General features: G+C 42.9%; 59 protein-coding genes (1 of these 59 only partly in view). 36 read left to right on the plus strand and 23 right to left on the minus strand.

Annotation, left to right across the window (positions count from 1 at the left end; translation table 11 throughout):
• Positions 1 to 708: 708 nt before the first annotated feature.
• The 13 genes from Q4546_RS14380 to Q4546_RS14440 form a co-directional block, all read right to left on the minus strand.
• Positions 709 to 1,008, minus strand: coding sequence for a transposase (locus Q4546_RS14380; RefSeq protein ID WP_102440095.1), 300 nt, complete (start codon positions 1,006 to 1,008; stop codon positions 709 to 711).
• A 476-nt stretch (positions 1,009 to 1,484) separates the two neighbouring features.
• Positions 1,485 to 2,846, minus strand: a complete 1,362-nt coding sequence (mgtE, locus tag Q4546_RS14385; RefSeq protein WP_102440096.1) for a magnesium transporter — start codon at positions 2,844 to 2,846, stop codon at positions 1,485 to 1,487.
• Positions 2,847 to 3,044: 198 nt separating this feature from the next.
• Positions 3,045 to 3,317: an HPr family phosphocarrier protein gene (locus tag Q4546_RS14390; RefSeq protein ID WP_102440123.1), complete on the minus strand. Its 273-nt coding sequence runs from the start codon at positions 3,315 to 3,317 to the stop codon at positions 3,045 to 3,047.
• A 25-nt stretch (positions 3,318 to 3,342) separates the two neighbouring features.
• Positions 3,343 to 4,191, minus strand: coding sequence for an RNase adapter RapZ (rapZ, locus tag Q4546_RS14395; RefSeq protein ID WP_303446480.1), 849 nt, complete (start codon positions 4,189 to 4,191; stop codon positions 3,343 to 3,345).
• Complete coding sequence (gene ptsN, locus Q4546_RS14400) at positions 4,188 to 4,631, minus strand: PTS IIA-like nitrogen regulatory protein PtsN (protein WP_102440098.1); 444 nt, start codon at positions 4,629 to 4,631, stop codon at positions 4,188 to 4,190. Before ptsN ends, rapZ begins: the two co-directional genes overlap by 4 nt.
• 2 nt (positions 4,632 to 4,633) lie before the next feature.
• Positions 4,634 to 4,921 carry a ribosome hibernation promoting factor gene (gene hpf, locus Q4546_RS14405; RefSeq protein ID WP_076539186.1) on the minus strand — a complete coding sequence of 96 codons (288 nt, stop codon included), beginning with the start codon at positions 4,919 to 4,921 and terminating at the stop codon, positions 4,634 to 4,636.
• Positions 4,922 to 4,944: 23 nt separating this feature from the next.
• A complete protein-coding gene (locus Q4546_RS14410; RefSeq protein ID WP_102440099.1) occupies positions 4,945 to 6,429 on the minus strand; it encodes an RNA polymerase factor sigma-54 in 1,485 nt (494 codons plus the stop codon).
• A gap of 134 nt (positions 6,430 to 6,563) precedes the next feature.
• Positions 6,564 to 7,295 carry an LPS export ABC transporter ATP-binding protein gene (gene lptB, locus Q4546_RS14415; RefSeq protein WP_076539182.1) on the minus strand — a complete coding sequence of 244 codons (732 nt, stop codon included), beginning with the start codon at positions 7,293 to 7,295 and terminating at the stop codon, positions 6,564 to 6,566.
• The gene (gene lptA, locus Q4546_RS14420; RefSeq protein WP_102440100.1) at positions 7,295 to 8,005 is read right to left on the minus strand and encodes a lipopolysaccharide transport periplasmic protein LptA; all 711 of its coding nucleotides are present in this window, start codon (positions 8,003 to 8,005) and stop codon (positions 7,295 to 7,297) included. Before lptA ends, lptB begins: the two co-directional genes overlap by 1 nt.
• On the minus strand, positions 7,992 to 8,552 hold the full coding sequence (gene lptC, locus Q4546_RS14425; protein WP_303413838.1) for an LPS export ABC transporter periplasmic protein LptC: 561 nt from the start codon (positions 8,550 to 8,552) through the stop codon (positions 7,992 to 7,994). The genes lptA and lptC overlap by 14 nt, the downstream gene beginning before the upstream one ends.
• Positions 8,549 to 9,115, minus strand: a complete 567-nt coding sequence (kdsC, locus tag Q4546_RS14430) for a 3-deoxy-manno-octulosonate-8-phosphatase KdsC (protein WP_076539176.1) — start codon at positions 9,113 to 9,115, stop codon at positions 8,549 to 8,551. The genes lptC and kdsC overlap by 4 nt, the downstream gene beginning before the upstream one ends.
• 1 nt (position 9,116) lies before the next feature.
• A complete protein-coding gene (locus Q4546_RS14435) occupies positions 9,117 to 10,094 on the minus strand; it encodes a KpsF/GutQ family sugar-phosphate isomerase (protein ID WP_076539174.1) in 978 nt (325 codons plus the stop codon).
• A gap of 68 nt (positions 10,095 to 10,162) precedes the next feature.
• The gene (locus Q4546_RS14440) at positions 10,163 to 11,125 is read right to left on the minus strand and encodes a calcium/sodium antiporter (protein ID WP_102440103.1); all 963 of its coding nucleotides are present in this window, start codon (positions 11,123 to 11,125) and stop codon (positions 10,163 to 10,165) included.
• A gap of 183 nt (positions 11,126 to 11,308) precedes the next feature.
• Between Q4546_RS14440 and Q4546_RS14445 the strand changes: the two genes are divergently transcribed.
• The 7 genes from Q4546_RS14445 (at position 11,309) to murA (ending at position 15,987) form a co-directional block, all read left to right on the plus strand.
• A complete protein-coding gene (locus tag Q4546_RS14445; protein ID WP_102440104.1) occupies positions 11,309 to 12,136 on the plus strand; it encodes an ATP-binding cassette domain-containing protein in 828 nt (275 codons plus the stop codon).
• Positions 12,123 to 12,908 carry a lipid asymmetry maintenance ABC transporter permease subunit MlaE gene (gene mlaE / locus Q4546_RS14450; RefSeq protein WP_102440105.1) on the plus strand — a complete coding sequence of 262 codons (786 nt, stop codon included), beginning with the start codon at positions 12,123 to 12,125 and terminating at the stop codon, positions 12,906 to 12,908. The genes Q4546_RS14445 and mlaE overlap by 14 nt, the downstream gene beginning before the upstream one ends.
• A 73-nt stretch (positions 12,909 to 12,981) precedes the next feature.
• On the plus strand, positions 12,982 to 13,455 hold the full coding sequence (gene mlaD / locus Q4546_RS14455; protein ID WP_102440106.1) for an outer membrane lipid asymmetry maintenance protein MlaD: 474 nt from the start codon (positions 12,982 to 12,984) through the stop codon (positions 13,453 to 13,455).
• A 30-nt stretch (positions 13,456 to 13,485) separates the two neighbouring features.
• On the plus strand, positions 13,486 to 14,130 hold the full coding sequence (locus Q4546_RS14460) for a phospholipid-binding protein MlaC (RefSeq protein ID WP_303446489.1): 645 nt from the start codon (positions 13,486 to 13,488) through the stop codon (positions 14,128 to 14,130).
• Positions 14,127 to 14,423, plus strand: coding sequence for a lipid asymmetry maintenance protein MlaB (locus Q4546_RS14465; protein ID WP_303446481.1), 297 nt, complete (start codon positions 14,127 to 14,129; stop codon positions 14,421 to 14,423). The genes Q4546_RS14460 and Q4546_RS14465 overlap by 4 nt, the downstream gene beginning before the upstream one ends.
• A 25-nt stretch (positions 14,424 to 14,448) precedes the next feature.
• Positions 14,449 to 14,700: a BolA family protein gene (locus Q4546_RS14470; RefSeq protein ID WP_076539160.1), complete on the plus strand. Its 252-nt coding sequence runs from the start codon at positions 14,449 to 14,451 to the stop codon at positions 14,698 to 14,700.
• A 27-nt stretch (positions 14,701 to 14,727) separates the two neighbouring features.
• Entirely contained in the window at positions 14,728 to 15,987 is a 1,260-nt protein-coding gene (gene murA, locus Q4546_RS14475; protein WP_102440108.1) for a UDP-N-acetylglucosamine 1-carboxyvinyltransferase, read from the plus strand.
• 110 nt (positions 15,988 to 16,097) lie between these two features.
• On the opposite strand, the gene degS is transcribed toward murA, so the two are convergent.
• Both degS and Q4546_RS14485 read right to left on the minus strand, forming a co-directional pair.
• The gene (gene degS / locus Q4546_RS14480) at positions 16,098 to 17,171 is read right to left on the minus strand and encodes an outer membrane-stress sensor serine endopeptidase DegS (protein WP_102440109.1); all 1,074 of its coding nucleotides are present in this window, start codon (positions 17,169 to 17,171) and stop codon (positions 16,098 to 16,100) included.
• A gap of 116 nt (positions 17,172 to 17,287) precedes the next feature.
• The gene (locus Q4546_RS14485) at positions 17,288 to 18,640 is read right to left on the minus strand and encodes a DegQ family serine endoprotease (RefSeq protein ID WP_102440110.1); all 1,353 of its coding nucleotides are present in this window, start codon (positions 18,638 to 18,640) and stop codon (positions 17,288 to 17,290) included.
• A gap of 233 nt (positions 18,641 to 18,873) precedes the next feature.
• Between Q4546_RS14485 and zapE the strand changes: the two genes are divergently transcribed.
• The 8 genes from zapE (at position 18,874) to rlmB (ending at position 26,893) form a co-directional block, all read left to right on the plus strand.
• On the plus strand, positions 18,874 to 19,986 hold the full coding sequence (gene zapE / locus Q4546_RS14490; protein ID WP_102440111.1) for a cell division protein ZapE: 1,113 nt from the start codon (positions 18,874 to 18,876) through the stop codon (positions 19,984 to 19,986).
• Between the two features lie 242 nt (positions 19,987 to 20,228).
• Positions 20,229 to 20,660: a 50S ribosomal protein L13 gene (rplM, locus tag Q4546_RS14495; RefSeq protein WP_076539151.1), complete on the plus strand. Its 432-nt coding sequence runs from the start codon at positions 20,229 to 20,231 to the stop codon at positions 20,658 to 20,660.
• Between the two features lie 15 nt (positions 20,661 to 20,675).
• A complete protein-coding gene (rpsI, locus tag Q4546_RS14500; protein ID WP_076539149.1) occupies positions 20,676 to 21,068 on the plus strand; it encodes a 30S ribosomal protein S9 in 393 nt (130 codons plus the stop codon).
• Positions 21,069 to 21,235: 167 nt separating this feature from the next.
• On the plus strand, positions 21,236 to 21,424 hold the full coding sequence (locus Q4546_RS14505) for a DUF2065 family protein (RefSeq protein ID WP_102440112.1): 189 nt from the start codon (positions 21,236 to 21,238) through the stop codon (positions 21,422 to 21,424).
• Between the two features lie 67 nt (positions 21,425 to 21,491).
• Positions 21,492 to 22,787, plus strand: coding sequence for an adenylosuccinate synthase (locus Q4546_RS14510; protein ID WP_076539144.1), 1,296 nt, complete (start codon positions 21,492 to 21,494; stop codon positions 22,785 to 22,787).
• Positions 22,788 to 22,981: 194 nt separating this feature from the next.
• Positions 22,982 to 23,635, plus strand: coding sequence for a tetratricopeptide repeat protein (locus tag Q4546_RS14515; protein WP_102440124.1), 654 nt, complete (start codon positions 22,982 to 22,984; stop codon positions 23,633 to 23,635).
• Between the two features lie 35 nt (positions 23,636 to 23,670).
• Positions 23,671 to 26,145 (plus strand): ribonuclease R, encoded by a 2,475-nt coding sequence (gene rnr / locus Q4546_RS14520; protein WP_102475896.1) that lies wholly within the window; start codon positions 23,671 to 23,673, stop codon positions 26,143 to 26,145.
• 4 nt (positions 26,146 to 26,149) lie between these two features.
• Positions 26,150 to 26,893 carry a 23S rRNA (guanosine(2251)-2'-O)-methyltransferase RlmB gene (rlmB, locus tag Q4546_RS14525; RefSeq protein ID WP_102440114.1) on the plus strand — a complete coding sequence of 248 codons (744 nt, stop codon included), beginning with the start codon at positions 26,150 to 26,152 and terminating at the stop codon, positions 26,891 to 26,893.
• Between the two features lie 104 nt (positions 26,894 to 26,997).
• Here the strand turns inward: rlmB and Q4546_RS14530 are convergent, their stop codons facing one another.
• Positions 26,998 to 27,741, minus strand: coding sequence for a YdiY family protein (locus tag Q4546_RS14530; RefSeq protein WP_198590856.1), 744 nt, complete (start codon positions 27,739 to 27,741; stop codon positions 26,998 to 27,000).
• A gap of 365 nt (positions 27,742 to 28,106) precedes the next feature.
• On the opposite strand from Q4546_RS14530, the gene rpsF reads away from it, so the two are divergent.
• From rpsF to rplI, 4 genes are read left to right on the plus strand one after another with little or no spacing between them, the layout of a single operon-like run.
• Complete coding sequence (rpsF, locus tag Q4546_RS14535; protein WP_076539132.1) at positions 28,107 to 28,511, plus strand: 30S ribosomal protein S6; 405 nt, start codon at positions 28,107 to 28,109, stop codon at positions 28,509 to 28,511.
• Between the two features lie 7 nt (positions 28,512 to 28,518).
• Entirely contained in the window at positions 28,519 to 28,821 is a 303-nt protein-coding gene (gene priB, locus Q4546_RS14540) for a primosomal replication protein N (RefSeq protein ID WP_076539129.1), read from the plus strand.
• Between the two features lie 12 nt (positions 28,822 to 28,833).
• Positions 28,834 to 29,061 (plus strand): 30S ribosomal protein S18, encoded by a 228-nt coding sequence (gene rpsR / locus Q4546_RS14545; protein ID WP_055023454.1) that lies wholly within the window; start codon positions 28,834 to 28,836, stop codon positions 29,059 to 29,061.
• 30 nt (positions 29,062 to 29,091) lie between these two features.
• Positions 29,092 to 29,544 (plus strand): 50S ribosomal protein L9, encoded by a 453-nt coding sequence (gene rplI / locus Q4546_RS14550; RefSeq protein WP_076539126.1) that lies wholly within the window; start codon positions 29,092 to 29,094, stop codon positions 29,542 to 29,544.
• A gap of 145 nt (positions 29,545 to 29,689) precedes the next feature.
• On the opposite strand, the gene Q4546_RS14555 is transcribed toward rplI, so the two are convergent.
• On the minus strand, positions 29,690 to 31,888 hold the full coding sequence (locus tag Q4546_RS14555) for a S46 family peptidase (protein ID WP_303446482.1): 2,199 nt from the start codon (positions 31,886 to 31,888) through the stop codon (positions 29,690 to 29,692).
• A gap of 153 nt (positions 31,889 to 32,041) precedes the next feature.
• Between Q4546_RS14555 and dnaB the strand changes: the two genes are divergently transcribed.
• The 6 genes from dnaB (at position 32,042) to Q4546_RS14585 (ending at position 38,259) form a co-directional block, all read left to right on the plus strand.
• Positions 32,042 to 33,451 (plus strand): replicative DNA helicase, encoded by a 1,410-nt coding sequence (gene dnaB, locus Q4546_RS14560; protein ID WP_076539121.1) that lies wholly within the window; start codon positions 32,042 to 32,044, stop codon positions 33,449 to 33,451.
• A 127-nt stretch (positions 33,452 to 33,578) separates the two neighbouring features.
• Positions 33,579 to 34,670: an alanine racemase gene (alr, locus tag Q4546_RS14565; protein WP_303446483.1), complete on the plus strand. Its 1,092-nt coding sequence runs from the start codon at positions 33,579 to 33,581 to the stop codon at positions 34,668 to 34,670.
• A 69-nt stretch (positions 34,671 to 34,739) separates the two neighbouring features.
• Entirely contained in the window at positions 34,740 to 36,125 is a 1,386-nt protein-coding gene (locus Q4546_RS14570; protein WP_102475898.1) for a hypothetical protein, read from the plus strand.
• Between the two features lie 127 nt (positions 36,126 to 36,252).
• A complete protein-coding gene (dusA, locus tag Q4546_RS14575; RefSeq protein ID WP_102520509.1) occupies positions 36,253 to 37,278 on the plus strand; it encodes a tRNA dihydrouridine(20/20a) synthase DusA in 1,026 nt (341 codons plus the stop codon).
• 259 nt (positions 37,279 to 37,537) lie between these two features.
• Complete coding sequence (locus Q4546_RS14580; protein WP_133126612.1) at positions 37,538 to 37,873, plus strand: hypothetical protein; 336 nt, start codon at positions 37,538 to 37,540, stop codon at positions 37,871 to 37,873.
• A gap of 179 nt (positions 37,874 to 38,052) precedes the next feature.
• Entirely contained in the window at positions 38,053 to 38,259 is a 207-nt protein-coding gene (locus tag Q4546_RS14585; protein ID WP_102439957.1) for a PspC domain-containing protein, read from the plus strand.
• 122 nt (positions 38,260 to 38,381) lie between these two features.
• Here the strand turns inward: Q4546_RS14585 and Q4546_RS14590 are convergent, their stop codons facing one another.
• Positions 38,382 to 39,119, minus strand: a complete 738-nt coding sequence (locus Q4546_RS14590) for an enoyl-CoA hydratase (protein WP_102439956.1) — start codon at positions 39,117 to 39,119, stop codon at positions 38,382 to 38,384.
• Between the two features lie 35 nt (positions 39,120 to 39,154).
• Here Q4546_RS14590 and Q4546_RS14595 point away from each other — a divergent pair, with 35 nt between their 5' ends.
• Genes Q4546_RS14595 through Q4546_RS14605 form a run of 3 tightly spaced genes read left to right on the plus strand, consistent with a single transcriptional unit; the run spans position 39,155 to position 41,364 of the window.
• Positions 39,155 to 39,640: a copper chaperone PCu(A)C gene (locus Q4546_RS14595; protein ID WP_102439955.1), complete on the plus strand. Its 486-nt coding sequence runs from the start codon at positions 39,155 to 39,157 to the stop codon at positions 39,638 to 39,640.
• A 12-nt stretch (positions 39,641 to 39,652) separates the two neighbouring features.
• Positions 39,653 to 40,624 (plus strand): DUF2333 family protein, encoded by a 972-nt coding sequence (locus Q4546_RS14600; protein ID WP_102439954.1) that lies wholly within the window; start codon positions 39,653 to 39,655, stop codon positions 40,622 to 40,624.
• Positions 40,625 to 40,626: 2 nt separating this feature from the next.
• The gene (locus tag Q4546_RS14605; RefSeq protein WP_102439953.1) at positions 40,627 to 41,364 is read left to right on the plus strand and encodes a TIGR04219 family outer membrane beta-barrel protein; all 738 of its coding nucleotides are present in this window, start codon (positions 40,627 to 40,629) and stop codon (positions 41,362 to 41,364) included.
• Between the two features lie 103 nt (positions 41,365 to 41,467).
• On the opposite strand, the gene tolC is transcribed toward Q4546_RS14605, so the two are convergent.
• A complete protein-coding gene (gene tolC, locus Q4546_RS14610; protein ID WP_303446484.1) occupies positions 41,468 to 42,775 on the minus strand; it encodes an outer membrane channel protein TolC in 1,308 nt (435 codons plus the stop codon).
• 452 nt (positions 42,776 to 43,227) lie between these two features.
• On the opposite strand from tolC, the gene nudF reads away from it, so the two are divergent.
• The 7 genes from nudF to parC all read left to right on the plus strand — a co-directional run bounded on the left by nudF (position 43,228) and on the right by parC (position 51,369).
• Entirely contained in the window at positions 43,228 to 43,872 is a 645-nt protein-coding gene (gene nudF, locus Q4546_RS14615; RefSeq protein WP_303446485.1) for an ADP-ribose diphosphatase, read from the plus strand.
• A 54-nt stretch (positions 43,873 to 43,926) separates the two neighbouring features.
• Positions 43,927 to 44,361 carry a DUF1249 domain-containing protein gene (locus tag Q4546_RS14620; RefSeq protein ID WP_303446486.1) on the plus strand — a complete coding sequence of 145 codons (435 nt, stop codon included), beginning with the start codon at positions 43,927 to 43,929 and terminating at the stop codon, positions 44,359 to 44,361.
• Positions 44,362 to 44,400: 39 nt separating this feature from the next.
• Positions 44,401 to 45,240, plus strand: a complete 840-nt coding sequence (gene cpdA, locus Q4546_RS14625) for a 3',5'-cyclic-AMP phosphodiesterase (RefSeq protein ID WP_076539079.1) — start codon at positions 44,401 to 44,403, stop codon at positions 45,238 to 45,240.
• A 75-nt stretch (positions 45,241 to 45,315) separates the two neighbouring features.
• The gene (locus Q4546_RS14630; RefSeq protein ID WP_102439948.1) at positions 45,316 to 45,891 is read left to right on the plus strand and encodes a YqiA/YcfP family alpha/beta fold hydrolase; all 576 of its coding nucleotides are present in this window, start codon (positions 45,316 to 45,318) and stop codon (positions 45,889 to 45,891) included.
• A gap of 56 nt (positions 45,892 to 45,947) precedes the next feature.
• Positions 45,948 to 47,834 (plus strand): DNA topoisomerase IV subunit B, encoded by a 1,887-nt coding sequence (gene parE, locus Q4546_RS14635; RefSeq protein ID WP_102439947.1) that lies wholly within the window; start codon positions 45,948 to 45,950, stop codon positions 47,832 to 47,834.
• A 169-nt stretch (positions 47,835 to 48,003) separates the two neighbouring features.
• Entirely contained in the window at positions 48,004 to 49,059 is a 1,056-nt protein-coding gene (locus Q4546_RS14640; protein WP_241901088.1) for a sorbosone dehydrogenase family protein, read from the plus strand.
• A gap of 18 nt (positions 49,060 to 49,077) precedes the next feature.
• On the plus strand, positions 49,078 to 51,369 hold the full coding sequence (parC, locus tag Q4546_RS14645) for a DNA topoisomerase IV subunit A (RefSeq protein WP_102439945.1): 2,292 nt from the start codon (positions 49,078 to 49,080) through the stop codon (positions 51,367 to 51,369).
• Between the two features lie 130 nt (positions 51,370 to 51,499).
• Here the strand turns inward: parC and Q4546_RS14650 are convergent, their stop codons facing one another.
• Together Q4546_RS14650 and Q4546_RS14655 are read right to left on the minus strand one after the other, a co-directional pair.
• Positions 51,500 to 51,694 (minus strand): bacterioferritin-associated ferredoxin, encoded by a 195-nt coding sequence (locus Q4546_RS14650; protein WP_076539068.1) that lies wholly within the window; start codon positions 51,692 to 51,694, stop codon positions 51,500 to 51,502.
• A 380-nt stretch (positions 51,695 to 52,074) separates the two neighbouring features.
• Positions 52,075 to 53,001: a D-2-hydroxyacid dehydrogenase gene (locus Q4546_RS14655; RefSeq protein ID WP_303446487.1), complete on the minus strand. Its 927-nt coding sequence runs from the start codon at positions 52,999 to 53,001 to the stop codon at positions 52,075 to 52,077.
• A gap of 35 nt (positions 53,002 to 53,036) precedes the next feature.
• On the opposite strand from Q4546_RS14655, the gene Q4546_RS14660 reads away from it, so the two are divergent.
• A complete protein-coding gene (locus tag Q4546_RS14660; RefSeq protein ID WP_102439943.1) occupies positions 53,037 to 53,369 on the plus strand; it encodes a DUF3392 domain-containing protein in 333 nt (110 codons plus the stop codon).
• A gap of 32 nt (positions 53,370 to 53,401) precedes the next feature.
• Here Q4546_RS14660 and Q4546_RS14665 read toward each other — a convergent pair whose 3' ends face one another.
• Entirely contained in the window at positions 53,402 to 54,145 is a 744-nt protein-coding gene (locus Q4546_RS14665; protein WP_102439942.1) for a glycerophosphodiester phosphodiesterase, read from the minus strand.
• A 4-nt stretch (positions 54,146 to 54,149) separates the two neighbouring features.
• Positions 54,150 to 57,261 carry the 3' portion of a mechanosensitive ion channel domain-containing protein gene (locus Q4546_RS14670; protein WP_102475906.1) on the minus strand. 92 nt of this gene lie beyond the right edge of the window, so only the last 3,112 of its 3,204 coding nucleotides appear in the window; its start codon lies beyond the right edge, outside the window; its stop codon occupies positions 54,150 to 54,152.

Below are 57,261 nucleotides of genomic sequence, written 5' to 3' on the forward strand. Positions count from 1 at the left end.
GATACTGCAATCATGGGGGGAATGCAGTCACTGAGCTTGAATAAAATTGACAAGCTTGATTGTTTAAAAGCCTTTATCGTCGGAATATTAGCTTCTTAATAAGTGCACTTGGGGTGGTGCGCTTATCGAATCAAACCTGCCGGAACCGTTATAAAATCAATTCGTTTTGTCTTTACTGGCACTAATGACATCCTTTCATTAGCACCGGCCTTACACTGCCTTTTGGCATTCCTGCGACCTATTATTATTGTTAGTCCCTGTTGCAGGTTTCAATTCAGTGATACTGCAATCATGGGGGGAATGCAGTCACTGAGCTTGAATAAAATTGACAAGCTTGATTGTTTAAAAGCCTTTATAGTCGGAATATTAGCTTCTTAATAAGTGCACTTGGGGTGGTGCGCTTATCGAATCAAACCTGCCGGAACAGTCTTAAAATCCATTCGTTTCGTATTCACGGGCACCAATGACATCCTTTCATTAGCACCGGCCTTACACTGCCTTTTGGCATTCCTGCGACCTATTATTATTGTTAGTCCCTGTTGCAGGTTTTTAGCTTACATAGCTGCTTTATATCAGCTTTTTATGTAATAAAATTGACAAACCTGAGGGTGAACAGCTCTATATTTTACAATAGATTTGTCGCTAATTAATTGCCGATGGGGGCAGCGTTTAATTCAATCAAGTTTGTCGGAACTGTGTTAATCCCCACTAATTGCTATTAATCGATAACAGCTGCTGATTCAGCTGAGATAACTTAAGTTGTAAGTGAGCTATCTCTGACACTAAAGCGCTTTTCTGTTTAGCTTGTGTACGCTTGCGAGTGGTCACGCCCTCGGCATTAGTTTTTGATGTCATCGCGGTTTCTTTATTTTTAACCCATTGGTAAACCGTTTTTGCTGAGATGCAGTATTGCTTAGCAACATCAGAAATTAATCGATTATGTTGCTTCACTTCAGCGATCACTTGCTGCTGAAAGCTCTCGGGATAAAACTTTGTTTGTGCTGACATATTAGCTCCAAGCATTTAAAAGCGATTAACTTCGTCGGCTTAACGATAAGACTATTCTACTTCCCATAGGCTACAGCCTACATGCTTATAAAAGTGGCACTGATTACGACAAAGATTCAAACATGTGTGTAATAATTTCATCATCGACTCCTGCTGATATTCAAATTTATAAGGCTTAAATTTCTCCACTAAATTGGTCAAATTAAAAGCTACCTCTTTAGTGATACGTAACTCAATGGAATACTTGTGCCAATTATGAAATAAATATTTTACCCTTTTATTACAGTGACTTATTTTTTTAAAGTGTTAGCTCTAAAAAGTGAGCGTGAAACATCTTGGTGCAAAAGTACTATTTTGGTGCGAATCGGTTTTAATTGGTAAACAAAAGTAACCATTAAAACTCTATGGTTTTAAGGCACAAAAAAGCGGCAATAAATGCCGCTTTTTATGCTGATGAAAGAGGGGGTTTTACGGCGCTACATTAAGAAAATGGTCGCTAAGCCTAAAAAGGCGAATAAGCCAATCACATCGGTGACTGTGGTTAGTACCATACCGCCAGCCAATGCCGGATCGATATTGAGTTTTTTAAGTATGAGCGGAATACTGGCCCCCGCTAGTCCGGCAACGGTCATGTTAATGAGCATCGCGCCGCCAATGAGACCGCCCAGTGCCATATCACCTTTCCATAGCCACACTGCAAAGAAGACCAGTACCGACCACATGAGGCCATTAAGAAAACCAATGGCTAATTCTTTACCGATAAGCCAACGGGAGTTACTTTGGCCAATATGACCCAAGGCGATACCACGAATAACCAGAGCTAAGGTTTGATTGCCTGCCACACCGCCCATACTAGGGACAATAGTCATTAAAATCGCGATGGTGGCAAATTGCTCTAACGTGCCTTCAAACATATTACTTACTGATGCAGCAAGTAAGGCGGCAAACAAGTTAATGGTAAGCCATAGCGAGCGTCTGAAGGTGCTTTTCATTACGGGGCCAAAGGTATCTTCATCGTCATCCATACCCGCCATCCCCATCATTGAGTGTTCGGCGTCTTCACGAATAACATCGACCACATCATCAATGGTAATACGGCCTAATAATTTTTGCGCTTCATCTACCACTGGGGCCGAAATCCAGTCATGGCGTTCAAATAATTGCGCCACTTCATTATCAGGCATGTCCACAGGGATGCTTTCTAATTCAGGATCCATGATGCTGCGAATGGTTGAATTAGGATCACAAGTGAGTAGATCGGCAAGGCGCACCCCACCAAGCACATGATCGTTGCGATCAACCACATATAAGGTATCTGTGGTATCGGGTAAGTTGCCGCGCTGGCGCAAATAGCGTAATACCACATCAATATTAACGTCAGGACGCAAAGTGACCGTATCAGTATTCATGATACTGCCAGCGGTGTCATCAGGGTATGACAGTGCTTGTTCGACGCGATGGCGGTCTTGACTGCTCATGGATTGCAGTACTTTTTTATAAACAGCATCTGGCAAACTTCTTAAGATGTAAGCCAAGTCATCGGTATCCATCCCTGAGGTGGCTTGGGCTACTTTTTCTGGGGTCATAGCGCTGATGAGTGAATCTTTTAACTCTTCACCGAGTTCTTCTAGGATTTCACCCGCTTGCTCATGATCAATCAGTTGCCATAACACTTGACGAGTTTTCGGCGGTGATGATTCAAGAATTAATGCGACATCGGAGGCGGCCATGTCATGAAGCATATTTCTGACATGAACAAACATACCGCTACCTAATGCTTGTGTAAGCTGATTAAGACGTTGTTCGGTCAGTTCGCTGTCGATGACTTCAATACCCATTGGCTACTCCTGAAAAGACGATGATGAAATGTTAACTTAACTCACCGGAAAGAATGAAGAAATTTCTAATATCTGATGGCTTGATGCGCAATTCATAAATACGCTAATACTGCTTGGTGGTGTGTTGAGTATAGCTAATAAAATAATGGTAAAGGTGAGTCGCTGTGTTTCCTTGGAGATGTTACTGGGCGCAGGCGGTTAGCTTTCTTCGTCAAATTTATCGTTGATTAACTTGCATACGGCCTCAAGGGCTTTTTCTGCATCACGGCCTTGAGCTTCAACAGTAATGATTTTACCAATGCCACTTTCTAACATTAATAACCCCAATACACTGGCAGCACTGGCTTGTTTCTCACCTTGGATAAGGGTGATAGTTGCGTCAAACTCGGTAGCTAAAATTGCCAATTTAGTCGCCGCTCGCGCATGCAAGCCTAGCTTGTTACTGATGGTAATTTGCTTTGAATAGGCCACCGTTTTGGCTGGCGTTGTGGTTAGCTTATTCAATGCCAAGCTCTCTATGGCGGGCGCTGACTTTGTGCTTAGAGTTGTTGAAACGTTTAGCGAGCTGATCGGCAATATAAACCGAACGGTGCTGACCGCCAGTACAACCAATGGCAATGGTCAGGTAACTGCGGTTATTACGCTCTAAATGTGGCATCCAAGTGTCAAAAAGGTTTTCAATTTGCCAGATAAACTTATTCACCAAAGGCTGTCGCTCTAAGAACTCTTGCACGGGCGCATCTAGGCCTGTGTAGGGCCTTAACTCAAGCTCCCAGTGCGGATTCGGTAAAAAGCGCACATCAAACATAAAGTCTGCTTCAGCCGGCATGCCATGCTTAAAGCCAAATGACTCAAAATGTACCACTAATTCTTTATCAAAACTGCCTAGCAAGATTTGCCGAACATGATCGCTCAATTCGTAGATATTAGTTTGCGAGGTGTCGATATAGTGATCAACCATTTTGGCTATGGGTTCGAGTAACCGCCCCTCAAGCTTAATGGCTTCTTGTAACGAAATTTGATTCTTAGACAGTGGGTGTAATCGGCGGGTCTCACTAAAACGCTTCAGTAACACTTTATCGTTGGCGTTTAAAAAGAAACTGGTAATGCTGGTATCGTCAGACAGTAAAGCAATTTGCTCTTTGAGTACTTTGCCTTGCTCTTCGATATTACGCACATCGACGCTAATGGCGACAAGCTCGTTACTATCTTTAAGCTGTTCAAGCAGGCTGCCAATCAGTGGCAGTGGCAGGTTATCAACACAGTAATAACCTAAATCTTCAAGCACTCTCAGTGCGACTGATTTTCCTGAACCTGAACGTCCCGATACGATGACAAGTTTCATGCAGTAATAACCTGATAAAGTTCTGTAGCGTCATGACTCTTTCGAAGTCGTTTAAGTATCAATTTATCACTGAGTTTCTCTGCCATGCTAGATAATGTGCTTAGGTGTTGCTGGCACTGATCTGCAGGTACAAGAAGCGCAAATAAAATATCTACAGGTTGCTTGTCTATGGCATCAAAGGCGATTGGCTCTTCGCATTTGATTAAAATAGCAATGGGTTCTTCGATATTATCTAAGCGCCCATGTGGAATTGCTATGCCATTTCCTATACCTGTACTGCCCATTTTTTCACGCGCTATTAGACTTTCAAAAATAGCCTGTGAAGAAAGGGTTGGGTACTGGGCAGCCATTAAATTGCTGATTAATTCCAGTACCTTTTTCTTACTGCCCGGAGTGGCACAGGTAGTGCACGCCGGCTGCAGGATGGTACGAAGTTCCATCGTTAATGCTTAGTGAGTTTCTCTTTATGTTTAATTACCTGACGGTCTAGCTTATCTATCAGGGCGTCTATTGCCACATACATATCAGCGTTACGCGATACAGCAAACACTTCACCGCCTTTTAGGTGCAGTTTGGCTTCGGCAATCTGTTGTAGCTTTTGAACATCGAGCACAACGTGAACATTATTGATCTGTTCGAAGTGTCGTTCAAGCTTTGAAAATTTTGTTTGCACGTATTCCCGTAAAGATTGAGTTATTTCAATATGGTTTCCAGTCAGGTTAATTTGCATAGGTCATCCTCCAATAACAAAAGTTATAAGCTTTTGCGTTGGTTTGAGGGAGGGATGAGCATTGCCTCTCGATATTTGGCTATCGTACGTCGAGCAACGTTAATCCCTTGTTCAGCCAATAGTGTCGCCATTTTACTATCACTAAGAGGCTTTTTCGGGTTTTCTGCAGCTACGAGCTTTTTAATAAATGCGCGAATTGCTGTAGAAGAGCATTCTCCACCATCATCGGTACTTACATGGCTTGAGAAAAAATATTTTAGTTCAAAAAGTCCACGGGGGGTATGCATGTATTTTTGGGTCGTGACCCGTGAAATGGTCGACTCGTGCATTTCAACCGCTTCAGCAATATCATTGAGCACCATCGGCTTCATGGCTTCTTCACCGAACTCAAAGAAACCTTGCTGAAATTGTACGATACAGTTAGCCACTTTTAGTAAGGTTTCATTACGGCTATCGATGCTTTTGATAAACCATTTGGCTTCTTGTAAATGACCACGAATAAATTGGCTGTCAGCTTGGCTTGAACCGCCTTTGGCCATAGCTGCATATTGCTGATTAACGCCAATTTTAGGCATGTTATCGGGATTTAGCTCGACCACCCAGCGACCATTCTTTTTAAGTACAGTAACATCAGGAATGACGTACTCATCTTTAATGGGGGTAATTTGCAAGCCTGGACGTGGATTGAGCGTTTGAATAAATTCAATGGCTTCACGTAAATCATCTTCTTTAAGCTTGGTTTTACGCATCAGTAACCTAAAGTCACGACCGGCGATTAAATCAAGATGATCTTTAATCAGTAACTTAACATTATCTATGCAAGGAATTTCATTAGGGTATTGGCCTAATTGAATTAATAGACACTCACTTAAATCTCGCGCTGCAATGCCGACGGGATCGAAGTGTTGTACCCGTTTAAGTACAGCTTCAACTTCATCGAGTTCGATATCGTCAGTGCCTAAGGATTGCAAAATGTCTTCAACGCTCTGGGTGAGGTAACCGCGCTCATCAATGGCATCAATAATGGCGGTTGCAATCACCAAGTCATTTTCAGAAAAGGGAGTGAGGTTTTTTTGCCATTCAAGATGCTCATACAAGCCTTCACTGGTTTCGCCTTGAAACGGCATATCATTACCGCTCGATACTGCGCCAGAGCCAGAAGTCGGCGAGGCGGTATACACCTCATCCCATGTGGTATCCATAGGGAGTTCTTCAGGCATAGAATCTTTAGTGAGCGATTCAGTGGTATCAACCGTTGAGGTGTCTTTTTCTATGGTGACTTGGCTATTATCACTAAAATCGGTGTCAGTTTGCAGGGCGTTTTCTTTTACGGGCTCTTTGGCTTTAGTGAATTCGTCTTCAAGCTCTAATAGCGGGTTTGAATCAAGTGCTTGTTGAATTTCTTGCTGTAGCTCCAATGAGGAAAGTTGCAATAAGCGAATCGCTTGTTGCAACTGTGGGGTCATGGTTAAGTGTTGACCCATTTTGAGTTGGAGTGAGGCTTTCATGTACCGCTTGTCCCTAATTGAATTACATCATCGCGACGAACAGTGTGGGCGCTAGTTTATGATCCTAGAAAAATAGACTAGATTAAGGTTTGTTGTTGGCCGCGAATGCCATACTAAAAACTGAATAGTGCTAACTATAGCTTGAATTGTTCACCTAAGTATACCGACCTAACTTGCTGATTGACTAAGATCTCAGCAGGTGTTCCTTCAGCAATCAAGTTTCCGTGACTCACAATATATGCTCGCTCACACACATCAAGTGTTTCACGGACATTATGGTCGGTAATTAGCACCCCTAAACCACGGCTTTTAAGTTGTTGAATAATTTTCTTGATGTCGATTACTGAGATAGGATCTACCCCTGCAAAAGGTTCATCTAATAAAATAAACTTAGGATTTGCCGCTAATGCGCGTGCAATTTCAACTCGGCGACGCTCGCCTCCCGATAACGCCATACCTTGGCTATCACGGATATGAGTTATGTTAAATTCTTCTAATAAATGTTCCAGTTCTTCAATGCGCTGCTCATTTGATAAGCTTTTGCGAGTTTGAAGCACTGCCATTATATTATCGTGTACTGTGAGCTTACGAAAAATACTGGCTTCTTGAGGTAAGTAGCCAATGCCTTTTCGGGCGCGCAAATGCATTGGATCTGCGGTTAAATCATCTTCATCGATCAGAATGCGGCCCTTATCACTTTTGACTAGGCCTACGACCATATAAAAGGTGGTGGTTTTACCCGCGCCATTAGGGCCAAGTAAGCCAACAATTTGGCCGGTTTTTACCGTCAGGCTGACATCTTTTACTACCTGGCGACTTTTATAACTCTTAGCGAGATTTTCAGCGGTTAACGTAATTTGGGTCATTAGTCATTTTGCTCAGCTGCTGGGGCTGACAATGTCGCCTGCGCCTCAGCGTTAAGTGATTCAGTTACTTCGGGTGTTTCAGTTGAGTTCACAGCCTCTACAGCAGATAAATTGTTGTTTTCAATTATAGCTGGTGGCGTGTCATCACCGGGTTTAGCGCTGTCTGGTAAATGTGGTTGCTCATCTTTTTTCTTTTCAGAATCAATCAAGTCTGGGTGACTTTCTGGTTGAAAAATAGTGATAACCCGATCTTCACCAGTACCGGTGCTTTCAGCAATTAACTGCTGCTTTTCAATGTTGTAGCTAATTAGGTTACCAGTAACCTGGCTGCCAGCTTGGTCCAATTTAGCATTACCCGTTAAGGTTAAAATGCTAGTGGCAAGCTCATATTTAATTTCATCGGCACTGGCAGTACCAATACGGCCATCATCTAACTCTTGGGAAAATGTCGCAGGGTTACCTGTGGCAACCATGGTTTTTTGGGTGCCGCTTTCGGTGCCAAATGCGCGTAATTCGTCGGCATTAATGTTAATCGACCCTTGAGTCACATTAACTGGGCCATAGAAGATGACCTGATTGTTTTTTATGTCAGCTTTTTGGCTCACAGCTGCGACTTTAAGCTCTTGCTGTAAATCGCCTTCTTTTGCATAGGCGCTGGCAATACTGACTACACTGAGTAGTGAGGCAATCAAAAGTTTACTTTGCTTCATACGTTCCTTCTACTTGACTTAAAAGTTCAAGTTCTTGAGCATTTAAATCAGCATACAGGCCTAAACCTTGTATATTAAAATCTGACCCAGTAACAAAAATTTGTCTATCTGAGGTCAAAATCATGGTGTTCATATCGAGTGCCAACATGGTGGTTGTCAAAGATTGTAATGGCTCGTCGATGTTTATTGCATCAATAATAACATTATTTTCTAAAACTACTTTGCCTGTTTCATTATTCAGCTTGCCTAAATCTGCGCTTAATTGCCATTCGGCTTCACCATTTTCAGGATAAATAAGGTAGACAGGCTCAGTAAACATGGTTTCATTACTTTGCTGAAAGTGCTCCATGTATTTCGCTGAGACTCGGCTTTGCACTAAACCTTGCTCATTAAATTCAGTGGTGCGTAAGTCATTGGCGATAAAATCAGGGCGAGCAGGGGCAGGCAATTTACTTGCCTCCATCTGACTACGTTTAACTTGTACTTGCCAATAAAGGACTAAGGCTGCGCCAAAAAATCCGATAATAGCGAAGGTCACTCGGCTCATATACTCATTCCGTGGGCATTTTCAAACTTATCTTGGCTAAGTAATAGCAAATCGGTGAGTTCACGTAATGCGCCATTTCCGCCGTTAATGGTGGTGGTCATATGGCAATGTTGTTTAACATAAGGATGGCCATCAGCCACACAAACTGCAAGGCCAACCTGTTTCATCACAGGTAAGTCAACCATGTCATCACCAATATAGGCGACTTCATCTGGGCTAACGCCATAGGTATCTAACAGGCTTTGGTAAGGCACTAGTTTATCATCAACACCTTGATAAATATGAGTGACACCTAAAGCGGTCATTCTATTTTCCACAATGGCAGATTTACGCCCGGTTATCACAGCAACATGAATATTACTGGTTAAAATAGAGCGAATGCCATAACCATCACGGGTATGAAATGCTTTTAACTCTTCCCCTGCATTACTTAAATAAATACGGCCATCGGAAAATACCCCATCGACATCGCAAATAAGCAGCTTAATTTTTTTGGCTTTTTGCCAAACATCATCAGAGATTGGGCCGTAAAAACCTTGGTGCAGTGTTTCGTGTAATGACATGTTAAATGACTCCAGCTTTAACCATATCGAGCATGTTAAGTGCGCCGACTGGGCGTTGGTTCTCGTCTACGACAATTAAACCGTTAATACTTTTTTCTTCCATAATCTGTAATGCTTGCGCGGCTAAAATACCTGGGCTGATGGTAATGCAGTTGGTTGTCATTACATCGGCAATAGCGGTAGTACGCAGGTTCACTTCAGCATCGATGACGCGGCGTAAATCACCGTCAGTAAAGATCCCGACTAGCTTGTCTGCATTATCGATCACTGCAGTCATACCTAAACCTTTATTTGAGATCTCATATAGGGTTTCAGTAATGCAGAGCTCACTTTTCACCTGTGGAATATCAGCGCCTTTGTGCATTACATCGCTGACTTTAAGTAATAGTTTACGACCTAAAGATCCACCAGGGTGGGATAGGGCGAAATCATCACGGGTAAAGCCTTTCGCTTGCAATAATGCTACGGCCAAGGCGTCACCCATCACCAAGGTTGCGGTAGTGCTTGATGTTGGTGCTAGCCCTAATGGGCAGGCCTCTTCAGGCACTTCAATACATAAATGCAGTTTAGATAGCTTGGCCATATTGGATTCTGGTTTACCCGTAATCGCGATTACCGGGACCCCCATGCGCTGTATAACGGGCATTAAGGTGAGAATTTCACTGGCTTCACCAGAATTTGATATGGCTAAAATAATATCATTTTTTGCCAGAGCGCCTAAGTCGCCATGGCTTGCTTCGCCAGGGTGAACAAAAAATGCAGGCGTGCCTGTGCTGGCGAGTGTGGCAGAAATCTTATTGCCAATGTGGCCAGATTTGCCCATGCCCATGACAATGACTTTGCCTTTACATTCTAAAATGAGTTCACAGGCTTGGCCAAACTCGTCTGAGTCTACATATTGATAAAGGTTATCTAATGCTGCCTTTTCAATATCAATGACTTGACGACCCCATTGGCGCAATTGTGTTTGTTCTGTCATATGTATCTCTCTATTGTCCAAAGCGATTTCGGGTTACGCTTTGGTGAGTCACACATCTTTATGCCCCATTATTGTGATTGAAATAAGACAACTTGGTACGCAATAAAGACGATTAATAAAAGGGCTCCATGCCAGCGAGTAAGCTGCTTTTTAGCGCCACTCGATAATACCAGTACTGCTAATGCGGTGCTGGTTGCTAGTACCATGTAAAAATCTCGACCGCTTGCATTTATGTCGATTTCACCTGGGGCAATCAGCCCTGGAATGGCCAGCACTGCTAAAATATTAAAAATGTTTGAGCCAACAATATTACCAATCGCGAGGTCGTCTTCTTTTTTTAGGACGCCAGCGATGCATGCTGCTAGTTCCGGTAAACTGGTGCCAATGGCAATAATGGTCAAGCCGATGACCAGATCTGACAAGCCAAATGTCTTGGCAATGCCTACCGCGCCCGTCACCATCCAGTCTGCCGAGAGTGGCAATAACACCATACCAACAATGATCCAGATAATAGCATGTAATGTGGGTACATTTTTAGGGATCTCTGCGTCAGACTCATCAGCTAGGACATCTTTTTTCTTATTTCGCATCGCGCTCCAAATGAAATAGCCCATCAAGGCGAAAAATGCGATTAATAATACCCCACCTTCAACACGGGTGAGCATGCCGTCGTGAATAAGGTAGCCAGCTAATACGGTTGCCGCAATCATGATTGGAATTTCACGCTTTAAGGTTTCTGAGCGAACTGAAATAGCCCCAAACAATGCGGTAACCCCTAATATCAAGGTGATGTTAGCCACGTTTGAGCCGAGCACGTTACCAATTGCAGTATCGCTCATGCCTTCCATTGATGCGGTGGCAGCAACCAGCATTTCTGGCGCTGAGCTGCCCATGGCCACAATGGTTAAACCGATTAACATTGGTGGCAGGCCTAAGTTTCTAGCAAAGGCGGCAGCTCCGTAAACAAAGCGATCTGCGCTCCAAACTAATGCGCCCAATCCGACGATGAGCATCATGATATTAAAAAGCATCTTGTTCCAATTATTTGAGTTATGGCGATATTTTTGTCAGATATTAACAAAAATCATCGCTATTGCGAAAATTGTTAGGGATTGTAACGCATGGTGATTGATTTGTTGTAGGTTCTTACACAATTTCGTACACTTCAGCTCTACATCTCGTTCTCTAGGAAGGCTATTATTTCCTCTATAGACATGTCTACTCCAAGTTTAGAGCCCACTAGGTCAGCCCTTGTAGAAGTTAAGAACATGGGCTTTAGCCGAGGGACTAAGGTTATCTTTGATGATATCAGTCTCAGCATTCCAACTGGCAAAGTGACCGCCATTATGGGGCCAAGTGGCATAGGTAAAACCACCTTACTTAAACTTATCGGCGGTCAATTAACCCCTGATAGTGGTGAGGTGCTTTTTGCTGGGCAAAACATTCACCAACTGAAGCGGCAACAATTATTTGAGCAGCGAAAGCGCATGAGTATGTTGTTTCAAAGTGGGGCGCTTTTTACCGATATGAATGTGTTTGATAATGTGGCGTTTGCGCTGCGTGAGCACTCAGGGTTAGCTGAAACTATTATTCGTAAGATTGTGTTGATGAAGCTGCAAGCCGTGGGGCTGCGGGGCGCCGCTCTGATGATGCCCAATGAGTTATCCGGCGGCATGCAGCGCCGAGTTGCATTGGCGCGGGCGATAGCACTTGAGCCTGAAATGATTTTGTATGACGAGCCTTTCGCCGGTCAAGATCCTATTTCGATGGCGGTGCTGGTGAAATTGATTGGCGAATTATCTGAAACATTGAGGCTGACTTCGGTGGTCGTGTCCCACGATGTGGATGCAGTATTGAGTATTGCCGACTATGTTTATGTTATCGCCGAGAAAAAAGTAATCGCTTCAGGCACGCCTGCTGAATTACGGGCTTCAACCAATCCACAAATTGAGCAATTTATTCATGGAGCACCCGATGGGCCGGTGGCTTTTCATTATCCAGCTGAAGACTATCAACAGGAGATGTTAAGTGGACGTGATTAACTTTATCAGTAATATTGGCCGCTTTGCTTTGGATTTTATTTCAGGTCTAGGCCGAGCAGGGCTGATGTTATGGGGCGCTATTGCCCGTTGGCCGAATGTTAAAAAAGATATTGGCTTAATCACCAAGCAAGTTTATGTGTTGGGTGTTCGCTCCATGGTGATCATCATAGTCTCTGGCCTGTTCATCGGTATGGTGCTGGCATTACAAGCTTATACGGTACTGGCTGATTTTGGCACGGTCGAAAGCCTAGGGCCCATGGTGGCATTGAGCTTATTAAGAGAGCTTGGTCCTGTGGTTGCGGCATTACTTTTTGCAGGGCGCGCAGGCTCGGCATTAACCGCTGAAATTGGCTTAATGAAATCAACCGAGCAGTTATCAAGCTTAGAGATGATGGCGGTTGACCCTTTACACCAAATCATAGCGCCACGTTTTTGGGCGGGGGTTATCACCCTGCCATTATTAGTGATGATGTTTTGTCTTGTTGGCATTATCGGCGGTCATTTAGTGGGAGTTGAATGGAAAGGCATTGATAGCGGCTCTTTTTGGTCAATTCTGCAAGCATCGGTTGAGTGGCGCCAAGATATTGTAAATTGTTTAATCAAAAGTGTGCTTTTTGGCGTAGTGGTAACCTGGATATCTTTATATCGTGGTTATGAAGTCATTCCCAACCCCGAAGGCATTAGCCGAGCGACCACATCCACTGTGGTTCAGGCGAGTTTAGCAGTGTTAGCGCTCGATTTTTTACTGACAGCGATTATGTTCGGCAATTGATGTTAACTGCTGAGTGTTAGCTAGAGGTAAGTTGGGTAAATTTTGCATTCATTAATTAAAGTGGTTTAGTCGTATGTTGACACGGAAAATAGAGTTATTGGTTGGATTGTTCTTATTGTCAGGCTTAGTGGCATTTTGTGTGCTGGTATTTAATGTGGCCAATGTTGAGCTTAAGCCTAATCAGGCAACTTACAGTTTACACGCTGAATTTAGCAATATCGGTGGCTTAAAAGTACGCTCGCCAGTGAAAGTGGGCGGGGTGGTTGTCGGAAGGGTAACTGATATTCAGCTCGACCCCAAAAAGCTTGTACCGATAGTGAGCATCACTATGGATAAGCAATATGATCAATTTCCAGAGACCAGCAGCTTATCGATTTTAACTGCAGGTTTATTGGGTGAGCAGTTTTTGGGGTTAACCCCAGGCTTTATGGATGATGATATTGAGATGCTCGCTGATGGCGATAAAATTTATGACACGCGCTCAGCATTAGTACTGGAAGACTTAATCGGTCAGTTAATCTATAGCATGTCATCGGATGATAAGTAGGAGCGGTATATGAAGCAGTTTATTCGCGTTATGTTAAGTGTCTTTTTATGGTTAAGCATCAGCCCGCTTGGTGCTGCAGAGCTGACGACTGATGACATAGATACCCATGATCCGTTCAAGCTGGTGCAGCAAGTATCAGAGAAAACCTTTGCGCGTTTTGATAAAGACAAAGCCCTCATTGACAATGATTTAAGCTATTTAAAAGTTATCGTTCGCGAAGAGCTTATGCCCTATGTTGATTATAAATACGCCGCGTATAAAGTGATGGGGCAATACCTGCGTGACACGACTCCTGAACAACGTCAGCGGTTTGTGGATGCTTTTGAAGGTTATTTAGTGGCTACCTATGCCCAAGCCTTTACTGAGTACACTGGTCAGCAAGTACAGTTTTTCCCGGCTGCTGATTTTAGTAACGAGAAAATGATCGATGTCCGCGTCGAAATTATTGAAGATGGTCGCCCGCCCATTAAAGTGGTGTTTAAAGCCAGACGTCTAAAAGATGACAGCTGGAAAGCGTTTGATTTGGTGGCGGAAGGCGTGAGTTTACTGGCGTCAAAGCAATCAGAAATTTCCAATTTAATTCGCCAAAAAGGCGTCGATAAGGTCATCGACATGCTTTATGAGCGCACCAACCAAAATATTCGCTTAGATCAGGACGAGGGCAATGCTGCGTGATTGAATTTTCACAGCAAGGTGATATTTGTCACCTAAAAGGGCAATTAACTCAGGTTGAGGTCAGAGAATTGTGGCCAAATCAACAACAATTGTTTACTGATACGACTCAAGTGTTAGACTTGTCTGCTTTAGAGTATGTTGACAGTGCAGGCGTGGCCTTATTGCTTGAACTAATATGTTTAGGTCATTGTCATGGGGGCAACACTCAGCCAAGGAGCTTGGCTAATCCGAGTAAGCATCTAAAAAAACTTATCGAGTTGTATGATTTAGAGTCCTTTTTCATAGAACAATAGCATTGAATTTAAGGTAGCACATTTCATGGATTGCAAAGTAATTGAGCAGATTTTATCAGAGGCGTTAACCCTAGATGAAGTACATGTGACTTCAGATGGTAGCCACTACAAAGTGGTTGCAGTTGGCGAAATGTTCGACGCTATGAGTAAAGTGAAGCAGCAGCAGACCATTTATGCACCACTGAATGAACATATTGCCAGTGGTGAGTTACATGCGCTTACTATCAAGACTTTTACGCCGACTCAGTGGAAGCGTGAAAAATTATTTAATATGTAAGCGTAATACTGAGTGTAGAGAATTAGTGTGGATAAATTAACAATACAAGCCAGCAAGCCCCTTGCCGGAGATGTGACCATCTCTGGTGCCAAGAATGCGGCTTTGCCGATCCTGTTTGCTGGTGTTTTAGCTGAAACTGACTTTAATATTTCGAATGTACCTAACCTTCGCGATGTAAAAACAACCTGTGAATTACTTCGCTGCCTTGGTGCTGATGTCACTGAGTTAGGCAATAGCCAATATCGGATCTCAACCACTAATCTCAAAGAGTTTTGTGCGCCATACGATTTGGTTAGAACCATGCGCGCCTCTATTTTGATTTTAGGGCCGTTACTGGCTCGATTTGGTACCGCTGATGTTTCATTGCCTGGTGGCTGCGCGATTGGCGCAAGACCTGTGAACTTGCATTTGCAAGGGCTAGAGCAAATGGGCGCTACTATTGAGGTAAAAGAAGGTTATATTAAAGCCAGAGTTGATGGCCGCTTAAAAGGCGCGCATATCTTTATGGATATGGTCAGCGTTGGTGCCACTGAAAACCTATTGATGGCTGCGACCTTAGCTGATGGTGAAACCATTATTGAAAATGCCGCTCGCGAACCTGAAATTAATGATTTAGCACATTGCTTAATTGCAATGGGCGCAAAAATTACCGGTGTTGGCAGCGCAACCTTGCGTATTCAAGGGGTTGAGAAACTCTCTGGTTGTAACCACAGAGTGATGCCTGATCGCATCGAAACCGGCTCATTTTTAGTGGCTGCAGCCGTGACGCGCGGAAAAATTCGCTGTCTAAGCGCTGATCCTTCAAGCCTAGAAGCAGTTCTGGCAAAACTTGAAGATGCTGGCGCGGTGATTAATACTGGCGACGATTGGATTGAACTTGATATGCAAGGCAAGCGCCCTAAAGCGGTTAATATTAAAACTGCGCCATATCCTGCTTTTCCGACGGACATGCAAGCGCAATTTTGTGTGTTAAACGCATTAGCTGAAGGCACCAGTCATGTGACTGAAACGATTTTTGAAAATCGTTTTATGCATGTACCTGAGTTAAGCCGTATGGGCGCTGAAATGGAGCTAGAGGGTAACACCTGCATCATTAATGGTATTGAGCGCATGAACGGTGCGCAAGTGATGGCGACAGATTTACGCGCTTCAGCGAGTTTAGTGATTGCAGGCCTTATGGCTGACGGTACGACAACCGTTGATCGTATATATCACTTAGATCGTGGCTATGAGCATATCGAAGAGAAGTTTAAAGCCATCGGCGGTGAAGTGGTTCGTATTGCATAAGCTGTAGATTGCTTAAGTTGTTTGCCAAAGCTTTATAGTAAAGAATAAAAAGTCAGTTACCTAAGGTAGCTGACTTTTTTATGATTAAATGGTTAAGTTGTAATTTGTGCTTAAGGTTCGACAGCCTTCTCACCAATAATCACTGGCACATCATAAGACTTACCTTCGCGGATGATGGTCATTGTGATGCTATCTCCGGGCGCTGTTTCAGCAATTCTATCCATCAGCATTTCAACCCCAGGAACACTCTCTTCTGCATAAGCGATAATCACATCTCTTGGACGCAGTTTCGCATCTGCCGCAGGCCCTTTGGGATCAACAGCGGTGACCAATACGCCTTTTAAATCCGGTAAGTTGAGGATTTGCGCCATAACAGGGCTTAACGGCTCGCCTGAAATCCCTAACGCGCCACGAATAACGCGGCCATTTTTAATCAACTTTCCCATAATGCTGTGAGCCAGTTTAATTGGGATGGCAAAGTTAATACCGTGCCCGCCACCTTCATCACCGATTTGAAATGCCGCAGTATTAATACCAATTAGTTCGCCAGTGGTGTCGATAAGTGCACCGCCAGAGTTACCGGCATTAATGGCTGCATCGGTTTGTAAGAAATCAAGATAGCCTGAACTTAAGCCGTTTCGGCCGGTTGCACTGATAATACCTTGGGTAATGGTTTGGCCTAAGTTGTAAGGGTTACCAATGGCAAGTACCACATCGCCCACTTGTGCAGGTTTGGATAAATTGATCGGCACGATAGGTAGATTATCGCCTTCAATTTTAAGGACCGCTAAATCGGTGACTGGATCTGAACCGACAACTTCTGAGGTAAATTTTCGGCCATCTTGTAGCGCGATAACAATTTCATCGGCTTTTTTAATTACATGGTAATTGGTTAAAATGTAGCCTTCTTTACTCATGATAACCCCAGAACCCAAGCCTTGAAGCGAGCTTGAATTTAATGGGCTATTTTGATCTAAACTAAGGCTATAAATATTGACCACAGCAGGGGCTGCTCGACGAACGGCTTTAGCAAAGGATAAGTCATTGTGGTGCTGGGTAGTGGTTAAGCCATTATTGAAATTACTGTTGTTGGTTATCGAAGTAACAAATATGAAAGCGGCCGCCATGACTAATCCAAATGCCACAGCTTTGGTCAAATATAAAATTGTGTCTTTGAAATTCATTGGCTGACTAAATTATGAAAAAGTACCCAAGATATTATCATGATTAAAAAAATTAAGCATCGTAACAGGGCTACGATGCTTATTGGGTAAAACAACAGGGTTTATTCGGTGCTGCTTTAACGCAGTACCAAGTAAAGCAGCTTATTGTCACGCAATATTTTCAATGCGACCGCGCCTTGCTGAGTCTTTAGCTGCTCTTTTAAGTCTTTAAGGCTTTTTACTTTACTGCGATTTAGCCCGACAATTAAATCGCCTTTCTCGAGTCCATTTCTGGCGGCTGGCGATCCTTGAGCCACTTCAGCAATTTCAATACCTTTACGGCTATTACTTAACTCAGCCCCTTCAAGCATTGGGTGTAATGCATCAGCACTGGTGCCTGAACTGCTATTTGACTCACCAAGGGTGACATTAATGGTTTCATTATCACCATCGCGAATGATGCCAATTTTAACTTTAGCACCAGCGCCCATAGTGGCGACCTTTGCTCGCAAGGCTTGGAAGTTTTTAATCTGCTTACCATTGACACTGACAATGATGTCACCCGCTTCTATACCTGCTTTGTCTGCGGCGCTATCAGGCATGACTTCACTAATAAAACCGCCATGCTGGGTTTCTAGACCAAATGCTTTGGCCAATTCGTTATCTAAGTCTCGGCCCATAACGCCAAGCACGCCACGTTTAACTTCACCATGCTCAATAATTTGATTAATTAGGTTGTTAACCATATTAGCCGGAATAGCAAAGCCAATACCGACGTTGCCACCACCGGGGGCCACAATGGCGGTATTAATACCGATTAACTCACCGTTAAGATTAACCAAGGCGCCGCCTGAGTTACCACTATTAATCGCGGCGTCAGTTTGGATAAAGTTCTCCAGCATTTCAATCCCTAAACCGCTACGGCCCAAGGCGCTAACAATACCTGAAGTCACGGTTTGCCCTAAACCAAATGGGTTACCAATGGCGATAGCAAAATCGCCGACACGGATATCATCAGAGTTGGTTTGTTTCACTTGGGTAAGGTTTTTCGCTTCTATTTGTAATAGCGCAATATCAGATTCAGGATCTGAGCCAATGAGTTTTGCGTCAATCTCACGGCCATCATGCAGACCAATTTTAATTTCATCAGCACCATTAATAACGTGGTTATTCGTGACGATGTAACCCTCTTTGGCGTTAATGATGACCCCTGATCCTAAGCCTCTAAAAGGGCGTTCACGCACTTGTTCTTGGGGGGCGTTAGGGCCAAAGAAATATCGAAACACATCGGGAATTTGTTGTTTAGAGGTTTGGGTGCCGCTGACTGCAACAGAGACGACAGCGGGAGTTGTTTTTTCTAGCATGGGAGCGAGGCTAGGTAGCGCTTGACCATTAACAGTTTGTGGAATTGCAGCTTGGGACAACGCCGGCATTAACGATAAAGAGGCGGATAATATCGCTGCTGAAACTAAGGTTAATTTGGGTTTCATTGTTTCTTGCTCCTTGAAAATTAATCTTTGCTTATACACATATTATGGGTGACTGGCGTAAATACAACTTCAGTTTAGCTGTATTGACTATATAACCTCGGAGTGTTCTAAGTTTCAATAAGTTCAGCCATCATTAACAAAGGTTAATTTTTATGTGGTTTACCGTTACGCCGGCTAAGGGTGATATGTTATGGTTGTGTGGAATTTTCAGCAGTATATAGAGAGTAGTCCCCGTGTCGCAGTTAAGCCCTTGGCAGCATTACCAGCAAGATTTAACCCGTGAAGGTTTCTCCCATGATTTAGCCCAAGAGCAAGCGGTAAAGTCATTGCAACGTGTTTATGAAGAACTTATCGCAGCCGATGTTCAGCAGTCCTCATTGAGTCGGCTTTTAGGTTCAATCGGCCTTAAAAAATCAGCCCCTAGCGTCAAAGGTTTATATTTATGGGGCGGAGTAGGTCGTGGTAAAACTTACTTGATGGATACTTTTTTTGATGCGCTGCCAACAGAGAAAAAACTGCGGGCCCACTTTCATCGCTTTATGCACCAGCTACACCATGACTTAGGCGAACTTGACGGTGTTCAGGACCCATTAATTACTATTGCTAACAAAATGGCGCAGCAATATAACATCATATGTTTCGATGAATTTTTTGTTTCTGACATTACCGATGCCATGTTATTGGGCACCTTGTTCCAACACTTATTTAAAGAAGGGGTCGCGTTAGTGGCCACCTCAAACATCATTCCCGATGACCTCTATAAAAATGGCTTACAGCGCGCAAGATTTTTACCCGCAATCGCCTTAATAAACCAAAACTGCGAAATCCTTAATGTGGATTCGGGTATTGATTATCGCTTACGAACCCTTGAGCAAGCTGAGATTTACCACTACCCACTGGATGAGCAGGCTGACACCAACTTGTTAAGCTATTTTGCCCAGCTTGCTCCAGAATCAGAAGTATTCACTGACGCCATTGAAATTGAAGGCCGTGAGGTGAATATTCGCCAGCAATCCCAAGGGGTGCTATTGGCCAACTTTAGAGACTTATGTGACGGCCCTCGATCCCAGCGCGACTATATGGAAGTGGCTCGTTTGTACCATACCGTTCTATTAAGTGGGCTTGAACAAATGGGCTCAGCCACAACCGGTGATGATATTGCTCGGCGATTTCTCGCGATGGTAGATGAATTTTATGAGCGTAATGTGAAGTTAATTATTTCTGCTGAAGTTTCATTAGAAGATATTTACACAGATGGTTTACTCAGTTTTGAGTTTAGACGCTGCCGCTCAAGATTGATTGAAATGCAATCACATGACTATTTAATGTTGGAGCATTTACCATAAATAGTTATTGAGGGATGAAATCAGCTAAAGCACCAGAGAAGTTTTTTAGAAAACTATCAGAAATTAGGTGATTTTTAACTCAGCTTTGTCTATAATCCGCCACCTGCCCTCGTTACTCCACCGAATTTGGGTGGACGATTTAAACCAATTTCAGCTCGAAGGGGCTTTGAAATGGTCATTGTGTTGTTTGCATTCCGCATTCAGCATTGAGACAGAATTTTAAACATTGGGTTTTTGTAAAAATGAAGACTACATTTACTGCTACACCAGAAACAGTCACACGTGACTGGTTCGTCGTTGATGCCGAAGGTAAAACTTTAGGTCGTATCGCTACTGAAATTGCTACTCGTTTACGTGGTAAGCACAAGCCAGAGTATACTCCTCATGTTGACACTGGTGACTACATCATCGTTATTAACGCTGAGAAAGTTACTGTGACTGGTAACAAAGCTAAAGGCAAAATTTACTACTCACATACAGGTTTCATCGGTGGTATTAAGCAGATTTCTTTTGAAAAGCTGCAAGATCATAAGCCTGAAATGATTATCGAGAAAGCAGTTAAGGGTATGTTACCAAAAGGTCCTTTGGGCCGTGCTATGTTCCGTAAGCTTAAAGTTTACGCTGGCACTGAACATAACCATGCTGCACAACAACCTCAAGTTCTTGATATCTAATACGGGAGTAAGCTAATGTCTGCAACTCAGTACTACGGCACTGGCCGTCGTAAAACATCAACTGCTCGCGTATTCGCTAAAGCAGGTAGTGGTCAAATCGTTGTTAACCAACGTCCACTAGATGTATATTTTGGTCGTGAAACTGCTCGCATGGTTGTTCGTCAGCCTCTAGAGCTAGTTGAAATGACTGACAAACTTGACATCTATGTAACTGTTAAGGGCGGTGGAACCACTGGCCAAGCAGGTGCAATTCGTCACGGTATTACTCGTGCATTGCTTCAGTTAGACGAAGCTCTACGTCCTTCTTTACGTTCTGCTGGTTTCGTTACCCGTGATGCTCGTAAAGTTGAGCGTAAGAAAGTTGGTCTACGTAAAGCACGTCGTAAGCCACAATTCTCAAAACGTTAATACGTTTTCAGAATTCAAAAAACCCAGCTATATGCTGGGTTTTTTATTGGCTTTTTTTAGGTAAAAACGCCAATTAGTCATTCGATGTAATGCGATGACCGCTTAGAAGCGTTATGGTGTAGTCGATGTTTTTTGCTAATGTGTAAACCAAATAGTGGAACTAGACCATGAATTTTCAAATGTTGATGTTTGCCATGGGGCTTGTTTTGGTACTTGAAGGTATCGGACCCTTATTATTTCCGCTGCAATGGAAAAAATATTTAGCCGAATTTTCGATGCAAAATAAGAATAATCTCAGGCGGTTAGGTGGCTGCCTAGTCTCTGCCGGCATAGTACTATTAATAATTTTCGCATAAAATACTTGCATATTACCCCCTAAAATCTGTTAAAATTCGCCTTTATACCGCAACCTTGCAGCAGACGATGGGCAAAAACGTAGTAGTACTCGGCACTCAATGGGGTGACGAAGGAAAAGGTAAGATTGTCGACCTTCTAACAGAACAGGCAAAATATGTAGTTCGTTACCAAGGCGGCCACAATGCTGGTCATACTCTGGTAATTGACGGCGATAAAACCGTACTTCACTTAATTCCGTCAGGGATTTTACGTGATAATGTGAAATGCATTATCGGTAATGGTGTGGTATTGGCTCCTGATGCTTTGATGAAAGAGATCAACATGCTTAAAGAGCGTGGAGTTCCTGTCGAAGAGCGTCTTCTTATTTCAGAAGCATGTCCACTGATCCTACCTTTCCATTGTGCTCTTGATGTAGCTCGCGAAAAAGCGCGCGGCAATCAAGCTATCGGTACAACGGGTCGTGGTATTGGTCCAGCTTATGAAGATAAAATTTCTCGTCGTGGTCTACGCGTTGGTGATTTATTCAATGCAGAGTTATTCGCAGTTAAATTAAAAGAAGTGATGAAATATCACAACTTTATGCTGACTGAATACTATGACTGTGACGCAGTTGATTATCAAACTACCCTTGATGATGCATTAGCAATTGCTGATTATCTTAAGAGTATGTGTACTGATGTTACTGAATTACTTGATACAGCCCGTAAAGCGGGTGAGCCTATCTTGTTTGAAGGTGCACAAGGTACATTACTTGATATCGACCATGGTACATACCCATATGTGACTTCATCAAACACTACAGCAGGTGGCGTCGCTACCGGTTCTGGTTTTGGTCCTCGTCACTTAGATTATGTTCTAGGTATCATGAAAGCTTACACTACACGTGTAGGTGCAGGTCCTTTCCCAACAGAGCTTGAGAATGAGATCGGTGATTACTTAGGTCATAAAGGCCAAGAGTTTGGTGCAACTACTGGTCGTAAACGTCGTCCAGGTTGGTTAGATGCTGTGGCAATGCGCCGTGCAGTTCAAATCAACAGTGTTAGCGGCTTCTGCCTAACTAAACTTGACGTTCTTGACGGTCTTGAAGAAGTTAAGATCTGTGTTGGTTACCAGTATCCTGATGGAACTGTAGAAACTGTCACACCACTTGCAGCTGAAGGTTACGAACAGGTTACTCCTGTATTCGAAACTATGCCTGGCTGGAGTGAGTCTACCTTTGGTGCGACTTCAATTGAGCAACTGCCACAAGCAGCGCTTAATTATATTGCTCGTATCGAAGAGTTACTTGAAGCGCCTGTTGATATCGTATCAACCGGTCCTGACAGAAACGAGACAATCGTATTAGTTAATCCATTTAACTAACACATAAAAAGGCCGCTATTTAGCGGCCTTTTTAATATGCAGAATTAACAAACCTTAGACGATAAAATTGAAACTGTAACTCCGCGCAATTTCTCTTCTTTTTACTGCTTTTTTAAAATCATTTTGGCAATTCAAATAACCACTAAATATTGTTGTTTGTGCAGTTAATACTCAAGATATAGGCTATAATGCCGATGCATAGAGTAACTAAAGTGTCATTGAGAATCGTTATGCTGCGTTTATGTTTGTTGGTGTTGTGCTTACTGCCGAATTTAGCTGTTGCTGAATTAACCGCGGTGGATATCTATGGTGATGAGCAATTAATTAAATTGATCCGCAATGATGTTTATTTAAAGCAAGTTAAACGCGATGACTGCCAACTAGTGCAAGATATTGAAGCTAGAGCAGAAGTACTCCAGCAGCCCATGTATCAGTTTTTATGGGCCGAAATGCTCAACCATGGTGTGTGTGTAGATAAACACGCTTCCCGTGGCATGGCGTTATTACAAACTGCTGCAGAGCAAGGTAGCGCTGAGGCGATGCTGAAACTGGCCGAATATTACTATCACGGTGAAATGGTAGTGCAAGACAAAAATCGAGCAGTGCAATATGTGATGCCGGCAGCAGCCAATGGCGATCTGCCTGCAAGATTGATGTTAGTTCGCCTATACGGCGAAGGTTATGGTAGCCCTGTTGATTATCAATTAGGTTACCATTGGTTATATAACAGCGTATTTAATGATGCCGCGACACAGAAAAAAGCCACATCATTATTGCAGATGTTAGCCGCTAAAATGCCCGCCAGTATAATAGAGCGAGCACAGCAGCCACAGCTGCACAACCGCTAAGACTCCCACGAGGGAGTAAATTATTTGGAAATTGAATGATCATCGATCCTCATTTTGAGAGAGAGCAAGACAAGTACGAAAACCCAATCCCAAGCCGTGAATACATACTAGAGTATTTGCGTGAGCAAAAGTCACCTGTCACCAGAGAACATATCGCCGCCGCGCTAAAAATGGTTGATGAAGACCACTTAGAAGCGTTAAGAAGACGACTGCGCGCCATGGAGCGTGATGGGCAACTGGTTTATACCCGTGGCCATAGTTATGGTCTTCCTGAAAAAATGGATCTGCTTACCGGTACGATTATCGGCCATCGTGATGGTTTCGGATTTTTTAAATCTGATGAAGGCGGTGACGATCTCTTTATTAATAATCGTGATATGCAGATGTATTTTCACGGTGATAAAGTGTTGGCGCAAAAAGCAGGTTCCGATCGCCGTGGACGACGTGAAGCGCGTATCGTTCGTTTAGTGCAGCAGCGCAGCGCGCCATTAGTCGGCCGTTATCATGTTGATGCTGGCATGGCATTTGTGATTGCCGATGACAGACGCATTACCCAAGAAATCTTGATTGCCAAAGAAGACGCTAATGGCGCCAGAGCTGGCGACGTTGTTGTGCTTGAATTAACCCGTCGTCCTGGACGATTTGTTAAAGCGGCAGCTAAAGTGACCGAAGTGCTCGGTAAAACAATGGCGCCAGGTATGGAAATTGAAATTGCTCTGCGCAATTACGATTTGCCTCACAAATGGTCAGCGGTTATTGAGAAAAAACTTAAGCGCATTCCGGATGAAGTCCCAGAGTCTGATAAACAAGGTCGCGTCGATTTAAGACATTTACCCTTAGTGACCATTGATGGCGAAGATGCCCGCGATTTTGACGATGCTGTTTATGCCGAAACTAAACCTAGCGGTGGCTGGCGTTTATGGGTCGCTATTGCTGATGTAAGTCACTATGTGCGTACAGACTCGGCATTAGATGATGAAGCGAGATCCCGTGGTAACTCAGTGTATTTTCCATCGCAAGTTATCCCGATGCTACCAGAGAAAATCTCTAATGGTTTGTGTTCACTAAATCCCCATGTTGATCGCCTTTGTATGGTGGCTGAGATGACCATTTCAGCTGCGGGTAAACTATCGGGTTATAAGTTTTATCCGGCAGTGATGCACTCACATGCGCGTTTTACTTACACGCAAGTGGCAGCCATGCTAGAAGGTGGCAAGATTGCCCCTGAGCATGAAGCTTTGTTCCCGCATCTTCAGTGTTTACAGTCGTTATATTTAACCTTAAATGAGCGCCGCGCAGAACGTGGGGCGATTGCGTTTGAAACCGTTGAAACCCAGTTTGTGTTTAACGAGCAACGTAAAATTGAAGCAATTGTGCCCCGTAGCCGTAATCAGGCACATAAAATCATTGAAGAATGTATGATTTTAGCCAACGTCGCTTCAGCTAAGTTCGTCAAAAAGCATAAAGGTGAAGTGTTATACCGTGTGCATGAGTCACCTTCAGAAACCAAGTTGGCAAACTTCAAAGAGTTTCTGGCAGAACGCGGTTTATCAATGAATGGCGGCACTGAACCTACGCCGTCAGATTATCAGGACTTAATGCTGAAAATTGCAGATAGACCGGATGCTGAATTGATCCAGGTAATGTTACTGCGCTCAATGAGACAAGCGATATACACCCCTGATAATGACGGTCACTTTGGCTTGGCATTAGAAGAGTATTCACACTTTACCTCGCCTATTCGTCGTTACCCTGACTTAGTCTTACATCGCGTTATCCGTTATTTGTTAGCGGCAGAGCAAGGTGAGATGAAGCAGAAGTGGACCCCAGAAGGTGGCTACCATTATCTACTTGAAGAGCTAGATAAACTGGGCGAAGAGTGTTCAACTACTGAGCGCCGTGCAGATGAAGCCACACGTGATGTCAGCGACTGGCTCAAATGTGAATACATGCAAGATCATGTTGGTGATGAATTTGAAGCTGTCATTGCTTCAGTGACCAATTTTGGTTTGTTTGTACGTTTAAAGGATTTGTATATCGATGGCTTAGTGCATATCTCAAGCTTAGTCAGCGATTATTATCAGTTTGACCCAATGCGTCAGCGTTTGATTGGCGAAAACACCCGCAAGGTTTATCAAGTGGGTGACGAGGTCAATGTCAAAGTTGCCGCGGTTAACTTAGATGATCGTCAAATCGATCTGATCATGATTGGTGATCACGGTAAGAGCCGTAAGAAAGCCAATAAGAAGCCATTAACAGCCAGAGAAAGAGCCAATCTTGAAGGCGCTAAAATGGGCGCATCAGCAAAAGGTGAGCCAGCTGCAGAGTCGCCAGCAAAGGGGCGTTCTGGCAAAGCGGGTAAAAGCACAGCGGGCAAAGCGAAAAAATCTGCCACTAAAGGCGGAAAAAAGCGCAAGCCTGCAGCTAAAGCTGCAAATAGTTCAGCGGCTGGTGTAACATCACCGGCTGCTAAAAAACCATCGACTAAAGCAAAGCGCAAGAGAAAATAAGTAAATGAAAAAACAAGATATCATTTTTGGCATTCACGCAGTAGAAGCTTTGCTAAGCAACTCACCTGAACGCGTCATTGAAGTTTGGGTATTACAAGGTCGTGATGACGAGCGTTTATTACCATTAATCAAAAAAGCGACAGAGTTTGGTGTGTCTGTACAAAGTTCAGGTCGTAAAGTACTAGATGACAAAGCATCGAGCACTCAGCATCAGGGTATTGTTGCACGAGTTAAAGCTGCTAAAATCTTGGCTGAAGCGGACTTAGATGCTTTATTAGAAAAGACAGACCTACCATTTTTGTTAATTCTTGATGGTGTCACTGACCCACATAATCTAGGTGCTTGTTTACGTAATGCCGATGCTGCCGGTGTACAAGGGATTATCGTACCAAAAGATAACTCGGTGGGACTGACGTCAATCGTGAGCAAGGTTGCTTGCGGCGCGGCTGAAACGATTCCATTATTCCAAGTTACCAACCTTGCCCGTACTATGCGTCATATTCAGCAAAAAGGGGTGTGGATTATTGGTGCCGCCGGTGAAGCGGATTGTGAGTTATACCAAGCAGACTTAAAAGGGCCTTTAGCCATTGCGATGGGCGCAGAAGATAAAGGTTTACGCCGTTTAACCCGTGAAAGCTGTGATTCAATAGTGTCAATCCCGATGGCGGGAAGTGTCTCAAGCTTGAATGTATCAGTGGCAACCGGTATTTGTTTGTTTGAAGCTGTGCGTCAACGTTTAGTGAAGTAATTTACTGAGCTGATCAGCAGATAGTGGAACGGGCCTTAAGGCCCGTTTTTTGTATCTGGAATGTTGAAAAGGCTCATTACAGGCCGCTGTAACGGCGTTGCAATTTATTGGAAAGTATATAGCAAGTTAAATGTGGTGATGGTATCGGTTTTGACACTGTCTTCAGGAACTACCGCTGTGTATCTCACGTTCACCCCGAGTTTAAAGGCCCAGTCCTGTAAAAAGGTATTTCTGTAACTGACGTCTAAGGTCAAGGTATTGTTATCTTCACCCACTTCAGAGGTCAAATCGGCATTGAGGCTGGTATATTCTTGCAGTTTCACATTGTACTTGGCGGCGGTACGCAAAATGATGTCTTGGTTGGCTGCAGGGTTTAAGTCTGTATCTGTTGCTTTGGGTAAGTCATAACGGTAACCGGGGCCGACTTCTATGCTCAGGCTCTGGGTATAGTTTGAGAGTAAATCAAAACCATAACCGGTAGAAACCGTCGACAGTTTGGTATAACTACCAAAATCATCCCAGGTAAATTCACCGCGGCCAAAAATATAGCCGCTTTCTAGCTTATAACTCGACTGGGCAAATACATCATACTTTTCAGCCGTGGTAGAGTCTTTATCTGCGGCGTAATACACCTTAAAGGTAAATTCCTGACGGGCTTTTTCAGTATCGTAATTTAAGTAGGTGCGGCCGTTGAAGTTTTGCGATTGGTTATTACCAGTATTGAGTTGCATACCGGCTTCAATTTCAGCCTTAAAGTCACTGGGAGGCTCTTTATAGTCTGGGGGAACAAGTGCCCACGCTGAAGACGTTGTGAGAAGAGAAGACATAAAGATACAGACTTTTTTCATTACGTTGTTTCTATATAGTTATTAGGAACGCCTGAAATACGGATGAAGCGCCATAATACCTGTATTCGCAGTGGCTGCAAAGCGCTCAATGGCTTCATCTGTGTATTCAATATCAAATTAAATTTCACGCTGGTTATTGTTTTTTGCTGGGTATTTTCATTATTTACCGTCATTGCTGTCAACGCCTGCTTGAGTGAGTTAATCAGTTAAAGGTAATAAAGCATGCACCACACAAGTATTGCTTGAGTTTTGTGCGGGCTTTATGTATCATCCCGCGCTTAAATCAGTCATTTAATTCCGTTCCTTGCCTCCAACTTGGTCTGACTGAGCCACACGTGAGGCTAATTAACCGTAAGGAGCAATAAATGCGTCATTATGAAATCGTATTTATGGTTCACCCAGATCAAAGTGAACAAGTCCCAGGTATGATCGAGCGTTACAGCAGTGTAATCACTGATGCTAACGGTACTATCAGCCGTTTAGAAGATTGGGGTCGTCGTCAATTGGCTTACCCAATTCAAGACCTACATAAAGCTCACTATGTTCTTATGAACGTAGAAGCAACTGCAGAGTCTATCGAAGAGTTAGAAACAGCTTTCCGTTTCAATGACGCTGTTCTGCGTAACATGGTAATGCGCACTAAAACTGCTGTTACTGAAGCTTCTCCAATGGCTAAAGCAAAAGATGAGCGTGATTCACGTCGTGCTCCTACTGCTGCACCAGCTGCTGAAAAAGAAGTTGAAGCAAGCGCTGAAGAAACTGCTGAATAATTAGTCTGTGATTAATCACTTAGTGTTGACCGGAACGATAACTCGTTCAAAGCGTTTTGATAGTCCCAGCGGCATTCCCCATAAGGTGATTACGCTAGAACACAAAACACAGCGGTATGACGATCAAATGTTGAGAAATGTTTATTGTCTGATCCAAGTCATATTAAGTGGTAAGCGCTTTAACAGCGTAACAGAAGAATTAAAAGCAGGTGTGCAGGTCCAAGTTGAAGGGTTTATCTCTTTACAACAAGGGCGAAATGGCCAAAATAAATTGGTTTTGCATGCCGAAAATGTCGAATTGAAAACTTAGGAGACTGTCAACATGGCACGTTATTTCCGTCGTCGCAAGTTCTGTCGTTTCACCTCTGAAGGTGTTGCAGAAATTGATTACAAAGATATCGTTACTTTAAAAAACTACGTAACTGAAAGCGGTAAGATTGTTCCTAGCCGTATTACTGGTACTAGTGCTAAATATCAACGCCAACTAGCTCGCGCGATTAAGCGTGCTCGTTATCTTTCTCTACTGCCTTACACTGATTTACATCAGTAATCGCAGTATTTAAATCAGAGGAATTAGATAATGAACGTTATTCTGCTTGATAAAATCGCTAACCTAGGCAACTTAGGTGACCAAGTTGCTGTTAAAGCTGGTTATGCTCGTAACTTCCTTTTGCCACAAGGCAAAGCTGTTATCGCTAATGACGAAAACGTTAAAGTTTTCGAAGCACGTCGCGCTGAATTAGAAGCTAAATTAGCTGCTGAATTAAGTGTTTGTACTGCTCGCGCTGAAAAGCTTGCTGCATTAGAGTCAGTTGTTATCGCTTCTAAAGCTGGTGACGAAGGTAAATTATTCGGTTCAGTGGGCAACCGCGACATCGCTGATGCAGTTACTGCAGCAGGCGTTGAGCTAGCTAAAGCTGAAGTACGTCTACCTTTAGGTGCTTTACGCAACCTAGGTGACTTTGAAGTTGAAGTTCAACTTCACACTGAAGTTAAATCAGTAGTTAAAATCTCTGTTGTTGCAGAAGATTAATAGCTCATTGATTTAAATAAAAACACCGCCAATTGGCGGTGTTTTTTTATGTCTTAATTTTAGGCTTTTAAGGCTTCAGCTTTACCTGTAATGAGAGTGGTCAGGGTCACCCCAAGCTCGTTTGCACAAGTTGGGGCGTGATACTCTAATTTCTTACTAGCTCTAACTCATCAATCAAGTTTTGGGCGTGATCAACTTTATCCATCATCCATAGGATGTAACGAAAGTCTACGTGTACTGCACGGGTTATCGTTGGGTTAAAGAACCAATCTTTAGTAATCGCCTCGTAAGTTGAATCAAAGTTCAAACCTACTAACTCACCTTTACCGTTAAATACCGGTGAACCTGAGTTACCACCTGTAGTGTCAACACTGGATAAGAAGTTAACCGGCACTGAGTTAAATTCTTCTGGCGTATCTAAACAAGAGAATAAACGACAAATCCATGAGCGTGGATCTTGATAAACCGATGCGACAGAGTGCTCACCGTTATCATTGGCTTTAATTGCCGTTAATAGCTTTTGTGGCGCGTTATATGGATCTTCGCCAGTATGTTTAGCCACTATGCCTTCGAGACGGGTAAAAGGCTGCTTATAGAGTGCATCTGCAGACTGATAACCATCGACCATGCCGTAGGTGATCCGTAAGGTGCGATTGGCATCTGGATACACAGGCCAGTCATTGGCTTTGTAATAGCTGATGATGGCTTTCATGTATTCAGGGCGAGCGGTTGATAACTTACCTTTTAAAGTGTTTTCGGCTTTTTCCTGTGCCATGTTGGTGTCGTGCAGCGCTACCGCTAAGCGAATAAACGGATCTGAGCTGGTTTCAAAGGCTTGGGCGTCTTTGTCCATCCAAGCTAAACGCTGCTCTTTATCCATTAAAGTGGTTAAGGCGTAATAGGCATCTAATTTTGCTGATAATGCCTCAGCATCAGAGATCTTATTCAGTGCGTTATCAAGAATTTCAACGCGCTGATTTTGCCCCATGTAAGCGTTCAAGTCTTGTAGCCACAAGGTTTTATCGACACTGGCATCAAAACTTCTATCAAGGCGTTTTAAGTTAGCGGCAAACATTTTCATATCACGCTGCTGAAACCCTTGCTCACGCTCTGCATCGGGCAGTTGTTTTTCTTTGGCTAAACGATAGAGCTTTTTAGCTGCGGCAAGTATTGCACTTGATTGGGCATTATTAAAATAATAGTCAGTTTGAATGAGGTTATTTTGCTCAGCCAGTAATGCTTCTAATTCACCAATCAATTGATGGTTAGCATTGGCGTCTTTTTTAAGCCAAGCTAAGAAGTTATCTTCACGTGATTGTTTGATACCGACAATATCTGTGGCTTTAAAACCATCGAGTAACCCGTTCAGTTTTTTCATTCTGTTTGCCATGGAGGCAAGGTTACCGGCGTATTTAATCGCAATGGCGTTATTGTCGGCAGCCATTTGATTAATGGTGTCGATTTGCAGTTGATAGCGCTTAGCGTAGGTTGGATACATCCAATCACTGGCAAACTCTAACTCGCTGGTTAGGCGGTAACGACTGGTCGCTCCCGGATAGCCTGCGGCAAACACGCCATCTCCGGCTTTAACGCCATCAGCATTTATTTGAAGATAATTTTTTGGCTGATAAGGCACATTGTCTTCGGCATAACTTGCCGGCTGACCGTCTTTGCCCACATAGGCACGTAAGAAGGTAAAATCGCCCGAGTGGCGTGGGTATTCATAGTTATCAATATCGCCGCCAAAAGCCCCTACGCTTTCAGGTGGTGCGTATACTAGTCTGACATCACGAATAATGAGTTGTTTAATTAAGTAATACTCAAGTCCATTATGAAAGCTGCTGACTGAACAACGGTAGTTTTCGTCGGTTTCGCAGTCTTTGATTAATGCTTTACGGTTTGATTGGATATCTTCATAACGGCTAAGAGGATCGCGACTTAAATTCGCATTCACTTGAGAAGTGACATCCGTTACCTTCTCAGTGATGTATAATCGCTCATTAGGGCCTGCTGATGGCTCCTCTTTTTTAGTATTAGCTAGAAAGCCGTCTGCTAAGTAATTATGTTCAGTTTTGCTGTTATATTGGATGGCTCGATAGGCACAATGGTGATTGGTCACAACTAAGCCTTGGGGAGAGACAAAACTGGCGGTACAATAGCCCAGACCCACAACCGCATTCATTGGATACTGGGTTAAATCTGCAAGCTGTTTAGCAGGAATATCGATGCCGCGTTGTGCTAATTTATCTGCAATAGAAGGCATTTGATAGGGTTGCCACTGACCTTCATCGGCATAGGCAAATCCAGAAGACAGCACAAGGGCTGCAACGAGTGCATAACGCATGTTCTTTCCTTATTTTTTATTATTTATTGTTGTTATTTATTCTGATTGTTTATCCGTGTTGGGATAAATGTTACGCGATATCATTGTACTACATGTTTGCATGACCTCGGTGTTATACCATATTTACAAACAGGTTGGGAATTGGGAGTTTTAATGTCACAGAAAGGTCCTTTTAAAGCCAGAGAAAGGTTCAAAGATGCTCAAGTTGATGCGCTGAAATTACCGCCGCATTCAATTGAAGCTGAGCAATCGGTTCTTGGTGGGTTGATGCTTGATGCTGAGGCCTGGGATAGAGTGGCTGAAGCGCTTGTGCCCGAAGATTTTTATTCTCGCTCCCATCGGATGATTTACGCTGCGATGAGCCGTTTGGTTGAAAGCAGTCACCCGATTGATTTGATCACCGTATCAGAGCGCCTGGAAGTTGAAGATCAACTTGAAGACGCTGGCGGCTTTGCTTACTTAGGTGAAATTGCCAAAAACACCCCGAGTGCGGGTAATATTTTATCTTATGCCGATATTGTACGTGAACGAGCTGTTGTACGTGACATGATTGGTGTTGCCCATGAAATTGCTGATGCAGGCTATAACCCTGAGGGTCGTAACTCCAGTGATTTACTGGATTTAGCGGAAACTAAAGTTTTTAAAATTGCTGAGTCGCGTGCTAATGCCAACGAAGGCCCTGAAGGGATTAAATCGATCCTTGAAAAAACCGTCGACAAAATTGAGCAGTTATACAATAACCCCCATAACGGTGTGACCGGTGTATCAAGTGGTTTTACCGATCTTGATAAAATGACCGCCGGCTTCCAATCGGGTGACCTTGTTATTGTGGCGGCACGTCCTTCAATGGGTAAAACCACCTTTGCGATGAACTTGTGTGAACAAGCAGCCATGAATGAAGATAAACCTGTGCTTATTTTCAGTTTAGAGATGCCATCAGAACAAATTATGATGCGTATGCTGGCATCACTTGGCCGGGTTGATCAAACTAAAATTCGTACCGGTCAGTTAGATGATGAAGATTGGGCGCGTGTTTCTTCAACCATGGGGATTATGCTTGAGCAAGGCAAAATGTATATCGATGACGGTTCAGGCTTAACGCCGACAGAAGTGCGAAGTCGTGCCCGTCGTATTGCGCGTGAGTATGGCGGTTTATCAATGATCATGATTGATTACTTGCAGTTAATGCAGGTGCCTTCATTAAAAGATAACCGTACCTTAGAAATTGCAGAAATCTCGCGCTCACTTAAATCCTTAGCCAAAGAACTAGAGATCCCGGTCATTGCGTTATCACAGCTTAACCGCTCGTTGGAGCAACGTGCTGATAAGCGCCCAGTTAACTCTGACTTACGTGAATCAGGTTCAATTGAGCAAGATGCGGATTTGATCATGTTTATTTATCGTGATGAAGTGTATAACGATGATTCAGAACAAAAAGGTGTCGCTGAAATCATTATTGGTAAACAACGTAACGGCCCGATTGGCCGCGTGCCGCTGGCGTTCCAAGGCCAGTTCTCGCGTTTTGATAATTATTCTGGCGCACAAGTCTTTGATGAAGATTAATCTCATCAGATAGGTATTTAGTCTTTGCGTTAGTCGTACCGAAAAGCCTCTGTTTTAACGCAGAGGCTCATTTTTTAGTCTTGTGTTGCTCAATTATTTGAATGAAGCAATCAGTAAGGTTAGTTATTTGAAACCATTTCCCCGTGCTGAAATTAGTCGTAAAGCTTTGCAAGCTAACCTTGCAAGGCTGCGTGAAATTGCGCCCAACAGTAAAGTCATGGCTGTGGTTAAAGCCAATGGTTATGGGCATGGCTTGCTCAACGTGGCCGAGTCTGTCGCTGACTGTATTGACTGCGCCGATGGATTTGGACTGGCGCGACTTGAAGAAGCGCTTGAATTACGCCAAGGCGGTGTTAACGCTAAGCTACTGTTGCTTGAAGGTTGTTTTCGTCAATCTGACTTACCCACATTAGTTGAGCATAAAATTGATACCGTGGTGCATCATGAGTCGCAATTGGTGATGTTAGAGCAATCGACACTTACTGCGCCCATTACCGTCTGGCTTAAAATTGATACAGGCATGCATCGTTTAGGCTTTGGTATTGAACAATTCAAGGCTGTTTATCAACGCTTAATGGCTTGCCCACAAGTTGCCAAACCTATTCATTTAATGACCCATTTTGCTTGTGCCGATGAGCCTGATAACCCCTTAACCCAAGTGCAAATTGATGCTTTTCAGCAGTTGATTAACGATTTACCTGGCGATCGAACGTTAGCTAATTCTGCCGCTACGTTATTTTGGCCTCAAAGCCAGTGTGACTGGATAAGACCAGGTATCGCACTCTATGGGGTATCGCCTGTACTGGGTGATAAAGGTGTTCATCATGGGCTAATTCCCGCAATGGAGTTAGTGTCAAACCTTATTGCGGTACGTGAGCATAAAGCCGGACAAAGTGTTGGCTATGGCGCTTATTGGACTGCAAAACAAGATACTCGTCTAGGCGTGGTTGCCATAGGTTATGGCGATGGTTATCCGCGCAATGCCCCTGAAGGTACCCCCGTGTTGCTTAATGGCCGCAGAGTGCCCATTGTTGGTCGAGTCTCTATGGACATGCTGACCGTTGATTTGGGGCTTGATGCAACTGATAAGGTCGGGGATTCAGTGCAGCTGTGGGGTAAAGGGCTCGCTGTAGAAGAAGTGGCAGAGCACATTGGCACCATTGCTTATGAGTTAGTAACTAAACTCACCCCAAGAGTCGTGGTTGATTTACAAGATTAATCTCAATTTAATTAATGGTTTATAGCCTAGAGCTTGAATCTTAAATTAGTCATAGATAGGAAGTGTTAAGTGCAGTTGTATAAATCAGTCGTTATGATTTATTGCGTGTTTTTTAGTATCGACAGTGTCGCCCAGTCTGAAGCTATTCACTCCGTAATTTCAAATGATCCAGAGTATGTGACTGCCAGTAAAACCACAACGAGTCATCGCCCTGATACAGAAGTGGTTGTAGAGACTGAGCTTATTTCTGAGATAAACCCACAGTCACAGCAACAAAATACTGCTGAAAAGCCGTCTGCGGTAACGCCCTCTGAAAAAGCACTGTCTCCAGAATTTGTCGCTGTGCCAATTGTCTTTTCAACTGAGACCTTGAGCACCACATTCGGCGCAGCAGGTGTCCTTAAGCATGCCGGTCAACCGCAAGCCGTAGCATTAGGCATTGGCTTATACTCTGCCAATGACAGTTGGCTAAGTTATGCAGGTTTTTATCATTATCAATTGCCAGAGCTTGATCAATGGTTATTTAGTGCCGAATTGTTTCGTGGTCATTACGAGCAAGGGATATATTACTTGCCCAATAGTGACCTATACGAGCCAAAAGCCAATGACATCAGTCGAGTCATTAGTGTCGGGGATGAAGGCTTTAACAAACTGACCATGGAATATGTATTACCCATCGCCAGAGGTAAGCATGGCGCTGCAAACGCGCTTGGGAAAAACACCACACCAATTAGCTGGAACCCATTAGAGTCAGGTGTTAGCTCTATCAGCTTAACCCCGTTTAGCAAGTATCGAGAGCTTGAAGCATTAGCCTATTTAGCCGACGAAGCCCGTGGTGTTGAGCTTGCTTTTAATTGGGATAACCGCGATGCCAAACTAAATAGCACCGAGGGTGGTCAAACAAATCTAACCATCACCAAAGGCTTTAGTGTCGATGATGATCCAAGCTGGTTGATGTGGGAATTTGAACAAAGCGCATTTATGTCTTTTGGGAGTAACAGTTGGTTTGAGCAACAAGTGCTCGGGATTAATTTCTACTTAGCGGATACCCCAAGTTGGGAGCAAGATTATAAACAACAGCAATTTCAGCAGCCTCCTAGTTTTGCTGGGGTGTCATTAGGTGGCTTTGATCGTTTGCGCGGTTACTCTTCAAAGCAGTTTACTGGCCGCAGCGCAGTCAATTATGCCCTAGAGTATCGAGTCACACCTCAATGGCAGCCACTACAATCACTGCCGGTGTTTAATCTATATAACATTCCTTGGTGGCAGTGGGTATTATTTGCCGAAGCTGGCAATGTGGCTGATGAATTTACTTTAACTGAACTGCATGATGATATGAAAACTAACTACGGCGCAGGCATACGTTTTGAAGTTGAAGGTATAGTGATAAGAACCGACTTTGTTACTGGCGGTGATGAAAGTCAGTTTTGGGTTATGGTTAATCAAGCATTTTAGTTTCTTGGTGATGAAATTAGTGGCTGCTGATATTAATTAGCCGTTTGTTAATGATATAATCACTAGTTCGTTTTTTAGTAAGCATCATATTTTATTAATCGTTGATTTTCTTCGATAAGGTACCATTTTGGCTCTAACAACACTCAACCGCTCGCTTTCTATCGCTCCCATGCTTGATTGGACCGATAGGCATTACCGTTACTTTGCGCGCCTGATGTCTGCACATACTGTGCTTTATACCGAAATGGTGACGACAGGGGCGATCATTCATGGTCAGGCTGATTACTTAGCTTATAACCAAGAAGAGCATCCGCTTGCTTTGCAGCTTGGTGGGTCTAACCCTAAAGATTTAGCCACCTGTGCCAAACTGGCTTTTGAGCGCGGTTATGATGAAATCAATTTAAATGTGGGTTGTCCATCAGATAGAGTCCAAAGCGGACGGTTTGGCGCTTGTTTGATGGCTGAGCCTAAGTTAGTTGCAGAATGTGTTGATGCCATGAAGCAAGTTGCTGATATCCCTGTGACGGTTAAAACCCGTATTGGTATCGATGAGCAAGACAGTTATGAATTTCTCACCGAATTTGTTGATACGGTTAAAGCTATTGGTTGCGATACTTTTATTGTCCATGCCAGAAAAGCGTGGTTACAAGGGTTAAGCCCAAAAGAAAATCGTGAAATTCCAGAGCTTAACTATGAGCGGGTGTATCAATTAAAGCGGGATTATGCTGATTTAAATATCAGTATTAATGGCGGCGTTAAAACCATTGAAGATTCATTGGTGCATTTACAGCAATTAGATGGGGTGATGATCGGCCGTGAAGCGTACCAAAACCCTTATATATTAGCTGAAGTGGATCAACGTATTTACGGTGACGACAAAGCTGTGTTAACTCGTGAGCAAGTGATTGAACAAATGGTGCCCTACATTGAGCAGCATATACAGTCAGGCGGGCGTTTAAACCACATCACTCGTCACATGATTGGCTTATTTCAAGGCCTACCTGGCTCAAGGGGCTGGCGTAGATATCTTAGTGAAAACGCTCATAAGCCGGGTGCGGGTGTTGAGGTTATTTGGGATGCGGTTGAGAAAATGCATCAAAGTAGGCCGCCTGCTGATGTGACTTTCTACCCTAATAACATGAGTAATGATTAAGTCTTTATTCGTTAAAAATAGCGTCTCATTGAGGCGCTTTTTTTATGCCTGTAGCTTAGCTAATTAAGTATTAGCTAAATTCACTATCAGGATGGTGAAAATGACTAATTGTTTGATTATTGTTCAGTGGCTGTTGTGAGCCTGTTTTTGTTTAAAGTTAATATAACTACTATTAATCAGTCGTTTATATTGTTTTTTAAAACTTGGCACGTAGCTTGTAATAACCATGGTGTACCCAACATTAGGAAAGGAAAACATCATGTTTAACTCAATATCAAATGAAAATTCAGTGGTTAGTTCATCATCTACAACAAGCAATCGCATGTTTAAGAAACTGGCATTAATTGCTGTTATCGCCACCGCAAGTATTGGTGCTCAAGCAAATGAACTTAATAGTGCTGACATGGTAGAGGTATTAGAAGCTCGTTTGACTGATGCAACCACTGAAATGCTACAAACTGCGAGACAAGAAATTAGCTTGAGCTTACATAGCCAAATTGCTGAACAAGTTTTTGAGTTAAACAGCTCGCTTGAAATGACTGACGATGTAATAGCAACACAATCAGACACTGCTTTAGCAAGCAATGAGGACTGATTTATGGATTTAATGATGATATTTCATTTAGCTGATCCATTAACTTCTTTACTACTGCTTCCTGTTTTTAGCTTTATCGCATGCTCGATAATGATATGTGGGTTGCAGTGGTACCAATTTAATAGCGTCAAGGCAATGTCTGCTGAACTGGCTTCAATGGAGATCGCAGGAGAACAAAAATGAACTTAACAGACTTAGAAAAATGGTTAACAACCGATGACAGTTTGATATGTGGCGCATCACACGGATTAGCAAAACAATTTGGCTGGTCAGTATTGTGGACCCGAGTGTTAACCCTAGTGGCAATTTTAATGAGCCCTAGCATCGGACTCATTGGTTACTTTGTGACTGCCATTATCATGACCCAGAAAAAATCCAGATATTAAACTGAAGTATGAACGCTGCTGTCGTTCAAGATTAGTTCAGCATTATCATTCATACTTCAGTGTTAAATGACTATTTTACTGGTTTATCCCAGCGTAAATGATATCAATGCTTAAACCAGAGACTACTTCGTTAAAAAAGCTTGGAACCGAGCTTTGGCCTCATCACTTTTTAGTCTTTCACTAAACAACACTAACTCTTTAAGCATTTGTTGTTTCACTTCAGCTTGGTTATGCCTTAATAACTGTTTAGATGCCTGCAGCGCCAACGGTGGCTGAGCTGCTAATTTCTTTGCTTGTGATAATACAAAATCATCTAATTGTGATTGCTCAACCACTTGGTTGATAATATTTAATTCTTTTGCGGTGCTGGCAGTAAAGCTTTCACCTAATAAGATAAGTTCAGCCGCTTTTTGCTGCCCGACAATGAGCGGAAGTAACAAGCTTGATGCTGCTTCTGGTACCAAGGCGAGATTGACAAAAGGTAGCTGAAATGTAGCGCTGTTATCGGCATAAACCAAATCGCAATGCAGTAATAAAGTGGTACCAATGCCCACAGCTGCGCCAGATACTGCGGCTATCAATGGCTTTTTTATCTCAAGGATACAATGCAAAAATTGCACTGTGGGATGGGTTTCATTTAACTCGCCGCTGTTGAGGAAATCGCTAATATCATTACCCGATGTGAAACAATTGCCTTCGCCTCGTAACATAAAGGCGCGAATTGCATTGTCGTGCTCACCTTGGATCAGGTATTCTGTAAGCTGTTGGTACATTTTAAGATTAAAGGCATTTCGTTTTTCAGGACGATTGAAACTGATAATACGTACGCCTTGATCATCCTTTATCTGAATCTGACTCATAGGCTGTTTTCCTTCGGGAAGCGACTAGGGTGTACATGGAGTTTAAGACATTGAAAGCGATATTCAAACAGCTGTTTAGTTTTTTAGTTTTAACCACATTTTCTATTTCGGCCACTGCGGGCATTATGCTTTCAGAAGGCCATGTTAGAGCCATGCCTGCCAGTGTGCCCAACACCGCAGCTTATCTTACTTTAATGAACCATTCAGATAACACTGCTACATTAGTCTCTGTGACTACACCAGTGGCAAAAGAAGCCCAATTACATACCCTAATTGAAGAAAATGGCATTGTGAAAATGCGCCAAGTTGAAGGGTTTGATATAGAATCACATGGCAGCTTAACATTGCAACCATCGGGTGATCACATCATGCTGTTGTCACTGGTTAAGCCGTTAACCGTCGGTGATAAAGTACCATTAACATTAACTTTTGCTGATGGTCAGCAGTTAAATATTGAATTAATGGTTGATAAAAAGGCGAGTACTGATCAGCAAGAAAGCCATCATCACCATCATCATTAAGGAGTTGTATTGATGCAAATCACAAGGAAAAAAATTTTTAGTGTCATAGGGATTATTCTATTAATCGGCTATGTCATTGCGGTTTGGTGGAGCATTGAGCCAGACATCCTAGAGCCCGAAACGCTACAAAATGAACGTGGCGAGCACGTTATTGGCTACGCGACAACTTCTTCACTGATAGACACTCTCGAAAGCTTATTGGACAAACCAGGTGGCTGGCTTTCCAACGATATTATGCCGCCATCAGTGATGATGGATAATATGCCAGCATTTGAGTTTGGTGCATTAGAGCAGTCTCGCGATTTAGCGCTGATTATGCGTAAAGAGTTTAGTCGCTCACAATCTCAATCGACAGCAGATAGCGATTTACTGGCTGCGCATTCAAAACTTAATATTGAGCATACCAGTTGGTTGGTGCCTAGCGCTGAAGGCGAGTACCGTGAAGCGATAAAATTACTGAAACTTTACCGCGCTAAAATCAGTGATACCGAAAACAGTAATGCCCAGTTTTACGCTCGCGCAGACAACCTCAATGAATGGCTTAAAGAAGTGCAAAAACGTTTAGGCAGTATCTCACAACGGCTGTCTGCCAGTGTTGGTCAAGAGCGTTTAAATACTGATTTAGCCGGTGATTCTACTGCAAGGCAATCAACGCCATCGCTCGCCAGTTCAGAAATTAAAACCAGCTGGTGGAAAATTGATGATGTGCTTTATGAAAGCCGAGGCAGTGCTTGGGCTTTGCTTAATTTCATGAAGGCAATTGAAGTTGATTTTGCAGATGTACTGGAAAAGAAAAATGCTGAGGTGAGTTTACGACAAATTATTCGTGAACTTGAAGCCACTCAGCAAACTGTTTGGAGCCCAATGGTGCTGAACGGAGATGGTTTTGGTTTAGTCGCCAACCATTCATTAGTCATGGCTAACTATATTTCCCGCGCGAATGCTGCGGTAATCGATTTAACTAACTTACTCTCTCAGGGATAATGATGAAAAAGACACTTCTTGCCACCAGTTTATTGGGTTTATTAAGCATCTCTTCAGCGCAAGCTGCAACTGTGCTTGGTTTTAAAGTCGGTGGTGATTATTGGCAAGCTGACACCAGCGGCTCATTCAATAGTGACGATGGTGTAGGGCAAACTTATAACTATGACTCTGATGCACAGGGCAGTGTATGGATTGCTTTTGAGCACCCAATTCCGTTAGTGCCTAACGTTAAAATTCGTGAAAATCGTTTAGAAGGTAAAGGCAAGCAAACTGATTCAAACTTTGCCTTTAATGGTCATGATTTTAATGGCGCGACCACGGCATATAATGACTTAAGCAATACTGATTTCGTACTTTATTACGAAATTTTAGATAATGACTTAGTAGCATTAGATTTAGGTGCGGCTTATAAGCAAATGCATGGTTCTTTACGTGTCCAAGATGCTGGTCACCCTGAAGAAGTCGATGTTGATAGCGGTATTGTTATGCTTTACGGTAGTGCTGAAGTCGGTGTGCCAGGGCTGGGTTTATATGCATTTGCTGACGTTATGCTAGGCATTGATGAGTCAAATGTTTATGACTACAACGCTGGTTTAGGTTGGAAATTTGATGGTGTTGCTTTAGACACGGCAATCCGAGTGGGTTACCGCGAGTTCAAATTTGATGTTGATGATTTTTCTCGCACAACTCAGAATATGTCGTTTAAAGGTGCCTTTGCCGGTGTTGAACTGACATTCTAAAGACTGAATAAGCGTTATAAATGCCCAATAAAAAACCGCCATTTGGCGGTTTTTTTGTTGCCTGAATAAGACATCAGCAATAGGGCTTACTCAGTAACAAAGGTTATTCTGAAATAAGGCCATTGTTAATTGAGATGATATCGTCTTCGTTTAAAGTACCGGCTGCTTGTTTAAGAGCAAGGATTGAAGTGATATAGCCGTAACGAGCATCAGACAGTTGACGCTTTGAATCGTATAAATCACGAGTACGGTTTAATACATCAACAATGGTACGCGTGCCCACTTCAAAACCTGCTTGAGTGGCTTTTAAAGCACTTTCAGAAGATATAACAGATTGCTCGTAAGCGCGGATAGAGCTGATTGACGCTCCGACATTGTTAAAGTTATTGCGTACATTTTTAACCACACTACGGTGAGTTTGCTCAAGCAGTTCACTGGCTTCAACATATTGATATTGAGCTTGCTTTACTTGTGACGAAACTTTAAAGCCTTCAAAAATCGGTACGCTTAAGGTAATGCCAATGTTGGCATTGTCGTAATCAAGACCTGGGTTTTGATCAAAGCCTTTAGTGTAACCAGCGCCCAAGTTTAATGATGGCATATGGCCAGCTTTAAAAAGGCTAATGGTTTCACTGGCAATATCACGGCCAATACGTTGGGTCATTAAATCAATACTGTTGGTTTCTGCAATTTTTAACCATTCAGCTGAGGTTGTTGGCGAGGTTGCGCCAGCAGAAAAGCGGGTCGTATCTAGAATGTTAATTGACTTGTGATCTATACCTGTGATTTCACGTAATGCTTCGTAACTGTTTGCTAAGGTATTTTCGGCCAAAATCTCAGTGGCTGAGGCTAAATCATATTGCGCTTGAGCTTCATGAACGTCGGTAATCGCGGTAAGACCTACTGCAAAACGTTGCTTAGTTTGCTCCAATTGACGCTCAATCGCACGTTTTTCAGCACCTTGGAACTCAAAGTTATCTTTTGCGGTTAATACAGCAAAGTATGCATCAGTTACACGGATAATTAATGATTGTAACGTTGATGCATAAGCTGAGTCAGCTTGTGATGCTGCCATTTCAGCTAAATCTAAACCGACCCAAGCGCTGTGATCATAAATAACTTGGTTTAAGCTGATACCACCAGTAAAGCCATCTGGCTTGTTGGTGTCCTTACCATCTTCTTTATTCCATGCCTTTGAGTAACCCACGTTGGCACTAATAGTCGGCAGTAAAGGCGCACGGTTTTCTTCAATGCTTTCGTATAATGCATCGCGCTGAGCTTGTGCTTGCAGTACTACGGTGTCACTGGTAAGTGCTTGTTGATAAATTTGCAGTAAATCGTCAGCATTTGCCGCAGGTGCAGCAACTGCTAATGTTAGCGCTGCGTATATTGAACTAATTTTAAATTTCATTTGCTGCCCTTTTAGACAATATCTCCATCAATGGAGGAAAAATAATTTTGGTGTTTACGGTACTCATTATTAAGTAAGCATCATTTAGTACTATCGCACTTGCTTAAAATCCTGAGTTGTCGCTATGCAGCGAGGATCTGTTCATCTTTCTAGCTTAAATTTTACAGTGTTTCAGTAGCATTTATTGCTACGGATAATGCATTAATTGGTATGAAAAATGCCAATGTTACATTTATTGCTCAATTACCTAGATAGATTTTAGCTGTTGTTGCAAAAATAACCATGAAAGATCAACAGACTCTGCTGTATATCGTGAAAAAGGTTATCATTTCTAAGGCAAATATCAACTTTCAAGTTGTAACAGACTTTATTAAAATCCCCTGCTTAAATATAACCACCGTATAATAGTGTATGAAATATTTTAAAGGGCTTACAAATTGTAAGAAAAAAATATGAAAAATAATGAAATACTTGCACAGTTTAACGCTGAAACAGATGTTGAAATCATTGATACTAAAACCGTTTTTAAAGGCTTTTTTCAAGTGGATGAATATCAATTTAAGCATAAACTTTTTGACGGTGGTTGGAGTGAGGTTGTCTCTCGTGAAGTATTTGAAAGGGGTAATGCGGTTGTGGTACTGCCCTATGATCCAGTCACTCACCAAGTCGTCCTTATCGAGCAAATACGCTTACCTGCAATAGGGACCACCAATTCTGTTTGGCTACTTGAATTGGTTGCAGGTATGATCGCCGCTGACGAGGTGGCCGAAGAGGTTGCCCATCGAGAGTTAATGGAAGAGACAGGGCTTAGTGCCACTGAAATGCATTTCGTTAATAGCTTTCTGGCGACACCAGGTGGTTCATCTGAACGATTTTATTTTTACTGGGCTAAAGTTGATGCCAGTAAAGCCCAAGGCATACACGGCCTTGAATATGAGCATGAAGATATAAAAGTGCATGTGGTCGATTTTGATGTCGCCATGGACATGGTCAACAATGGTCGTATTGATAATGCCTCTACCGTGATTGGTCTACAATGGTTGGCATTAAACTTAGATAAAGTGACCTCAAAGCCGTTCAATCAGCACACTGGCTAAGCGGCTTATCATCAATATTTAAGCGTAATGTAAAGCTAATTAAAGAGGTTTGAATTGAGTCAGCAAGTAACCAAAAATAAGTACCAGCCAAACGTGAGTGCTTTTTTAGCATTGTGCGGCCGTAATTATGCGCTGATTTTGAAATGGTTACCTGAAGATGGTGAAATTAATGAGCCTTGGACTGTTAAAGACCAATTTGGGCTATTAGATATCACGATTATTGAAAATACTAAATATACACAACTAATTGAAATAAAGCGGCATTTTCCTTTGGGAGATTTCCTTGCCACACCTAAAGCATGTGTGCGAGTCTATCATGATGCTCAATTAGCAGAAGTGTTAACTAGTCAACAGATTTATCGATTAAAAGCAGTGTATGATTATCCAAATGTACATATGCATCAAACGGATGAGAAATATCAAGTTAATGCATTTTTGGAAGAGCTACTTAAGATTGGATGCCGTCCCCAGCATCTATGTTCGACATAGTTCTGCTACATTGAATTAATTTATGTCTAGGATTAATTAGTGCTAAAAGAGCCAGTGAGTTACCCCATCGCTGAAACGGATGTCGTCAGGCTGATTCAAGTCACTGATCCTCATCTATTTGCCGATCCAGAAGCGCAGCTTTTAGGGGTGAATACGGCTGCCAGTTTTCAGGCGGTACTAGACACTTTTTTAGCATCAGATCAGCAAGCTGACATCATGTTGGCCTCTGGCGATATCAGCCAAGACTACTCTCCTCAGTCATACCAGCATTTTTCAAATGCAGTTACAAAACTCGATATGCCTTGTCATTATTTACCGGGTAATCATGATGACCCACGCTTGATGAGCTTGCATATGCAGGGCAAACAATTGTTTGGTCAGCAGCGCATTATCATTGGTAACTGGCAAATATTGATGCTGGACTCTACTGTGCGTGGTAAACCGGGTGGCTTTATGGCTGAAGATCAATTTAAATTGATTGATGCTGCTATCAAAGCTGATCCTGAGAAACACGTGTTACTGGTTATGCACCATAATCCGATTTTAGTGCAGTGCAGCTGGCTTGATCAGCATTGCATGATTAATGGCGATAACTTTTTACAGCGCATGGGGGAATACCCTCAAGTGAAAGCCGCGCTATGGGGCCATGTGCATCAAGCTATTGATAGTGAATATCAAGGCGCCAATGGTGCTATTCACTTAATGGCGACCCCGTCAACTTGTATACAATTTAAGCCAAAATCTTCTTATTTTGCCCTAGATGGACTTCAACCCGGCTATCGTTTGCTGGAGCTAGCTAGCAATGGTAGCATTCATACTAATGTTTATCGGGTGCCTGGCGAAAACTTCTCTCCAGATAATGATGCGAGCGGTTATTAGACGTTTTTTCGTTATTGGTTAACTTGATATTCATTCTGCTGTTGGAATTTCAATATCACCTTAGCGAGAGGAAATATGCTGCTCTATATACATGGATTTAATAGTTCACCTCTTTCAGATAAAGCCAAGGAAACGGCTGACTATATAAAACAACGTTTTCCGGATTACCCTTTTCACCAACCTCAACTTCCTTCATCACCTAAAGCGGCGATGACCTTGTTATGTGGTATTGTGGAACAAGCGAAAGCCGAAGGTGAACCGTTAACCTACATTGGATCGTCTTTAGGTGGGTACTTTGCTAGCTATTTAGCTGAACAATATGGCGGTAAAGCAGTGTTGATAAACCCTGCAGTAAAACCCTTTGAATTGTTTGATGGGTTTTTAGGGCCGCAATATAACCCCTATACCGATGAACATTACCAAGTATTACCGCAACATAAACTTGATGTTGCTGAATATAATACTGAAGTCATTCGTCGCCCAGATAGATTTTTAGTTTTTTTGCAAACTGGCGATGAAGTGTTAGATTATCGTCAAGCATTATCGAAATATCATTGTTGTCAGCTTCATTTAGAGGCCAACGGTGACCACAGTTTTATTGGCTACAAAAATCAGCTAGATAAGATATGTGATTTTTTACAAATTAAATAACAAGTTTTCTTTTCGGCCTGTAATATTGGGCCAATAATTGACCAAATGTGTGGACTATGAGCAATCAATATACTTCTGACGCTATCGAGGTTCTTAATGGACTCGACCCTGTTAAACGCCGTCCTGGTATGTACACCGACACCACCAGGCCGAATCATTTAGGTCAAGAAGTTATCGACAACAGTGTCGATGAAGCGCTCGCCGGTCACGCCTCAAAAATTGAAGTAGTATTGCACGCCGATAATTCATTGGAAGTGACTGATGATGGCCGTGGTATGCCTGTGGATATTCACCCTGAAGAAGGTATTCCTGGGGTTGAATTGATCCTCACTAAATTGCACGCCGGTGGTAAGTTCTCGAATAAAAATTACCAATTCTCTGGTGGTTTGCACGGGGTAGGTATTTCGGTGGTGAATGCCTTATCGACTCGGGTTGAAATTACCGTTCGTCGTGATGCTCAAGTGTATGATATGGCATTTGAAAATGGTGACAAGGTCGAAGACTTACGTGTTACCGGCACCTGTGGTCGTCGTAATACCGGTACCCGAGTTCATTTTTGGCCAGATGCCAGTTATTTTGACTCAGGTAACTTCTCGCTTACTAAGCTACTTTATTTATTGCGGGCTAAAGCTGTGCTTTGCCCTGGTTTACGGATTAAGTTTAGCAATAAGCAAAACGGTGAAGTACATGAGTGGTTTTACGAAAGTGGCTTAACTGATTACTTAAAAGAAGCGGTAAAAGATTCGGTCTTGTTACCTGAAGAGCCATTCATTGGTAGTTTTACCGGTAAAATGGACGCGGCAGAGTGGGCCATTACTTGGCTACCTGAAGGTGGAGATAGTTTGTATGAAAGTTACGTTAACTTGATCCCTACGCCACTTGGCGGGACTCACGTTAATGGTTTCAGACAAGGCTTATTGGAGTCGATGCGCGAGTTCTGCGAGTTTCGTAATCTGGTGCCTCGAGGCATTAAGCTCTCACCTGAAGATATTTGGGATAAAGCCTCATTTATTTTATCTATCAAAATGCAGGACCCACAATTTTCCGGTCAAACTAAAGAGAAGCTTTCAAGCCGTCAAAGCTCTGCCTTTGTTTCTGGTATTGTTCGTGATGCTTTCTCGCTATGGCTTAACTCTAATACCGAGCAAGCTGAACAATTAGCTGAACTTTGTATTAACAATGCTCAAAAACGCTTAAAAGCGGCTAAAAAAGTAGCCCGTAAAAAAGTTACTTCAGGGCCGGCTTTACCGGGTAAATTAACTGATTGTAGTGGCCAAGACCCAATGCGCGGTGAGCTATTTCTAGTGGAGGGTGACTCTGCGGGTGGTAGTGCTAAACAGGCGCGCGATCGTGAGTTTCAAGCGATTATGCCCCTTAGAGGTAAGATTTTAAATACCTGGGAAGTGGACGCGTCACAGGTATTAGCCTCGCAAGAAGTACATGATATCTCAGTCGCTATAGGCTGCGATCCAGACAGTGCTGATATTTCAGAGTTACGCTACGGCAAAATTTGTATTCTTGCTGATGCCGACTCCGACGGTCTGCATATTGCGACCCTATTATGTGCTTTATTTATGAAGCATTATCGTGTGTTGGTCGAGAAAGGCCATGTGTATATTGCAATGCCACCGCTGTTTCGTATCGATTTAGGCAAAGAAGTTTTTTATGCTTTAGATGAAGATGAAAAAAACGGTATATTAGACCGAATTGTGGCAGAAAAGAAAAAAGGCAAAGTGCAAGTCACTCGTTTCAAAGGTCTAGGTGAGATGAACCCATTGCAACTGCGAGAAACCACAATGGATCCTAATACCCGCCGTTTGGTGCAATTAACCATTGATGATAATGAAGACACAGTCGCACTCATGGATATGTTACTTGCGAAAAAGCGCTCGCCAGATCGTAAAATCTGGTTAGAGTCTAAAGGTGATCTAGCTCAGCTGTAATTTACTCAGTTTTATGCCCATAACAATTGCCCATAACGATTGCTGATAGCAATTGCTTATAACAACAATGAAGGCAAAAATTACTAAGATGTCGAACATAAAATTTAAAATGGACTTTAAGCAAGCGAAGACAGCGTTAAAGGCGTTGTCCGTGCTTGCTTTAACACAAATGACTGTGGTTAAAGCTTTTGCAGCCGACACCATGATGATTACTGTGACTAAAGGATTTGGGCTGACACTGTATGCCTCAGATTTAGGTGATGCCAAACAAATGGCAATGGGCACTAACGGCACCTTGTTTGTCGGCTCAAAAAAGAGCGGCACCATTTATGCTTTAGTCGACTCTGATAACGATGGTCAGGTAAACAAACGCTACCTAATTGGTAAAGGCTTAGAGTACCCAGAAGCTATCGCGTTTCATGACGGTGATTTGTATGTCGCTGATCAAGACCGTATTTTACGTTATCAAGATATTGAAGACCGCCTTAGGCGTCCTGGTAGACCCAAAGAGGTGTACTCAGGGCTGCCAAGTGTTGAGCGCAAACATGCTCGTGGGATGAAGTTTGGACCCGATGGCCGACTGTATATCTCTATTGGTTCTCCGTGTAATGTGTGTGAAGCAGAAGCGCCATTTAGCAGCATGTTAGCCATTGATATTAAGACGGGTGACACCGAACAAGTGGCATCAGGATTAAGGCGGGTTATTGGTTTTGACTGGTCGCCGAGCAGCGCTAAATTATGGTTTGCTGATCAAGGCCGAAATTGGATGGGTGATACCATGCCAGCCGATGAAATAAACCGCATAGACGTAAAGGGTAGCCATTTTGGTTTTCCCTATATTCATGGAACCAATGTTGTTGAGCCTTCTTTTAAGAAACCAGACAACCTCAATGTTTCAACACCAGAATTTGAATTACCAGCGCATGTAAAACCAACCAGCCTACTTTTTTATCAAGGTGATAATTTTCCTGAGCGTTACCATCATCAATTATTTGTTGCTGAAAATGGCTCGTGGAATCGCTCAAGTAAAATTGGTTATCAGGTGGTGATGTTAGCCCTTGAAGATGACCAAATTATCAAGCGCGAAAGAGTCGTCAGCTTTTTAGACGGTGAGTTTCCCGTTGCTAGACCTTATGACCTGATAAATGCACCCGATGGTGCAGTGTTCATCTCTGATGACCTAAAAGGCAATGTATATCGCTTGTTTTATAAAGCGCCAGAATAATCACAGGAATATTAACTAATGAGTGATGCGATTGAATTAAGCCTTGATGGTGTAGAGCAAATGCCCCTACGCCGTTTTACAGAAGAGGCTTATTTAAACTATTCAATGTACGTAATCATGGATCGTGCTTTGCCACATATTGGCGATGGTTTAAAGCCTGTTCAACGTCGTATTATTTACGCTATGAGCGAGCTTGGATTATCAGCTCAATCTAAGCCTAAAAAGTCTGCTAGAACCGTGGGTGACGTATTAGGTAAATACCATCCCCATGGTGACAGTGCGTGTTATGAAGCTATGGTATTAATGGCGCAGCCATTTTCCTATCGTTACCCCTTAGTCAAAGGTCAAGGTAACTGGGGGGCGCCAGACGACCCTAAGTCATTCGCAGCCATGCGTTATACCGAAGCGACCTTATCAAAATTTTCAGAAGTGCTTTTATCTGAATTAGGCCAAGGCACGGTTGAATGGGGCGTTAACTTTGACGGAACTTTAAAAGAGCCGAAATCATTGCCTGCACGCTTACCGCATATTTTATTAAACGGTATTACCGGTATTGCCGTGGGTATGGCAACCGATATCCCACCACACAATGTGCGTGAATTAGTGTCTGCGTGTGTGGAGTTATTGGATAATCCTAAAGCGGAACTTGAGCGCCTAATGGAGCTGGTACCAGGGCCAGATTATCCGACCCAAGCTGAAATTATTACCCCAAGTAAAGACATTGCCAAGATTTATGAAACAGGTCGTGGCTCGATTAAAATGCGCGCGGTTTACGAGATTGATAGCGGCGAAATTGTCATTACTTGTTTGCCACATCAAGCTGGTAGCGGCAAGATTTTAGAGCAAATTGCTAACCAAATGCAGGCTAAAAAGTTGCCGATGGTGGCAGATTTACGTGATGAATCTGATCACGAAAACCCAGTACGATTAATCATTGTGCCTCGCTCAAATCGTGTTGATTGCGATCAGTTAATGGCGCATTTGTTTGCCACTACGGATTTAGAAAAGAGCTTTCGAGTTAACTTAAATGTGCTCGGCCTTGATGGTCGCCCAAGGGTTAAAGGCCTGAAAGAGATGCTAACTGAGTGGCTCAGTTACCGCATCTCAACCGTGACCCGTCGTTTGCAATACCGTCTTGATAAGGTACTTGCAAGGCTGCATATTCTTGATGCTTTGATGATTGCCTTCTTAAATATTGATGAAGTCATCGAGATCATTCGCTTCAATGATGAGCCGAAAAAAGAGTTAATGTCACGGTTTGATTTATCAGATAAGCAAGCCGAAGCGATTTTAGAGCTTAAGTTACGTCATTTGGCCAAGCTTGAAGAATTTAAAATTAAAGGTGAGCAAGAAGAGTTAGCTGCAGAGCGCGATAAGCTGCAACTTATTTTGGGTTCTGAGCGCCGCTTAAAAACCTTAGTTAAAAAAGAGCTCATACAAGATGGTGAAACCTATGGCGATGATCGCCGCTCGCCTATCATTGAGCGTATTGAATCAAAAGCCTTAACTGAGCAAGAGTTGACCCCAGCAGAGTCAGTGACCGTAGTGTTATCTGACAAAGGTTGGGTACGCTGCGCGAAAGGTCATGATATTGATGGCGAAGGGTTAAATTATAAAGCCGGTGATAGCTTCTTATGTAGTGCCAGCGGTAAGAGTAATCAGCCATCAGTGTTTATCGACTCGACAGGGCGGGCGTTTGCAACCGATACACATACGCTACCTTCTGCTAGAAGTCAGGGTGAACCAATCACGACACGCTTTAATTTAGCGCCAGGGGCGGTAATGCGCCATGTGTTGATGGGCGTTGATTCACAATGCTATTTATTAGCCAGTGATGCCGGTTACGGTTTTATCGGCTCTTATGCAGATATGGTGAGTCGTAATAAGGCTGGTAAAGCATTATTAAGCCTGCCTGCGAATGCGCAGTCCTTAGTGCCTAAATTGGTTAAAAAAGGCGTGCCTCAGTCAATTATGGCGATAACCAATGAAGGCCGAATGCTTATCTTTGATGTTGATGCCTTGCCGCAGTTATCGAAAGGTAAGGGTAACAAGATCATTGGTATCCCAACGGATCGCGCTAAGAGCAGAGAAGAGCTATTGATCCATCTTGATGTTATTCCACAAGAGGCGTCAGTTACCCTGTGGGCTGGTAAACGTAAGCTAACTTTAAAACCATCTGATCTTGAGCATTATCGTGGTGAGAGAGGCCGTAGAGGCGCGAAACTACCTCGTGGTTTACAACGGGTCGATAGTGTTGATATCGAGCTCGGTGCGCAAACGGATGCTGACATTGAGCCATCAAGCGATTAATCGCGCAGCAGAATAGCCATAAAAGAAAGACATAAAAAATGCTGCCAATGGGCAGCATTTTTTATGAGAATTTGATTTTAACCTGAGGATGAACTTAAGGCTTGAGTTAGCCTTGCTTTTTAGCAACAGCTTACGCCACTTCGTAAAATTTAGGTTCTACGTCAACTTGAGCCTGAATAATGTTGCTCGCCATACGTGCACATTTACCACATTGATCAGCAACACCTAAGCGTTTTTTAACGTCAGCTAAAGAGCTATCGCCATGTTTGCTTACCGCTTCTTTAATTTGGGTATCAGTAATTCCGTGACAAAGACAAACGTACATAAAGCCTCTTCAATTAATCTGATTCATATCTTAACTTAGACAATTCATAAGGCTAAGAAATGCTCGCTCGTTGACTATAATGCAATTCTAAATGAAAACCGTTCTCATTGCTAATAACTTTTTTATCAATTTCTTAATTGGTGCCAAGAATATTAGTTATTAAAAATTGCTAACTTGCTCACAATTACTGCTGCAATGGGAGTTTAATGCCAATATCGGCGTTATCAATTGGATTAAAAGGAAGAGGTCTTAGGGTTTTCAAGTCGGGAGGATATAGACTCCAGAGGGGGTTACTTTTATTCAATATCAGCTCATCCATGAGATTTAAATTACAGTATGACTTAATTGTTAGGCATTATGCTGGCGGTTAATAATAAAGATTAATAGCCCTTAAAAAAATCGACCAGATGCTTTAAAGGTTGCTGTGTTGTCCATAAATGGAAGTTTTCAACGAACACTTCTACCACTTGTTCAGGAAAGCTTGGGGCGGCAATATGGGGGGTGATAATGGCATTAGGGCAATGCCAAATAGGGTGGTCTGCGGGCAATGGCTCTTGATTAAAGACATCAAGGATTGCGTTTTGTTGTGGCTTATTGAGTAATTGCGCAGCTAAGGCATCTAAATCGAGCACATTTCCGCGGCCAAGGTTGAACAGCACACATTCATCAGGTAGTAATGCCAGCATGGTTTTGCTTAATAGATTCTCAGTTTCTAAGGTGCTAGGTAGCGTACTGGCGATGGTGTGTGCACTAGGCAAATAGTTAGCTAAGTGCTCAATAGTATCAACATGGTCAAAATGCGCCTTTGGCTCGCCGCTACGACTCAGGCCGGTAACCGTCATGCCGAAATGCTTCGCCGTTTTAGCAATATGCTGGGCAATCGAGCCGGTACCGAGTAACAGTAAGCCTTGGCCTTGTAAGGTTCTGTAGCTACCAGGGATCCATTGCTTATGTTGCTGCTGTTGTTTATATTTTGCATGCTCTCGCTGGTGGGCAAGTAAATAACCAAATAAATATTCACTCATCAAAGGGCCAAAAATCCCTTTGATATTGGTTAGGACGTAATCCCGTCGTTGTCTAGAACCTGTAAGGCGATCAACACCAGCAAAAGTGGATTGCATCCAAGTTAAGTTGCGACCTAAGTTAAGTAATGGCGCCGCAAGATGTGGCTCTGCAAACCAGATATCAGCCTCAGTAATACTACTAGGCTCATCGCCTAGAATTGTCAGATCCTTAAGGTGGTGAGCCGCTAATAATTGACGAAACCTGTCGTTATCTTGGGTTAACAATAATAACTTGTGTGCCATAAAATCCCTGTAAGTCGATTAAATTGAGGAAGTTAATGGATCAAATAATAGCATTTATTGCCCAGCTTGGCGCAATGCTTCATCCGTGGATGAGTGAAATTGCCACTGCGTTAGTGGCCTGTTGTATTGTGGTGTTTGCCACCGATATTAATCGGCTATTACGCAAGGCGTTATCGGGTCAGGGCTTTTTTGTCCGAACTTGGGTATTTGTACTGGTGAATGCTTTTGGTTACGGCTTAGGGATTGTCAGCGTTAGCCCGTGGTTAGCGAGGCAACTTAAATCAATGCCTTCACAATGGATGCTGTTACTGCTACTGGTGGCATTTTTTGCTGTTGGCGCTTGGGCGCAACGAAACAGGCAAGTTTAACGGTGTCACTTGCCTGTTGCTTTAGGGGGTATTTAGCCAAAGCATAAATGGTGGTCAGTTGCTTGAGAATCAGTGTCTTGTTGATTTAATTGCTGGATTACAGCGGCGGCTTTATCGGGATAGTTACTGAATATGCCATCTACGCCAATGGCGTTCAAAGCTTGAATGTCTTCGGCATTATCGACGGTGTAGACATAAATTTTAGCGCCGCGTTGATGGGCATCATTGACCATTTTATGGGTGACAAAATGTATATCAACATGGATAGAATAGGCATCAAGGGCTGATACTGATTCAGCATAGTTTAGCGGCACGCCCGCTAAAATGGGTGCCACTCTAGCATGGGGGAGATGTTGTTTAACCTCGAGTAAGTAAGGCTGATTAAATGATGAGATCAGTAGCTGATCTGGGCTAAAGCCAAGCTGCTCAATCATGTCGTTATAGCAAGCAATAAGAGGCGCGGCGGTGTGATAGCCTTTAAGCTCAATATTGACAATACAGCGACCTTTAATCAGGCCCATGACTTGCCATAGCGTCGGTAGTTTATGCTGCTTGATAGTCACATTATTGATAGTGTCTAAGCTACTTAGATGCACTAACCCTTGTCCTGAGGTTTTGGTTTCTAGGCGGCGATCATGAAATACAATCAGTTGCCCTTCCACATTATAAACATCAAGTTCAATGGCACTAACCTTTAACGCCAGTGCTTTTTCCATTGCCGCAAGGGTGTTTTCTACTTCATAACCACTCGCACCGCGGTGAGCAAAAATCAGCATTTATTTAACCTTTGATAATTTTATTAAATTCACGACTCTGACCATTATTGATATGGATTTCCATTTGTGGGTACGCCAATTCAACTTGGTTTTCTTTTAGTTTTTTACAAATACGTTTGTGAAGGTTATGCCTTAAGGGCCAACGATCGTTCATGTCTTTAGCATAGGATCTGACTTCATAATCTTGGGTGTGCTGGCCAAAACCTGCAAACCAGACTTCAGGCTCAGGGAAGGTCAATGATAAGTCACATTCTCTTACTGCTTGATGGAGTAAGGCTTCAACTTTTGATGGATCTGCATCACGCTGCACTGACACATAAACGATAACTCGGGTAATAGGATCAGATAACGACCAGTTGACCAGTTGTTCTGTAATAAAGGCTTTATTGGGGACAATAATCTCTTTTCTGTCCCAATCGACAATGGTTGTGGCTCGAATTTCAATTTTGCTGACGGTGCCGGTTAAGTCGCGAATGGTCACCGTATCGCCTATTCGAATCGGTTTTTCAAATAAGATAATCAAACCAGAAATAAAGTTAGCAAAAATTTCTTGTAAGCCAAAACCAAGGCCCACCGATAGCGCTGCAACAAGCCATTGTAATTTCGACCATTCAACCCCGACGGTGGAAAACCCGATTAACATGCCAAGAAATACCACCACGTAACTACTTACGGTGGTGATAGCAAACCCTGTACCTGGCGATAGCTCTAATCGTTGTAAAATGGTCAGCTCTAGTAAACCCGGCAGATTTTTAGCAATCATGGCGGAAAAGCCAACGGTGATAAAGGCAAACAGAATTGACTTTAAGGTGATCGGAATTTGCTGCTCTATACCGTTAACTACCGAATGGGTGCTCCATAAGGTAATGCCATCAAGGAAAGAAAACAGTGCAGTATGGGTTTGAGAAATAAGCCCAAGTAAACTAGCAAAAAAGGCTAAAATCAGTAGCGAACGTACTAACCCCAGCGACTGACTCGAGATAGTTTCCAGGTCGACTTTGGGCTCTTCATAGTTTTCAGAGACATCGGGGGTATTATTTAGTTCGCCACGCTCACGTTGCGCCAGTCTTTCTGCTCGTTTGGTTTTAGCGCGATCAAAGGCAATTAAACGGCGCTCGATTAGCATCCAACGCTTTAGTAGTTGGTACAACAATAAAAAGCCTAAGCCTAGCAATAAGGCTAATTGCAGCTGCAGTAATACTTGAAAGGCACTAAAATAGTAACCTATTAGGGCGAAAACAATGCTGGCGCAAGGCACTGTGATTAAAAATGCCCAAATGACTTTATGGAGTAATTTCATGTTCTTGCCATCATTGGCGTTGGCACGAAAATCATTAATAAAGGCATATAAATCTTTATATAGCATCAATAGCGAGATGGTGAATAAGAAAAATGCCAAACGACCAATACTGTTACGAATAAGCGAGCTATCAAGGGCTTCAGTAAAACCGATAATGCCAATTAATGGCCAGCTTAAGACAATAAAGCGCAGGGTTTTTTCTTGAAGGCGCCTAATTAAGGTTTCAGGTCTTCTAAAGTGACAGACTAAAATGCCATTATCACAGGCAAGTAATGCAAAGACTCGGTACACCAAGTAGCTGCCACCCACAGATAACACGCCAACCCCAATTGCATGCACCAAGTTCAGTTCTGAGGCAAATAAAATCCATCCAGCAAGTAGTACCGGTAATGGTTTTACTAGCGAATAACATAAACTTAGCGCTAAGGTTTTAGCGGTGTATTTGAATTTATCTTGGGTTACGTTACCCACATATTGACCATAATGTTCAATGGTTCTATTAAATTTAGGCGTCAATAAATCCTGGGCCATTAAGCACAATATCAAGGTGATCACCCACCAAGCCCAATATATATTTTGCTCTGCCCACGCTTGTTTAAGCAGTTGCCCTTGTTGGGTTTGCATCATCCATACGGTGGCATTCTTTAAGTCAATAAGCCACAAACCGGATATTGCCGCCGCATTGGGAACCCAAAATAAATGTTCATTGAGGGTGTTTTTAAGATCAAGATAAATCTGTGTTAGCTGCTCATAACTATTGCGCAGTTTAGCTTGCTCATTGAGGTATACATCATAGCTTTGTACTACTTGTTCGATTAGGCTTTGCTGAGAGGTAAGTAATTTTACTTGGGTATTATTAAGATACTTCTGATTGCTCAATTGTTGCTTATTTAACGCTTTTTGTTGCTCAGCCTGATAACGCTTTAGGCGTGAGTCAGCAACGGATGCCAGTAATTTATCTTGGTTTGTCGGCTTAGGTAAGGACTGCAGCATCTGTAAAAAACGGTCGCCAAATGCAGAGTTAGTTTCTACCCAGGTGATTTGCTCCTCAACATTAGCCAGCTGTAGCGCATGGGATTGGTATTGTTTCTCTGCTTTTTCTTGCAACTCGATGGTGTCTGAAATGGCATTATTTATACGGATTAATTCGTCAGCATACTGCTGATTTTGTGCGCTTATCTCTTGCGAGGCTTCATCGGCAAGTTGTTGCTCATCAATCAGGTTGTTGGCAATGGTATTGGCGGCTTTTTGTTGGCGATATTGATTGTTTTTTTGGTTTAACTGCTCAATTAATCGCTCTTGCTGGGCATGCTCTAAGCGCAAAAGCTGTAATTGCAGTTGCACGATTTGTTTTTGTTTAGGACCACTGGAGAGCTCAGAAGATAAGGTTGCGATATGTTGCTCAAGTAACTCAGCTTGTAAGCTTTGCAGCTTGCCTAAAGGGGTATCCAAAGGCGCTTGTCGGGCACGCTTATGCTGATTTAAGGCTTCTTTGGCTTGGCGTATTAACGTGGGTAAGGCTGTTTGTCTTTTATTAAGCTCAACTAACTGCAAGCTTAAATCATTTTCGGATTGTTTTTGCTCTGATAAATGGTAGTAAGCCATTGAGGCTTGTTGGCTAATATCAACATCGTCATTGATGATGATTGGCGCTGCGGGCTGATTGATTTTTGCAGTAATGCTGTTGATTGTGCCAGCACTTGTCGACTCAAGATCATCATAGCTTTGGGCTTCATTACGCAGCCTTGTGATACTTTGCTGGACATTGTCTATTTGAGTTGGAATGTCCACAACCGCGATTGTATTGGTATTTTTA

It is taken from the genome of Shewanella sp. 4_MG-2023, from assembly GCF_030548015.1.
In the GTDB taxonomy this organism is placed as follows: domain Bacteria; phylum Pseudomonadota; class Gammaproteobacteria; order Enterobacterales; family Shewanellaceae; genus Shewanella.

Excerpts from the sequence above, each read along its gene's own strand:
- Q4546_RS14380 (WP_102440095.1), bottom strand. The coding sequence starts at position 1,008 with ATGTCAGCACAAACAAAGTTTTATCCCGAGAGCTTTCAGCAGCAAGTG.
- mgtE (WP_102440096.1), bottom strand. The coding sequence starts at position 2,846 with ATGGGTATTGAAGTCATCGACAGCGAACTGACCGAACAACGTCTTAAT.
- rapZ (WP_303446480.1), bottom strand. The coding sequence starts at position 4,191 with ATGAAACTTGTCATCGTATCGGGACGTTCAGGTTCAGGAAAATCAGTC.
- ptsN (WP_102440098.1), bottom strand. The coding sequence starts at position 4,631 with ATGGAACTTCGTACCATCCTGCAGCCGGCGTGCACTACCTGTGCCACT.
- hpf (WP_076539186.1), bottom strand. The coding sequence starts at position 4,921 with ATGCAAATTAACCTGACTGGAAACCATATTGAAATAACTCAATCTTTA.
- Q4546_RS14410 (WP_102440099.1), bottom strand. The coding sequence starts at position 6,429 with ATGAAAGCCTCACTCCAACTCAAAATGGGTCAACACTTAACCATGACC.
- lptB (WP_076539182.1), bottom strand. The coding sequence starts at position 7,295 with ATGACCCAAATTACGTTAACCGCTGAAAATCTCGCTAAGAGTTATAAA.
- lptA (WP_102440100.1), bottom strand. The coding sequence starts at position 8,005 with ATGAAGCAAAGTAAACTTTTGATTGCCTCACTACTCAGTGTAGTCAGT.
- lptC (WP_303413838.1), bottom strand. The coding sequence starts at position 8,552 with ATGAGCCGAGTGACCTTCGCTATTATCGGATTTTTTGGCGCAGCCTTA.
- kdsC (WP_076539176.1), bottom strand. The coding sequence starts at position 9,115 with ATGTCATTACACGAAACACTGCACCAAGGTTTTTACGGCCCAATCTCT.
- Q4546_RS14435 (WP_076539174.1), bottom strand. The coding sequence starts at position 10,094 with ATGACAGAACAAACACAATTGCGCCAATGGGGTCGTCAAGTCATTGAT.
- Q4546_RS14440 (WP_102440103.1), bottom strand. The coding sequence starts at position 11,125 with ATGCTTTTTAATATCATGATGCTCATCGTCGGATTGGGCGCATTAGTT.
- Q4546_RS14445 (WP_102440104.1), top strand. The coding sequence starts at position 11,309 with ATGTCTACTCCAAGTTTAGAGCCCACTAGGTCAGCCCTTGTAGAAGTT.
- mlaD (WP_102440106.1), top strand. The coding sequence starts at position 12,982 with ATGTTGACACGGAAAATAGAGTTATTGGTTGGATTGTTCTTATTGTCA.
- Q4546_RS14460 (WP_303446489.1), top strand. The coding sequence starts at position 13,486 with ATGTTAAGTGTCTTTTTATGGTTAAGCATCAGCCCGCTTGGTGCTGCA.
- Q4546_RS14470 (WP_076539160.1), top strand. The coding sequence starts at position 14,449 with ATGGATTGCAAAGTAATTGAGCAGATTTTATCAGAGGCGTTAACCCTA.
- degS (WP_102440109.1), bottom strand. The coding sequence starts at position 17,171 with ATGAATTTCAAAGACACAATTTTATATTTGACCAAAGCTGTGGCATTT.
- Q4546_RS14485 (WP_102440110.1), bottom strand. The coding sequence starts at position 18,640 with ATGAAACCCAAATTAACCTTAGTTTCAGCAGCGATATTATCCGCCTCT.
- rplM (WP_076539151.1), top strand. The coding sequence starts at position 20,229 with ATGAAGACTACATTTACTGCTACACCAGAAACAGTCACACGTGACTGG.
- rpsI (WP_076539149.1), top strand. The coding sequence starts at position 20,676 with ATGTCTGCAACTCAGTACTACGGCACTGGCCGTCGTAAAACATCAACT.
- Q4546_RS14505 (WP_102440112.1), top strand. The coding sequence starts at position 21,236 with ATGAATTTTCAAATGTTGATGTTTGCCATGGGGCTTGTTTTGGTACTT.
- Q4546_RS14510 (WP_076539144.1), top strand. The coding sequence starts at position 21,492 with ATGGGCAAAAACGTAGTAGTACTCGGCACTCAATGGGGTGACGAAGGA.
- Q4546_RS14515 (WP_102440124.1), top strand. The coding sequence starts at position 22,982 with ATGCATAGAGTAACTAAAGTGTCATTGAGAATCGTTATGCTGCGTTTA.
- rnr (WP_102475896.1), top strand. The coding sequence starts at position 23,671 with ATGATCATCGATCCTCATTTTGAGAGAGAGCAAGACAAGTACGAAAAC.
- rlmB (WP_102440114.1), top strand. The coding sequence starts at position 26,150 with ATGAAAAAACAAGATATCATTTTTGGCATTCACGCAGTAGAAGCTTTG.
- Q4546_RS14530 (WP_198590856.1), bottom strand. The coding sequence starts at position 27,741 with ATGAAAAAAGTCTGTATCTTTATGTCTTCTCTTCTCACAACGTCTTCA.
- rpsF (WP_076539132.1), top strand. The coding sequence starts at position 28,107 with ATGCGTCATTATGAAATCGTATTTATGGTTCACCCAGATCAAAGTGAA.
- rpsR (WP_055023454.1), top strand. The coding sequence starts at position 28,834 with ATGGCACGTTATTTCCGTCGTCGCAAGTTCTGTCGTTTCACCTCTGAA.
- rplI (WP_076539126.1), top strand. The coding sequence starts at position 29,092 with ATGAACGTTATTCTGCTTGATAAAATCGCTAACCTAGGCAACTTAGGT.
- Q4546_RS14555 (WP_303446482.1), bottom strand. The coding sequence starts at position 31,888 with ATGCGTTATGCACTCGTTGCAGCCCTTGTGCTGTCTTCTGGATTTGCC.
- dnaB (WP_076539121.1), top strand. The coding sequence starts at position 32,042 with ATGTCACAGAAAGGTCCTTTTAAAGCCAGAGAAAGGTTCAAAGATGCT.
- Q4546_RS14580 (WP_133126612.1), top strand. The coding sequence starts at position 37,538 with ATGTTTAACTCAATATCAAATGAAAATTCAGTGGTTAGTTCATCATCT.
- Q4546_RS14585 (WP_102439957.1), top strand. The coding sequence starts at position 38,053 with ATGAACTTAACAGACTTAGAAAAATGGTTAACAACCGATGACAGTTTG.
- Q4546_RS14590 (WP_102439956.1), bottom strand. The coding sequence starts at position 39,119 with ATGAGTCAGATTCAGATAAAGGATGATCAAGGCGTACGTATTATCAGT.
- Q4546_RS14595 (WP_102439955.1), top strand. The coding sequence starts at position 39,155 with ATGGAGTTTAAGACATTGAAAGCGATATTCAAACAGCTGTTTAGTTTT.
- Q4546_RS14600 (WP_102439954.1), top strand. The coding sequence starts at position 39,653 with ATGCAAATCACAAGGAAAAAAATTTTTAGTGTCATAGGGATTATTCTA.
- Q4546_RS14605 (WP_102439953.1), top strand. The coding sequence starts at position 40,627 with ATGAAAAAGACACTTCTTGCCACCAGTTTATTGGGTTTATTAAGCATC.
- tolC (WP_303446484.1), bottom strand. The coding sequence starts at position 42,775 with ATGAAATTTAAAATTAGTTCAATATACGCAGCGCTAACATTAGCAGTT.
- nudF (WP_303446485.1), top strand. The coding sequence starts at position 43,228 with ATGAAAAATAATGAAATACTTGCACAGTTTAACGCTGAAACAGATGTT.
- Q4546_RS14630 (WP_102439948.1), top strand. The coding sequence starts at position 45,316 with ATGCTGCTCTATATACATGGATTTAATAGTTCACCTCTTTCAGATAAA.
- parE (WP_102439947.1), top strand. The coding sequence starts at position 45,948 with ATGAGCAATCAATATACTTCTGACGCTATCGAGGTTCTTAATGGACTC.
- Q4546_RS14640 (WP_241901088.1), top strand. The coding sequence starts at position 48,004 with ATGACTGTGGTTAAAGCTTTTGCAGCCGACACCATGATGATTACTGTG.
- parC (WP_102439945.1), top strand. The coding sequence starts at position 49,078 with ATGAGTGATGCGATTGAATTAAGCCTTGATGGTGTAGAGCAAATGCCC.
- Q4546_RS14650 (WP_076539068.1), bottom strand. The coding sequence starts at position 51,694 with ATGTACGTTTGTCTTTGTCACGGAATTACTGATACCCAAATTAAAGAA.
- Q4546_RS14655 (WP_303446487.1), bottom strand. The coding sequence starts at position 53,001 with ATGGCACACAAGTTATTATTGTTAACCCAAGATAACGACAGGTTTCGT.
- Q4546_RS14660 (WP_102439943.1), top strand. The coding sequence starts at position 53,037 with ATGGATCAAATAATAGCATTTATTGCCCAGCTTGGCGCAATGCTTCAT.
- Q4546_RS14665 (WP_102439942.1), bottom strand. The coding sequence starts at position 54,145 with ATGCTGATTTTTGCTCACCGCGGTGCGAGTGGTTATGAAGTAGAAAAC.